General features: G+C 65.5%; 50 protein-coding genes (1 of these 50 only partly in view). 24 read left to right on the plus strand and 26 right to left on the minus strand.

Annotated features, from left to right (window positions below; genetic code table 11):
- From AC3FNH_RS21315 to AC3FNH_RS21325, 3 genes are all read right to left on the minus strand, one after another.
- On the minus strand, nt 1–1618 hold the start of the coding sequence (locus tag AC3FNH_RS21315; protein WP_488721469.1) for a transglutaminase family protein. The gene continues 1835 nt to the left of window position 1, outside the view; only the first 1618 of its 3453 coding nucleotides appear in the window; its start codon is at nt 1616–1618; its stop codon lies beyond the left edge, outside the window.
- 72 nt (nt 1619–1690) lie between these two features.
- Nucleotides 1691–2440, minus strand: coding sequence for a tetratricopeptide repeat protein (locus AC3FNH_RS21320; protein WP_488721470.1), 750 nt, complete (start codon nt 2438–2440; stop codon nt 1691–1693).
- Nucleotides 2441–2591: 151 nt separating this feature from the next.
- The gene (locus AC3FNH_RS21325) at nt 2592–3563 is read right to left on the minus strand and encodes a magnesium and cobalt transport protein CorA (RefSeq protein ID WP_488721471.1); all 972 of its coding nucleotides are present in this window, start codon (nt 3561–3563) and stop codon (nt 2592–2594) included.
- A 198-nt stretch (nt 3564–3761) separates the two neighbouring features.
- On the opposite strand from AC3FNH_RS21325, the gene minC reads away from it, so the two are divergent.
- The 4 genes from minC (at nt 3762) to AC3FNH_RS21345 (ending at nt 7140) form a co-directional block, all read left to right on the plus strand.
- Complete coding sequence (gene minC / locus AC3FNH_RS21330; RefSeq protein ID WP_276099096.1) at nt 3762–4562, plus strand: septum site-determining protein MinC; 801 nt, start codon at nt 3762–3764, stop codon at nt 4560–4562.
- A 67-nt stretch (nt 4563–4629) separates the two neighbouring features.
- Nucleotides 4630–5445 (plus strand): septum site-determining protein MinD, encoded by an 816-nt coding sequence (gene minD, locus AC3FNH_RS21335; protein WP_276099095.1) that lies wholly within the window; start codon nt 4630–4632, stop codon nt 5443–5445.
- Nucleotides 5446–5469: 24 nt separating this feature from the next.
- Complete coding sequence (gene minE / locus AC3FNH_RS21340; protein ID WP_006164360.1) at nt 5470–5724, plus strand: cell division topological specificity factor MinE; 255 nt, start codon at nt 5470–5472, stop codon at nt 5722–5724.
- Between the two features lie 300 nt (nt 5725–6024).
- Nucleotides 6025–7140, plus strand: coding sequence for a porin (locus AC3FNH_RS21345; RefSeq protein ID WP_488721472.1), 1116 nt, complete (start codon nt 6025–6027; stop codon nt 7138–7140).
- Between the two features lie 106 nt (nt 7141–7246).
- Here AC3FNH_RS21345 and AC3FNH_RS21350 read toward each other — a convergent pair whose 3' ends face one another.
- The gene (locus AC3FNH_RS21350) at nt 7247–7954 is read right to left on the minus strand and encodes a response regulator transcription factor (RefSeq protein WP_488721473.1); all 708 of its coding nucleotides are present in this window, start codon (nt 7952–7954) and stop codon (nt 7247–7249) included.
- Nucleotides 7955–8146: 192 nt separating this feature from the next.
- Here AC3FNH_RS21350 and AC3FNH_RS21355 point away from each other — a divergent pair, with 192 nt between their 5' ends.
- The gene (locus AC3FNH_RS21355) at nt 8147–8848 is read left to right on the plus strand and encodes a response regulator transcription factor (RefSeq protein ID WP_488721474.1); all 702 of its coding nucleotides are present in this window, start codon (nt 8147–8149) and stop codon (nt 8846–8848) included.
- Here the strand turns inward: AC3FNH_RS21355 and AC3FNH_RS21360 are convergent.
- Both AC3FNH_RS21360 and AC3FNH_RS21365 read right to left on the minus strand, forming a co-directional pair.
- Nucleotides 8835–9821 carry a Bug family tripartite tricarboxylate transporter substrate binding protein gene (locus AC3FNH_RS21360; RefSeq protein ID WP_276099091.1) on the minus strand — a complete coding sequence of 329 codons (987 nt, stop codon included), beginning with the start codon at nt 9819–9821 and terminating at the stop codon, nt 8835–8837. The genes AC3FNH_RS21355 and AC3FNH_RS21360 overlap by 14 nt on opposite strands.
- Nucleotides 9822–9907: 86 nt before the next feature.
- On the minus strand, nt 9908–10192 hold the full coding sequence (locus AC3FNH_RS21365) for a hypothetical protein (RefSeq protein ID WP_276100867.1): 285 nt from the start codon (nt 10190–10192) through the stop codon (nt 9908–9910).
- Nucleotides 10193–10552: 360 nt separating this feature from the next.
- Here AC3FNH_RS21365 and AC3FNH_RS21370 point away from each other — a divergent pair, with 360 nt between their 5' ends.
- Nucleotides 10553–11308: a hemerythrin domain-containing protein gene (locus AC3FNH_RS21370; protein WP_488721475.1), complete on the plus strand. Its 756-nt coding sequence runs from the start codon at nt 10553–10555 to the stop codon at nt 11306–11308.
- On the opposite strand, the gene AC3FNH_RS21375 is transcribed toward AC3FNH_RS21370, so the two are convergent.
- The 3 genes from AC3FNH_RS21375 to AC3FNH_RS21385 all read right to left on the minus strand — a co-directional run bounded on the left by AC3FNH_RS21375 (nt 11309) and on the right by AC3FNH_RS21385 (nt 14568).
- Nucleotides 11309–12682 (minus strand): GAF domain-containing protein, encoded by a 1374-nt coding sequence (locus tag AC3FNH_RS21375; protein ID WP_276099089.1) that lies wholly within the window; start codon nt 12680–12682, stop codon nt 11309–11311.
- Between the two features lie 22 nt (nt 12683–12704).
- A complete protein-coding gene (locus AC3FNH_RS21380) occupies nt 12705–13223 on the minus strand; it encodes a hypothetical protein (protein ID WP_276099088.1) in 519 nt (172 codons plus the stop codon).
- Nucleotides 13224–13335: 112 nt separating this feature from the next.
- The gene (locus AC3FNH_RS21385; RefSeq protein ID WP_488721476.1) at nt 13336–14568 is read right to left on the minus strand and encodes an MFS transporter; all 1233 of its coding nucleotides are present in this window, start codon (nt 14566–14568) and stop codon (nt 13336–13338) included.
- Between the two features lie 126 nt (nt 14569–14694).
- On the opposite strand from AC3FNH_RS21385, the gene AC3FNH_RS21390 reads away from it, so the two are divergent.
- A complete protein-coding gene (locus AC3FNH_RS21390) occupies nt 14695–15522 on the plus strand; it encodes an AraC family transcriptional regulator (RefSeq protein ID WP_488721477.1) in 828 nt (275 codons plus the stop codon).
- A 32-nt stretch (nt 15523–15554) separates the two neighbouring features.
- Here the strand turns inward: AC3FNH_RS21390 and AC3FNH_RS21395 are convergent, their stop codons facing one another.
- From AC3FNH_RS21395 to AC3FNH_RS21405, 3 genes are all read right to left on the minus strand, one after another.
- On the minus strand, nt 15555–16778 hold the full coding sequence (locus AC3FNH_RS21395; RefSeq protein WP_488721478.1) for a M20 aminoacylase family protein: 1224 nt from the start codon (nt 16776–16778) through the stop codon (nt 15555–15557).
- Between the two features lie 277 nt (nt 16779–17055).
- Nucleotides 17056–17898: a fumarylacetoacetate hydrolase family protein gene (locus AC3FNH_RS21400; RefSeq protein ID WP_276099084.1), complete on the minus strand. Its 843-nt coding sequence runs from the start codon at nt 17896–17898 to the stop codon at nt 17056–17058.
- Nucleotides 17895–18632, minus strand: a complete 738-nt coding sequence (locus tag AC3FNH_RS21405; RefSeq protein ID WP_276099083.1) for a GntR family transcriptional regulator — start codon at nt 18630–18632, stop codon at nt 17895–17897. The genes AC3FNH_RS21400 and AC3FNH_RS21405 overlap by 4 nt, the downstream gene beginning before the upstream one ends.
- A 180-nt stretch (nt 18633–18812) precedes the next feature.
- Here AC3FNH_RS21405 and AC3FNH_RS21410 point away from each other — a divergent pair, with 180 nt between their 5' ends.
- The 6 genes from AC3FNH_RS21410 to gstA all read left to right on the plus strand — a co-directional run bounded on the left by AC3FNH_RS21410 (nt 18813) and on the right by gstA (nt 25165).
- On the plus strand, nt 18813–20111 hold the full coding sequence (locus AC3FNH_RS21410) for an MFS transporter (RefSeq protein WP_276099082.1): 1299 nt from the start codon (nt 18813–18815) through the stop codon (nt 20109–20111).
- Between the two features lie 87 nt (nt 20112–20198).
- The gene (locus AC3FNH_RS21415) at nt 20199–21395 is read left to right on the plus strand and encodes a serine hydrolase domain-containing protein (RefSeq protein WP_488721479.1); all 1197 of its coding nucleotides are present in this window, start codon (nt 20199–20201) and stop codon (nt 21393–21395) included.
- Nucleotides 21396–21460: 65 nt separating this feature from the next.
- The gene (locus AC3FNH_RS21420; RefSeq protein WP_276099080.1) at nt 21461–22189 is read left to right on the plus strand and encodes a maleate cis-trans isomerase family protein; all 729 of its coding nucleotides are present in this window, start codon (nt 21461–21463) and stop codon (nt 22187–22189) included.
- 32 nt (nt 22190–22221) lie between these two features.
- Complete coding sequence (gene hydA / locus AC3FNH_RS21425; protein WP_488721480.1) at nt 22222–23643, plus strand: dihydropyrimidinase; 1422 nt, start codon at nt 22222–22224, stop codon at nt 23641–23643.
- Between the two features lie 24 nt (nt 23644–23667).
- A complete protein-coding gene (locus AC3FNH_RS21430) occupies nt 23668–24405 on the plus strand; it encodes an aspartate/glutamate racemase family protein (protein WP_488721481.1) in 738 nt (245 codons plus the stop codon).
- 133 nt (nt 24406–24538) lie between these two features.
- The gene (gene gstA / locus AC3FNH_RS21435) at nt 24539–25165 is read left to right on the plus strand and encodes a glutathione transferase GstA (protein WP_488721482.1); all 627 of its coding nucleotides are present in this window, start codon (nt 24539–24541) and stop codon (nt 25163–25165) included.
- On the opposite strand, the gene AC3FNH_RS21440 is transcribed toward gstA, so the two are convergent.
- The 7 genes from AC3FNH_RS21440 to AC3FNH_RS21470 all read right to left on the minus strand — a co-directional run bounded on the left by AC3FNH_RS21440 (nt 25166) and on the right by AC3FNH_RS21470 (nt 33033).
- Nucleotides 25166–25957, minus strand: a complete 792-nt coding sequence (locus AC3FNH_RS21440; RefSeq protein WP_488721483.1) for an oxygen-binding di-iron domain-containing protein — start codon at nt 25955–25957, stop codon at nt 25166–25168.
- A 135-nt stretch (nt 25958–26092) separates the two neighbouring features.
- Nucleotides 26093–26731, minus strand: coding sequence for a glutathione peroxidase (locus tag AC3FNH_RS21445; RefSeq protein ID WP_488721484.1), 639 nt, complete (start codon nt 26729–26731; stop codon nt 26093–26095).
- Between the two features lie 91 nt (nt 26732–26822).
- Complete coding sequence (locus AC3FNH_RS21450; RefSeq protein WP_488721485.1) at nt 26823–28394, minus strand: MDR family MFS transporter; 1572 nt, start codon at nt 28392–28394, stop codon at nt 26823–26825.
- 292 nt (nt 28395–28686) lie between these two features.
- Nucleotides 28687–29124 carry a CBS domain-containing protein gene (locus AC3FNH_RS21455; protein WP_276099073.1) on the minus strand — a complete coding sequence of 146 codons (438 nt, stop codon included), beginning with the start codon at nt 29122–29124 and terminating at the stop codon, nt 28687–28689.
- A gap of 149 nt (nt 29125–29273) precedes the next feature.
- Complete coding sequence (gene dbpA / locus AC3FNH_RS21460; RefSeq protein WP_488721486.1) at nt 29274–30692, minus strand: ATP-dependent RNA helicase DbpA; 1419 nt, start codon at nt 30690–30692, stop codon at nt 29274–29276.
- 35 nt (nt 30693–30727) lie between these two features.
- Complete coding sequence (locus AC3FNH_RS21465) at nt 30728–31663, minus strand: DUF72 domain-containing protein (protein WP_488721487.1); 936 nt, start codon at nt 31661–31663, stop codon at nt 30728–30730.
- A gap of 155 nt (nt 31664–31818) precedes the next feature.
- The gene (locus AC3FNH_RS21470) at nt 31819–33033 is read right to left on the minus strand and encodes a DUF4382 domain-containing protein (RefSeq protein WP_276099070.1); all 1215 of its coding nucleotides are present in this window, start codon (nt 33031–33033) and stop codon (nt 31819–31821) included.
- Between the two features lie 511 nt (nt 33034–33544).
- Here AC3FNH_RS21470 and AC3FNH_RS21475 point away from each other — a divergent pair.
- The gene (locus AC3FNH_RS21475; RefSeq protein ID WP_488721488.1) at nt 33545–35344 is read left to right on the plus strand and encodes a methyl-accepting chemotaxis protein; all 1800 of its coding nucleotides are present in this window, start codon (nt 33545–33547) and stop codon (nt 35342–35344) included.
- Nucleotides 35345–35374: 30 nt separating this feature from the next.
- Here AC3FNH_RS21475 and uraD read toward each other — a convergent pair whose 3' ends face one another.
- Nucleotides 35375–35902, minus strand: coding sequence for a 2-oxo-4-hydroxy-4-carboxy-5-ureidoimidazoline decarboxylase (gene uraD, locus AC3FNH_RS21480; protein ID WP_488721489.1), 528 nt, complete (start codon nt 35900–35902; stop codon nt 35375–35377).
- Between the two features lie 128 nt (nt 35903–36030).
- Nucleotides 36031–36978, minus strand: a complete 948-nt coding sequence (locus AC3FNH_RS21485) for a LysR family transcriptional regulator (RefSeq protein WP_276099066.1) — start codon at nt 36976–36978, stop codon at nt 36031–36033.
- 405 nt (nt 36979–37383) lie between these two features.
- Between AC3FNH_RS21485 and AC3FNH_RS21490 the strand changes: the two genes are divergently transcribed.
- The 4 genes from AC3FNH_RS21490 to AC3FNH_RS21505 all read left to right on the plus strand — a co-directional run bounded on the left by AC3FNH_RS21490 (nt 37384) and on the right by AC3FNH_RS21505 (nt 40619).
- The gene (locus AC3FNH_RS21490; protein WP_488721490.1) at nt 37384–38724 is read left to right on the plus strand and encodes an MFS transporter; all 1341 of its coding nucleotides are present in this window, start codon (nt 37384–37386) and stop codon (nt 38722–38724) included.
- A 1-nt stretch (nt 38725) separates the two neighbouring features.
- Nucleotides 38726–39232, plus strand: coding sequence for a hydroxyisourate hydrolase (gene uraH, locus AC3FNH_RS21495; RefSeq protein WP_276099064.1), 507 nt, complete (start codon nt 38726–38728; stop codon nt 39230–39232).
- Nucleotides 39233–39263: 31 nt separating this feature from the next.
- On the plus strand, nt 39264–39599 hold the full coding sequence (gene uraH / locus AC3FNH_RS21500; RefSeq protein WP_276099063.1) for a hydroxyisourate hydrolase: 336 nt from the start codon (nt 39264–39266) through the stop codon (nt 39597–39599).
- 270 nt (nt 39600–39869) lie between these two features.
- A complete protein-coding gene (locus AC3FNH_RS21505; RefSeq protein ID WP_488721500.1) occupies nt 39870–40619 on the plus strand; it encodes a carbonic anhydrase in 750 nt (249 codons plus the stop codon).
- Between the two features lie 132 nt (nt 40620–40751).
- Here AC3FNH_RS21505 and AC3FNH_RS21510 read toward each other — a convergent pair whose 3' ends face one another.
- Complete coding sequence (locus AC3FNH_RS21510) at nt 40752–41084, minus strand: nucleotide pyrophosphohydrolase (protein WP_488721491.1); 333 nt, start codon at nt 41082–41084, stop codon at nt 40752–40754.
- Nucleotides 41085–41365: 281 nt separating this feature from the next.
- Here AC3FNH_RS21510 and AC3FNH_RS21515 point away from each other — a divergent pair, with 281 nt between their 5' ends.
- The gene (locus AC3FNH_RS21515; protein WP_488721492.1) at nt 41366–43012 is read left to right on the plus strand and encodes a hypothetical protein; all 1647 of its coding nucleotides are present in this window, start codon (nt 41366–41368) and stop codon (nt 43010–43012) included.
- A gap of 129 nt (nt 43013–43141) precedes the next feature.
- Nucleotides 43142–43801, plus strand: coding sequence for a methyltransferase family protein (locus AC3FNH_RS21520; RefSeq protein WP_488721493.1), 660 nt, complete (start codon nt 43142–43144; stop codon nt 43799–43801).
- Between the two features lie 126 nt (nt 43802–43927).
- On the opposite strand, the gene AC3FNH_RS21525 is transcribed toward AC3FNH_RS21520, so the two are convergent.
- On the minus strand, nt 43928–46018 hold the full coding sequence (locus AC3FNH_RS21525; RefSeq protein ID WP_488721494.1) for a hypothetical protein: 2091 nt from the start codon (nt 46016–46018) through the stop codon (nt 43928–43930).
- Between the two features lie 324 nt (nt 46019–46342).
- Between AC3FNH_RS21525 and AC3FNH_RS21530 the strand changes: the two genes are divergently transcribed.
- Complete coding sequence (locus AC3FNH_RS21530; protein WP_488721495.1) at nt 46343–47527, plus strand: helix-turn-helix transcriptional regulator; 1185 nt, start codon at nt 46343–46345, stop codon at nt 47525–47527.
- 98 nt (nt 47528–47625) lie between these two features.
- Here AC3FNH_RS21530 and AC3FNH_RS21535 read toward each other — a convergent pair whose 3' ends face one another.
- The gene (locus AC3FNH_RS21535; protein WP_488721496.1) at nt 47626–48309 is read right to left on the minus strand and encodes a type 1 glutamine amidotransferase domain-containing protein; all 684 of its coding nucleotides are present in this window, start codon (nt 48307–48309) and stop codon (nt 47626–47628) included.
- A 149-nt stretch (nt 48310–48458) separates the two neighbouring features.
- Nucleotides 48459–49508: an AraC family transcriptional regulator gene (locus AC3FNH_RS21540; protein ID WP_488721497.1), complete on the minus strand. Its 1050-nt coding sequence runs from the start codon at nt 49506–49508 to the stop codon at nt 48459–48461.
- A gap of 300 nt (nt 49509–49808) precedes the next feature.
- On the opposite strand from AC3FNH_RS21540, the gene AC3FNH_RS21545 reads away from it, so the two are divergent.
- The 3 genes from AC3FNH_RS21545 (at nt 49809) to AC3FNH_RS21555 (ending at nt 54541) form a co-directional block, all read left to right on the plus strand.
- Nucleotides 49809–50711: a TauD/TfdA dioxygenase family protein gene (locus AC3FNH_RS21545; RefSeq protein ID WP_488721501.1), complete on the plus strand. Its 903-nt coding sequence runs from the start codon at nt 49809–49811 to the stop codon at nt 50709–50711.
- Between the two features lie 24 nt (nt 50712–50735).
- Nucleotides 50736–51800: a beta-keto acid cleavage family enzyme gene (locus AC3FNH_RS21550; protein WP_276099055.1), complete on the plus strand. Its 1065-nt coding sequence runs from the start codon at nt 50736–50738 to the stop codon at nt 51798–51800.
- A 245-nt stretch (nt 51801–52045) separates the two neighbouring features.
- Entirely contained in the window at nt 52046–54541 is a 2496-nt protein-coding gene (locus AC3FNH_RS21555; protein ID WP_488721498.1) for an EAL domain-containing protein, read from the plus strand.
- Nucleotides 54542–54570: 29 nt separating this feature from the next.
- On the opposite strand, the gene AC3FNH_RS21560 is transcribed toward AC3FNH_RS21555, so the two are convergent.
- Nucleotides 54571–55839, minus strand: coding sequence for a DUF445 domain-containing protein (locus AC3FNH_RS21560; protein WP_488721502.1), 1269 nt, complete (start codon nt 55837–55839; stop codon nt 54571–54573).
- Between the last annotated feature and the right edge of the window lie 267 nt (nt 55840–56106).

A 56106-nucleotide genomic window follows, 5' to 3' on the forward strand; every position in this document is an offset into this window, starting at 1 on the left:
GCCGGTAGCCCATCGGCGAATCGCCGGGCAGCAGATACAGCCGCTCGTCGCGCAGGTACCAGCGGCCGCTGCTCCAGCCGCCCGCTTCGCCAGCCTGCTCCGCCTGGCTTTCGTCCCGTGCCAGCGGCAGCACATAGCCAGTCACGCTCGCCAAGCCCGCATCGAACACGCGGCGCAGGCGCATGCGCTCCATTTCGTCATCCAGCCGCGAAGCATGCGGATCGACGTTGACGGGCAGCCGCCGCTCGCGCCACAGGTAGTACCAGGCATCCTCATAGCCTGGCAGCGCATAGGAGGTGTCGAGCCCGAGCCGGTCGCACAGGGCCATCATGAAGCGGCGCGCATCGGCGTCGGTATAGTCGCCGGGATGGCGCTCGTCGGCAAAAAGCGCCGGGTCCTGCCAGCAGGGCGCGCCGTCGGCGCGCCACGCAATCGTCAGCGCCCAGCGCGGCAATTGCTCGCCCGGATACCACTTGCCCTGCCCGAAATGCAGGAAGCCGCCCGCTCCGTAGCGCTCGCGCAGGCGATGCACCAGTTCGGCGGCCAGGCCGCGCTTGGTCGGCCCGAGCGCATCGGTATTCCACTCGGCGCCGTCACGGTCGCGCGCCGAGACGAAGGTCGGCTCTCCTCCCATCGTCAGGCGCACGTCCATCGCCTGCAGTTCGCGGTCCACCGCGGCGCCGGCGGCGCTCACAGCCTGCCACTGGTCCTCGGTATAGGGCAGCGTCACGCGCGGCGACTCATGGACGCGCGTGATGGTCATCGCATGGCTGAACTCGGCTTCGCATTCCTCGACCTCGCCGGTCACTGGCGCGGCGCTGCCGGGCTCGGGCGTGCACGCGAGCGGTATATGCCCCTCTCCCGCAAGCAGGCCGGAGGTGGGATCCAGCCCGATCCATCCTGCGCCAGGCAGGTAGACCTCGCACCAGGCATGCAGGTCGGTGAAGTCGCGCTCGGCGCCGCTCGGGCCGTCGATGGCCTTCACGTCAGGCGCCAGTTGCAGCAGGTAGCCCGAAACGAAGCGCGCCGCCAGGCCGAGGTGGCGCAGCGTCTGCACCAGCAGCCAGCCCGAATCGCGGCACGATCCCGAGGCATTGGCGAGCGTGGTTTCCGGGCTCTGCACGCCCGGCTCCATGCGGATCAGGTAGCGGATTTCTCGTTGCAGGCGCTGGTTCAGCGCCACCAGGAAATCGAGCGTGCGGCATTCGGCGCGATCGATGCTGTCGACAAAGGCCGCGAAGCGCGGTGTCAGTTCTTCGCGCACCAGGTAGGGCGCCAGGTCATGTGCGAGGCCGGCGTCATACGCGAAGGGAAAGCGCTCCGCCGAAGGCTCCAGGAAGAAGTCGAACGGGTTGTAGACCGACATCTCGGCCACCAGGTCGACCGTGACCTTGAACTCCGTCGTCGCTTCCGGGAAGACCAGGCGCGCCAGGTAATTGGAGAACGGGTCCTGCTGCCAGTTGATGAAGTGCTGCGCCGGCTCGATGCGCAGCGCGTACGACAGGATCGGCGTGCGGCAGTGCGGTGCGGGCCGCAAGCGCACCACCTGCGGCGACAGCTTCACCGGACGGTCATAGCGATAGTGCGTGACGTGATTCAGTGCGACATGTATGGCCACGGCGCCCTCCCAGGCGGTTGCTGCGATTGGTGTCGCCCTGCCTCAAGCAAGACTTGTTCCCTCTCCGGCCGCTCACATCGAGCCGCCGGCCTTCGCGCGCACGGACTCCTCCAGCAGCGAGCGCAGCTTGGCCAGCGCGCCCGGATCGCCATGGGCCGCCGAGCGTGCATACCAGATCTTGGCCTGTTCGATGTCCTTGCCCACCACGCCGGGTTCGCCGCGCTCGTAGTAGCTGCCGACAATGTACTGGGCCCCGCCGTCGCCCGCGCTGGCGGCGCGGCTGTACCACTCGAACGCCTTGGCATAGTCGCGGGACATGCCGCGGCCGGTGAAGTAGTTGGTGGCCAGCGCCATCTGCGCCTGCACATGGCCGCCCTGCGCGGCGCGCTCATACCAGCGATTGGCCTCTTCCAGCGAACGTGGCACCAGCTCGCCGCGCTCGTACAGGTCACCAAGCGTGAACTGCGCGTGTGTCATCTGGTTGTCGGCAGCCTTGCGCAACCAGACCAGCGCCTCCTGCGGCTTGGGCGCCGTACCCTCGCCGCGCAGCAGCATCATGGCGTAGTTGAACTGGGCCAGCCGGTTGCCCTCCCGCGCCGCGGCGGCAAAGCCACGGAGCGCGGTATCGAACGCCCCGGCCTCATAGGCGGCGAGCGCTTCGCGGGTCTGCGCCTGGGCCGGCTGGGCAGGCGCGGGCGTGGCCTGGACCAGGACGCCGGGGCAGATAGCCAGCACGATTGCCAAGAGGGCAATGGCCAGCGCACGACGAGGGGCCGGGCCGGCTGTTGCGGCGGGCCAGAGCGAGGGGCGGGCTAGTGGCATGGCGGACTCCGGATGCGCTGGGCCTTCTTGAATCCAGTGTAGGAGGCGGCGATGCGGCCCGGAAGCCAATGACGATGGCGCAATTATTCAAGCGAATAATCAACAACCAAAAAAATTATCGAATGAAATCCATACAACTAATAAGCCCCCCTCAGATCCATCCGGCGCGATGCAAACGCCGCCATAGTCCGCCGCACGCGACGACTGTTACACCGATCACAAGCGGGTACGCGTAGTGGAACTTGAGCTCTGGCATGAACGAGAAATTCATGCCGTAGAGGCTGAACACCACCGTCGGGATCGCCAGGATGGCGCCCCAGCCGGCGAGACGCTTGACCACCTCGTTCTGCCTGACCGTGACCAGGGCCAGGTTGACCTGGACGGCGGTGGTCAGCATTTCGCGCACGACGTCGAGCGTGCGCACCAGACGGCTCGCGTGGTCCTCGATATCGCGGAAATAGGCGCGCAGTTCCTTCGGCACAAGCTCTTCGTGCAGGCGGATGAGCTGGCTGCAGATATCCTCGACCGGATTCACCGCATTGCGCAGGCGCAGCACTTGCCGCTTGATCTGATAGAGGCGCTCGATCGCCGCGCGGTCGAATTCGTCGCGGAAGATGCCCTGCTCCAGTTCAGCGAAAGTGTCCTCGAGCCGCGTTACGATCGGCAGGTAGTGGTCGACCACGAAATCCATCAATGCATACAGCACATAGCCCGGGCCATTGGCCAGACCCTGCGGGTCATGCTCGCAGCGCTCGCGCACCGGCGCGTAAGTGCTGCTGGCGCCATGTCGCACCGAGACCACATAGTTGGGGCCGACAAACAAGTGGGTTTCGCCCACCACGACCTCGTCCCCAACGAGCTGGGCAGTGTTCAGCACCACAAACACCGAGTCGCCATAAGCCTCCAGCTTGGGCCGCTGGTGTGCGTCAAGCGCATCTTCCACCGCCAGGTCGTGCAATCCGAATGACTGCTGCACCTGGCGCAGCAGAGACAGGTCCGGTTCGTGCAGGCCCAGCCAGACAAAGGTGCCTGGCACGCTGAGCGCCTGCGGAATCTCTTCAATGCCAACGGTGCCGAGCCGCTTGCCTGCCCGGTAAGCCACACAATTGACGATCGCACCCATGACGGCTCCCCTCTGCAGATGGCGCAATCGTAACAAGGTGACGTGACGAGCGTCTGGACGGCCTGATCGCGCTGCCGCCGGCACCACTTCTGCGCGTCCAATGGATTGCGTGCGGCACCTGGGGATAAAGTCGGCCTATTTGTTACAGTTCGCACCGAAGACGCAGTTAGAATGTGGCATTTCCACGGTCACCCGGCTATGTCACAGAAGAAATCGCCACGCTTCGAGCTGCGCAGTGGCAATGTAGACGCCCTCCTTCTCGCCCTCCAGACCGCCGACATGGCTGCACTGCGAGACGACCTGCTCTCCCGGTTCGAAGCCACCCCCGATTTCTTCTCCAATGACGTGATTGCGCTGGACCTGCGCGCGCTTGAAAGTGACGATGAGATCTCTCTCGACACGGTGATCGGCACGCTGGCGACGCTCAAGGCCCGTGCGATCGGCGTGGTCGCGCGCCCTGGCCAGCACGAGTGGGCGCAGCGCTTCGGCCTGCCGTTGCTTGACAGCCAGAGCCGCCGCGGCCTGAGGGAATCGGCAGAAGCCGTCGAGGCTGCCGAACGCGCCCTGGCAAAAGCCGCCGCCGAACAGGCCGCGCGCGAGGAAGCGGCCCGCACCGCTGCCCAGTCCGCCACCGAAGCCGCCGTCAAGGCCGCCATCCAGCAGACCCAGACCATCCTGATCGACAAGCCGCTGCGCTCGGGCCAGCAGGTCTACGCGCAGGGCGACGTGGTCATCATGGACGTGGTCAGCTACGGCGCCGAGGTGATCGCCGAAGGCAACATCCATGTCTATGCCCCGCTGCGCGGCCGCGCGCTGGCGGGCGTGAAGGGCAACACCAGCGCGCGCATCTTCAGCACGTGCATGGAACCCGAACTGATTTCCATTGCCGGCATCTATCGCACGGCCGAGCAGACGCTGCCGGCCGACGTGCTCGGCAAGACCGCCCAGGTTCGCCTGGCCGATGAAAAACTGATTCTGGAAGCCATCCGGTTCAAATGATCCGGCGACCAGTCACCACCTGAATTACTGCAGCGCAAGCTTCAACCTAATTACGGACCAAAGAGCCATGGCAAAAATCATCGTTGTGACCTCCGGCAAGGGAGGCGTCGGCAAGACCACCACCAGCGCCAGCTTTGCCGCGGGCCTGGCCCTGCGCGGCCACAAGACGGCCGTGATCGACTTCGACGTCGGCCTGCGCAACCTCGACCTGATCATGGGTTGCGAGCGCCGCGTGGTGTATGACCTGATCAACGTGGTGCAGGGCGAAGCCAACCTGAACCAGGCCCTGATCAAGGACAAGAAGTGCGAGAACCTGTTCATCCTGCCGGCCTCGCAGACGCGCGACAAGGACGCGCTGACCAAGGACGGCGTCGAGAAGGTAATCAAGGGCCTCGTCGACATGAACTTCGAGTACATCGTCTGCGACTCGCCGGCCGGCATCGAGTCGGGCGCGCTGATGGCCATGTATTTCGCCGACGAGGCGCTGATCGTGACCAACCCGGAAGTGTCCTCGGTACGTGACTCGGACCGCATCCTGGGCATCCTGGCCTCCAAGACCAAGCGCGCCAGCGAAGGCGGCGAGCCGATCAAGGAACACCTGCTGATCACGCGCTACAACCCCAAGCGCGTGCACGGCGGCGAGATGCTGTCGCTGACCGACATCCAGGAAATCCTGCGCATCAAGCTGATCGGCGTGGTTCCCGAATCCGAGGCCGTGCTGCACGCGTCCAACCAGGGCACGCCCGCCATCCACCTGGAAGGCAGCGACGTGGCGGACGCCTACGGCGACGTGGTGGACCGCTTCCTGGGCAAGGACAAGCCGATGCGCTTCACGGACTACCAGAAGCCTGGCCTGCTGTCGCGCATCTTCGGCAACAAGTAAAACAAGTACGGAGGACTCATCCCCATGTCGATCCTGTCCTTCCTGCTGGGGGAAAAGAAGAAATCGGCCTCGGTCGCCAAGGAGCGGCTGCAGATCATCCTGGCCCATGAACGCACGGGCCATTCGGCCCCGGCCGACTACCTGCCGGCCCTGCAGCGCGAGCTGGTCGCCGTGATCTCGAAGTACGTCAAGATCAGCGACCAGGACCTGCGCGTGAGCCTCGAGCGCCAGGACAACCTGGAAGTGCTCGAAGTCAAGATCGAGATCCCCCAGGGCTGATTCGCCAGTCCTGCCCGCTTAGCCACCGGCGCCCCCCTGCAGCAAGGGGGCGCCGGTGTCGCTTCCTCCCTCCCCACACGGCCAACTAGTGTCCGATGCTGGTGCAACGCACCAACACGGTATTGTGTAGCGGCCAGACAACGGATTTGCACCAAAATCCTGCTCGAATCCGGCCTCCCACGCGTATTTGTGTCCTTCGCTCTGACGTTTTGTTAAATTTTCGCGGCGTTTACAGGAAACGTAGACCCCGTGCCCCGCCGTGATCCGGCGGAGACCAGAACAGAACAGAAAAGGAGCACCATGAAGAAATCGGCCATCGTCCTCGCCGCCGGCAGCCTGCTGGCAGGTTCCGCTTTTGCACAAACTTCCGTCACGCTGTACGGCATCGCCGACGTCAGCCTGCGCTATACCAACCACGCCGACGCTGCGGGTCACGGCCTGACCGAACTGACGGACGGCGCCATCACCCAGAGCCGCTGGGGCCTGAAGGGCGCCGAAGACCTCGGCAACGGCCTGAAGGCGATCTTCCAACTGGAAAACGGTTACAGCCTCGACACCGGCAAGATGAACGGCGCCTCGACCGGCCAGCTGTTCAATCGTCAAGCCTATGTCGGCCTGAGCGGCAACTTCGGTGCGATCAAGCTGGGCCGCCAGAACTCCGAAGCATTTGCGTTCTTCGGCGACTACGATCCTCTGACCGTCGGTAACTACTTCCAGAACTCCTGGATGTACGGCACCCTGGCCCGCCTGCGCAACAACAACGTCGTCAACTACAGCGGCAAGTTCGGTGGCCTGGACGTCGGCGCCAGCTACGCCTTCGGCGAAACCCCGGGCAGCTTCACCAAGGCTTCGGGCGCCCCGACTTCCAATGGCTCGTCGGTTCCGTACTGGGGCGTTCACGCCGCGTATGAGTACGGCCCGTTCGGCTTCGGCGGCGTGTTCCAGGAATCGCGCGACCAGGTTGGCAACAAGCAGCAGTTCTGGGGCGTTGGCGGCAAGTACACGGTCCAGGCATTCAAGCTGTTCCTGGGCTACCAGGGTGGCAAGGACCGCACCGGCGCAGCTGACATCAACCTGAACCAGAACATCAACTCCCCGGCGGCTACGGCAATTATCGCCGGCGCGGCCAACAACCCGCGCAAGGACAACATCGCCTACGCTGGCACGACTTGGCAAGCCAGCCCGGCCCTGGCTGTGACGGGCGCGTTCTACTATGACTGGGCTCAGAACGTGAACGGCACGACCGCCAGCGGCAAGCGTTACACCGGCGCGCTGATCGCCGAGTACTCGCTGTCGAAGCGCACGCAAGTCTACGGCGCTGCCGACTACAACCACGTTTCGGGTCAGTCGATCACCGAACTGCCGAGCTCCAACAACCAGTTCGGCGTGGCCGCTGGTATCCGCCACATTTTCTGATCGTTTCCCGATCAGTTGACTGTTTGGCAGAAAGGCACCTTCGGGTGCCTTTTTTTATTGTCGGGCCGTTTACCATGCTTGGCAGGTGGCGCAGCAAGGCACTAGCTCACGCAGCTTCGCTCTCCGCCAGCTCCAGCCGGTACCCATGCGTATAGACGGGCGTCAGCCGGAGTCCATTCTCGGCATGCAGTCCCAGCTTGCTGCGCACGCGCGACACATGCGTATCGATCGTGCGTGACAGCGGCGAAATCTCGCGGCCCCAGACCGTGGCAATGATGTGGTCGCGCGTGACGATGCGCCCCTCATTGCGGAACAGCAGCACCGCCAGGTCGAACTCCTTTGGCGTCAGGCAGACCGGATGCCCATGGAACGTCGCCTGCCGCGCCACGCAATCGAATACATAGCCGGCCAGGCGCAATGGCGCGTTGCGCGCGAAATCCCCCGGACAGGTGCGGCGCAGCACTGCGCCGATGCGCGCCGACAGCTCCGCGGCACGGACGGGCTTGGTCATGTAGTCGTCCGCACCGGCAACGAGTGCGCTGACGATATCGGCCTCGGCTCCATGAGCGGAAAGGAAGATGACGGGAATGCGCCGGTCGAGATTGCCGCGCACCCAGTTCAGCACCTCGCGGCCGGACATGCCCGGCATCTGCCAGTCGAGCAGCAGCAAGTCGAAGGCGGTGTCATGCAAGGCCAGCAGCAGGCGCCGGCTCTGGCTGAAGCTCACGCATTCATAGCCGGCTTCATTGACGATCCTGCGGACCAGTGCCGCATGGACCGGATCGGCTTCCAGCGAGGCAATCGTCTTTCCCATAGTCTGTCTTCCTCAGCGTTTGCGCTTGAGGAAATTAGAAACCGGGAACCGGGACATCAGAATAGGAGGTGCCTCAAAACTGGATTTCAACAATCGTTTACTCCGTGCCGCAGCGCGGGTCCCTACCATGGGCGACTGCCATGCCGGCCTTTGCGCCGGCTTCCTGCATTCAGAAGCGCCAGGAGACTCGACGTGAGAATTGCCGTTTTGGAGGCCGACCCGACCCGGGCCGTCAGCATCGACCAGACCCTTCGCCTCAATGGGCACCAGTGCTCGCGCTACATCCACGGCAAGTCCCTGATCCAGGCACTGCGCGGTGGCACCTTCGACATGCTGTTGCTGGACGGTGACGCGCCGGGCATTTCGGCGCTGGACGTTTTGTCATGGGTGCGCCGCACGCTCGGGCATGAATTGCCGGTGATGCTGCTCGGAGACAGCGACGACGACATGCATATCGCTGCCTGCTTTGGCGAAGGTGCCGACGCCTATCTGCGCAAACCCGTCGGCATGGCGGAACTCGCCGCGCGGGTGATGGCGCTGCTGCGCCGCGCATGTCCGGCCGGTGCGCACGCCTGCGATCTCAGCCACGGCGCCTTCCGCTTCGCCACGGCCGACCGCCGCGCATGGGTCCACGGCCGGCCGGTGGCGCTGGCGCCAAAGGAATTCGACCTGGCCGTGCTGCTGTTCCGCAACCTCGGCTCGCTGGTGCTGCGCCAGACCATGGTCAACGAGGTCTGGCGCTATCACGTCGATGCGGCTTCGCGCACGGTCGACAGCCATCTGTCCCGGGTCCGTACCAAGCTCGCGCTATGGCCGCACAACGGCGTACGGCTGTCCGCCGTCTACGGCCTCGGGAACCGGCTGGACCCGGTGGAGAGCGTCAGTCGGCCTTGATGCCGGCTTCCTTGACGATGCGGGCGTTCTCCACGGATTCGTCATGGATGGCCTTGGCGAACTGCGCGGCCGTGCCGCCGGTCGGCACTTCACCGCCCTTGAGCAGGCGCTCGCGCACCCCGGGCTCGGCCAGCGCCTTGTTGAGTTCGGCGTTGAGTTTGTTGACGATCGCCGCCGGCGTCTTGCCCGGGGCAAAAATGCCAAAGGTCGAGGTCAGGTTCGCCTGCGGGTAACCGAGTTCCGCGAGCGTCGGCACGCCGGCCAGGCTCTCGATGCGCTTCGGTGCGCCCACGGCGAGCGGGCGCAGCCGGCCAGCCTCCATGTGCTGCGTCAAAGCGGGACTGGCATTGGTGCTCATCACCTCGAACTGGCCGCCGAGCGCGTCGTTCATCTGCTGGCCTGCGCCCTTGTATGGGATCAGCGTCAGCTCGGCCTTCGACTTCGCCTTCACCTGCTCGAGCACGACATGGCCAACCGTGCCGAGGCCCGAAGTGGCCCAGCGCACCGAGCCCGGCTTGGCCCTGGCTAGTGCGACGAGGTCCTGGAACGTCTTGCCGGCAAAGCTCGGCGTGGCGACGATCAGCACCGGCGAGTACATCACGCTCATGACGGGCGCCACATCGCGCTGCGGGTCGTAGTTGACATGGCCCACATGCGGGTTCAGCGTGAGCGGGCTGGTCGAGGCAAAGCCGAGCGTGTAACCGTCCGGCGCGGCCTTGGCCACCGCATCGATGCCGATGCTGCCGCCGGCACCGGCCTTGTTCTCGACCACCACGGAGGTGCCCATCTGGGCCGAGAGCCGCTCGCCGAGCGCGCGCGCCACGGTATCGCTGATCCCGCCGGTGGGATAGGCGACGATCATGCGGATCGGGCGGCTCGGGTAGTTGTCGGCGGCTGCAGCGGGCAACGCTGTGGCCATCAGGCCGGCAGCGCCAAGCGCGGCCAGTACGGGCAAGCGGGAATGAAAAGCCATGACAGGTGCGGGAGATAGAAGGGCGCGGGGCGTGGCACGTGGCCGCGTCGCGTATCTTAGCCGATCGACTGGCGCGGCTTGCCGCCTTAGCGCACCAGCGGGTGTTCCGGCACCCATGAGACAAAGAGCTCGTTGGCGCGGTCATACAGGCGCCAGACCGTGCCGCAGTCGCGGCAACAGAAGGTCAGCATGCTGTACGGAACGCCAGCCACGCTCTGGCTGACCAGCGGCGCGGTACTGCGCAGCGCCAGGCAGGACGGCGGCTCGCGGCGCCGCGGATCCGCCGCCAGCGCCAGGCAGCGCTCACAGGCGGGAACAGCGGTGGAAGGGGAAGCGGGAAGCGAAGGTACGGCGGACGTCATGCCCGCCATGATGCCGCAAAACACGCGCTTGCTGCGCGCCTCGCAGCATGCAGCGGCAATTCGCGCCGTCGTGCGTCGTATTCACTACATATATCGCAGCCAATCCAATTCGCGCGCATGCACACACGCGGCACGCGCGGTCCCTGATGCCATTCGCGCCCATTCGCTCATTTTCGCGCTTTAAGGAACAGTTAAGATTTCCTGAGCGAACTTTTACGAACCCGCGCTCGTGCCGCTTCCTAGACTGCCTTGCATGCGGCGGCCAGCACCGGCCTGATGGCGCCGCGATCCGGATCGCCACTGGCGCCGGACTTGCCAATCGCAGGCCGCCCGGGCACCGATGGTGCCCCTGAAGGAGACAGGTTCATCATGGCAGTCACAGGCAACACCCACGGCTTCACGCAATCACACCAACATGCACAAGCAGCGCCGCGCTTCGATATCTATGGGCGCATCCACAAGGCGCTGCGCGCCTTTATGGCCGACACGCTGCTGCGCGTCGGCCGCACCGACACCGACGACGAGGCCGAGCTGCGCGGCACGCTGAGTCAGGTACGCGATCTGCTGTCGGCTTGCGAGCAGCACCTACATAAGGAAGACGACTACGTGCACGCCGCCATGGAAGCGCGCGTGCCGGGTTCCACGGCGCGCATCGCCCACGAGCATGTGACCCATATGGCCGAGATCCGGGCGCTGCTGGCGCTGACCGACCGCGTGGCCGCCACCATGCCGGCGGCACGCCCCGACGCCATCCGCGAGCTGTACCGCCAGCTGTCGCTGTTCGTTGCCGAGAACTACGAACACATGCATTTCGAGGAGACCCGGCATAACGCCGTGCTGTGGGCCAGCCATACCGATGCCGAGCTGCTCGATGTGGAGAACCGCATCGTGGCCTCGCTGCCGCAGGAGACGGTCGGCGTGATCGCCCGCTGGATGCTGCCCAACGTCACGCCCGCCGAGCGCGCGCTGATGCTCGCCGGCATCCGCGAGAACGCGCCGGCGGAGGCCTTCACCGGCCTGCTCGAGGTCTGCCGCACGCTGCTGCCGATGCCGGACTGGATGAAGCTCACGCGCGCGCTCGGTCTGCCGTCCGGGTCGATGCAGGCCATCTGGGCGGCGGGCTGATCAGCCGCCGCGCTCCACGTGCTCGATCCGCAGCGGCCGCGCCACGCGCAAGGCGAAGCGGCCGCGGCCGGTGCGCTCGATGCGCACGCTGGCGTCGCGCTCCACCAGCCGGCGCGCCAGCAGCACCAGCCGCGCCTCGAGGTTGTCGCTGATGTCCGGCAGGCCAAGCGCGGGATCGAGCCGCAGTTCGCGATTGGTGAAGGCTTCGCGCCCGGCGTGGAGGTAGTCGCAGACCAGGCGCCGGAAGATGGCGCCGGCCACGCCCTTGATGAGGTAGTCATCGTCGAGGAAGACGCTGCCGTCGGCCTCGAAGTAGCGCACCAGCACCGGCTGCGGCGCGGGCGGCGGCACATCGCCGGGCATCGCGGCCACGGCGGATTCGTCGGCCGCGGCGTCGGCGCTGGCCTGCAGCCCGCGCATGGCGTGGCCGAGCTGCGCGGCAAGGATCACCAGGGCGTCCTCGTCCTCATAGGTAAAGCGCTGTTCCCGCTCGCTTTCGACGAACAGCACGCCCAGCAGCGTGTGACCGGCACAAACCGGCACGGCGAGCTGGCTGCCCGGCGCGCGCAGCCCCGGCAGCGGGATCTCGGTTTCGAGCCGCGCCGACAAACCCGTGTCGATCACGCTGTCGCGCATGGCGCGGCTGTAGCTGCGGTCGGAAGTCATGTGCATGATGCGGATCGGCGTACGCTCGCGCGCGGCCACGCCGATGACGCCCTCCCCCAGCGCGATCTCGGAACCGACGCCAGACACTGCGTAGCCGTGGCTGGCGACGGTGTAGAGACGTCCGGCAAGTGCGTCGTGCATGAGCAGCATGGCATGGTCGACGCCGAAGTCTGCCGCCAGGCCGCCCATCGCCACGTCAAAGAGCTGGCCGGTCTCGGTGCAGGCCGCCAGCCTTTCCGTCATGCAGCGCAGTGCGCCGAGCCGTTGCCGGCGAGCCTGGCCCGACGGCACAGCCAGGCGCCCGCCGCCCGGCACGGCTTCGATGGCCGAGACCCGGTACACGTCCGCGCCCTGCAGCCTGAAGACATTCTCCATGCCCGAATGCGAAGCAATGCCGGCGAGCCTGGCCCTCATGTGCTCGAACAGCGGGCCGGCGGTCTCGGTGCGCAGGTAATGGACGGTCAGGCGGTACATGGCCGCCGTGTCCGGATCAATCATCAGCACCGTACCCACGGGATTGCCCAGCACGTTCTCGCGCGTCTTGTTGAAGAACTGGAACGACAGCGCGACATGCTCGGGATCGACGTACTGCACGTGCGAGAGATACGCGACGTTGGGCGTGCCGTCCGCCGCGCAGGTGGCCATCACGGCGGGAATCACGCCTTCCAGGCAATCGCGGATATCGGCGGCGTTCAGCGGGGCCGTCATGGTTGCGCGCGCGGCTTCGGTGTCACGTTGTTGCCGGGCTGAGTGCCTGCCCGGCCTGGGCACCGGGCGTCTGCTGGAACGCCTGCGCCGGGGTGAAGCTGACGGCGACGAGGTCATCGTCCGGGCACGCCAGGAAGGCGTTGGCAAGCGCCGCTTCCAGTCCGATCAGGCTGATCTCCTCGCCAAGCGCCAGGCGGTAGGCGGCCACGCGCGCGCAATCGCCAGGCTGCAGAGGCGTTTCGCGCGCGTCAAAGCCCTTGAGCTGCAGCGTGCGGTGCGTGGTCGGTTCACTGAACACCACGGCGATCGACCGGTTGGCCGCGATGTCGGCCAGCACCTGCCGCGACTGCTGGCGGCACAGGAATACGGTCACGATGGCATCGTCGTCATCGATGCGGAAGCCGACCGCGCGCATCAGGTGCGGCACCATGGCGGCGTCGCGCGTGGCTGCGATCACCGATACACGGCGTTCAAGCACTGCGGCGTGGCCATCCGCGCGCAGCGCCGCCAGCGCCGAGGATGGCGCGGCTGGCACTGGCATGGGTGGGGATGACCGGCGTGCAGGCATGGTCATGCCAGTGTAGAAGACACCGGCCCCAGTGAAAAAGCCCCGTCCGGGTGGGGTGCGATGGCGCTTGGTGCGCCGGCGCGCGTCAGGCGGTCTTGCGCTTGCCGCCCAGGTCGGGCAGGAACACCGCCAGCAGACCCAGCAGCGGCAGGAACGCGCACAGCCGGTAGACAGTCTGGATGCCGTGCGTGTCGGCCAGCCCGCCCAGCACCGCGGCGCCGATGCCACCCATGCCGAAGGCCAGGCCAAAGAACAGGCCCGACACCATGCCCACCTTGCCGGGAATCAGCTCCTGCGCGAACACCAGGATCGCGGAGAAGGCCGACGCCAGGATGAAGCCGATGATGAAGGTCAGCACGCCGGTCCAGAACAGGCCCACGTGCGGCAGCACCAGCGTGAACGGCGCCACGCCAAGGATCGAGGCCCAGATCACCCGTTTGCGCCCGATGCGGTCGCCGATCGGCCCGCCCAGGATGGTGCCCGCCGCCACCGCGAACAGGAACACGAACAGGTAGACCTGCGCGGTCTGGCGCGCCAGGCCGAACTTCTCCATCAGGTAGAAGGTGTAGTAGGTGGTGAGGCTCGCCATATAGAAATACTTGGAAAACACCAGCACCAGCAGCACCAGCATGGCCCGCACCACCACGCGCGTCGGCACCGGGCTGGCCTTGGCGCCGGCCGCCTTGCCCTTGCGCGCGCGGTGCGCGAGCTGCTGCGCGTACCAGCCGCCGATTTTCCACAGCACCCCGATGGCCAGCAGCGCCGCCAGCGAGAACCACGCCACGCTGGCCTGCTTGTGGACAATGCCCGCCGCCAGCAGCGGCCCCATGGCGCTGCCGCCATTGCCGCCGACCTGGAAGATCGACTGCGCCAGCCCGTGCTGGCCACCCGACGCCATGCGCGCCACGCGCGACGACTCCGGATGGAAGATCGACGACCCGGTGCCGACCAGCGCCGCTGCCACCAGCAGCACGCCATAGGTCGGCGCGACCGACAGCAGCAGCAGCCCGGCCAGCGTAAAGCCCATGCCGATGGCCAGCGAGTGAGGCTTGGGATGCTTGTCGGTGTACAGGCCCACCACTGGCTGCAGCAGCGATGCCGTGACCTGGTAAGTCATGGTCAGCAGGCCGATCTGCACGAAGCTCAGGTTGAAGCCGCCCTTGAGCATCGGATAGATCGCCAGGATCAACGACTGGATCATGTCGTTGAGGAAGTGCGCGAAACTGATCGCGGACAGGACGCGGAAGCCGGTGCGCTCGGCGGCTTGCTCAAAGTGAACGCCGGACGCTGCAGCGTTGGAGTCGATGGTTGTGCTCATTGGCGGTCTCGACAGGACGGATGACGAACCGCTGGGGGCGCTCGTCGGGACAGTAGAAATGCGATGCTATCTGGCCCTAAATCGCCTGTCCTGCGAGAATGGGTCCGCAACCCTGGAGAAAAGGACATGCCTGCCTCACGTGTGTGGAAGCCCGCACCGGCGCAAACCCAGGCCCTGGGAGACACGCACACCCACCCGCCGCGCTATGTGCACTTTGATCGGGGCCCAATGCCGGTCACGGCCATGGCGGCCGACTACCATTCCGGCGACGTCACGGCCCGGCACCAGCATCCGCATGCCCAGCTGATCCACGCCGTCCGCGGTGTGATGGTCGTATCGACCGACGAGGGCCAGTGGATCGTGCCGCCCACGCGCGGCATGTGGATGCCCGGCGGCACGCTGCACTGGATCCGCATGGTGGGACCGGTGCAGATGCGCACCGCCTATATCCGGCCCGACGCGGCGCCGGACCTGCCCCAGCGCTGCACGGTGCTGGGCATCTCGCCGCTGCTGCGCGAACTGATCCTGGCCGCGATCGACATGCCGCTGCCCTACTCCGCCGATTCGCGCGACGGCCGGCTGGCGCGCTTGCTGCTCGATGAGGTGGTCCTGGTGCCGACGCTGCCCCTGCACCTTCCGCATCCCGTCGATGCGGGACTGCGGCAGATCTGCGACGCCATCGTCGCCGCGCCCGATATCCCCCTGACGCTGGCCGATTGGGGCGCACGGCTTGGCGTCGATCCCAAGACCATCCAGCGCCGCTTCGCGCGGGAAACCGGGATGACGTTCGGACAGTGGCGGCAGCAGGCGCGGTTGCTGGCGGCGCTGGAGAAACTGGCCGCAGGCGGCAAGGTGGTGGACGTGGCGCTCGATCTCGGCTACGAGAGTCCGAGCGCGTTTGCGACGATGTTCAAGCGGCAGTTCGGGGTGCCGCCGAGTGCGTTTTTTCGCTGAAGCCGCTGATCGATGTGTACCGGGCCACCGGCCTACCGGGCCAGATAGCGCTCCACCAGCCTGGTCCAGTACGCCGCGCCAACCGTCAGGTTCTCGTCATTGAAGTCGTAACCCGGGTTGTGCAGCAATGGCTGGTTGGCGCCATTGCCCAGCCGCACGAAGCATCCGGGCCGCTGCTGCAGGAAGTAGGCGAAGTCCTCGCTGCCGGTAATGCGCGCCGCCTGCGTCACCACCTTGTCGGCGCCGACCAGTTCCTCGGCGATCTGCCGCGCGAAATCGGTTTCCCGTTCGCTGTTGATCAGCACCGGGTAGCCATGCACATAGTTCACCTCGGCCACCGCGCCGTAGCCCTCGGCGTGCGAGATCGCAAGCTGGCGGATGCGGGTCTCCAGCGACGCCCGCACTTCCGGGCTGAACGAGCGCACGCTGATTTCCATGCGCGCGCTGTCCGGGATCACATTGGGAGCATGGCCCGCGTGCAGCGTGCCGATGGTGACCACGGCGGTTTCGTTCGGGTCGACATAGCGCGACACCACCGACTGCAGCGCCAGCACCAGGCTGCCGGCCACCAGGATCGGATCGACCGACTGGTGCGGGCGCGCGGCATGGCCGCCCTTGCCGCGGATGGTGATGGTGACGGTGTCGCAGGCCGCCATGAACGGGCCCGCGCGGAACAGGAAGTGGCCCTGCTCCACGCCGGGATGGTTATGCAGGCCGAAGATGGCGTCGCACGGGAAGCGTTCGAACAGGCCATCGGCCAGCATGCGCTCGGCCCCGCCGCCGGCGCCGATTTCCTCGGCCGGCTGGAAGATCAGGTGGACAGTGCCATTGAAGTTGCACGTACGCGCGAGCTGCTTCGCGGCACCAAGCAGAATGGCGGTGTGGCCGTCATGCCCGCATGCGTGCATGCGCCCCTCGTGCGCACTCGCGTATGGCAGGCCTGTGCGCTCGTGGATGGGCAATGCGTCCATGTCGGCGCGGATGCCGATGCTGCGCCCACCGGTGCCCGCCTTCAGCGTGCCGACCAGGCCGGTGCCGCCCACGCCGCGCGTGACCGCGTAGCCCCAGCTTTCCAGCAGGCTGGCGACCAGCCCGGAGGTCCGGACTTCATCGAAGGCTAGTTCAGGGTTCTGGTGGATGTTGCGCCGTATGGCTTCCAGTTCGGCGCGGCTGTCCAGGGTGTCGGCCAGCGCGCAGAAACGGCGCTTCAGCGTGGTACCGAGGTAGGTCTCGATCTCGGGGGCGTGCTCGGACATGGCATTGCTCTTCTGGCAGAGACTGCGGGACGGTCAGGACGCCGTCCTTACAATCAGTATTTCACGCAGAAATCGCAACGGAAACGTCAAAGGCGGGATTTGATGTAAATCGATGTAACCCGGCCGTTTTCGACACCGGAACTGTTGCTCTCATGGCACGCTTTGTATGGGAACCCAACGCTTTGTATAAAAGCGTTTCGACGGGGAACCTGGCGGGCGCCTTGCACGCCCGCCCTGCGCGACGCATGTCGTGCGCTGTGCCGCCCGGGCGGATCACTCAGGCGTAAGGCACCACCTTCTGCGCCTGCACGCCCAGGCCCTCGATGCCCAGACGCATGGTGTCTCCCGCCTTCAGGAAGCGCGGCGGCTTGAAGCCCATGCCTACGCCCGGCGGCGTGCCCGTGGCGATCAGGTCGCCGGGTTGCAGCGTCATGAAGCGGCTGACGTAGCTGACCAGCGTGGCCACGTCAAAGACCATGGTCGCGGTGCTGCCCTTCTGCACGCGTTCGCCATTGACCTCCAGCCACAGGCCGAGCGCCTGCGGATCCGGCACTTCGTCGCGCGTCACCAGCCACGGGCCGACCGGGCAGAAGGTATCGCAGCCCTTGCCCTTGTCCCAGGTGCCGCCGCGTTCGATCTGGAACTCGCGCTCGGAGACATCGTTGACCACGCAATAGCCCGCCACATGGCTCAGCGCGTCCTCGCGCGAGACATTGCGCGCCGTGGTGCCGATCACGACGCCCAGCTCCACCTCCCAGTCGGACTTCTGCGACCTGTACGGCAGCATCACGTCATCGTCCGGACCATTGAGCGAGCTGTTGGCCTTCAGGAAGACGATCGGCTCGGCGGGAATCGGCATGCCGGCCTCGGCCGCGTGGTCCGCATAGTTCAGGCCGATCGCGATGATCTTGCCGATACCGGTCCAGGGCACGCCGAAGCGCGCGCCCTCCACCACCGGCAGCGTGCCGGCGTCCACCTGGGCCAGGCGCGCGAGCGCCTCCGGCGACAGCTGCGATGCAGAAATGTCCGCCACCACGCCGGACAGGTCGCGCACCTTGCCCTGCGCGTCGATCAGGCCCGGGCGCTCGGCGCCGGGCTGGCCAGTTCTTACCAGTTTCATTGTCTTCCCTTGGATGGATGGGCCTGACGGTCGGCCGCCCCTGCGAGCGAACGCGCGACCACCGTCAGCACTTCATTGGCGGTGTTCTCGGAATGCCGGCGCAGTACCTGCGCCAGGCGCGGACGACCGGGCTCGCGCAGGGCCGCCATGATCTCCTCATGTTCCTCATGCGACTCCTGCCAGCGCAGCGTATCCGCATTGGCGGCGCCGCGCGCGCGGTGCACCTTGCTCATCAGCGCGGCATAGACGGCGGCCAGCACTGGGTTGGCGGCCCCGTCGATGATGAGCTGGTGGATTTCCTGGTTGATGCGGAAATAGTCGGTACGCCGCCCCGCCGCATGCGCTTCGATCATGGCCACGTGACGGCGCTCCAGCTTGGCCTGCGCCGCTTCATTCAGGCGCTGCGCGGCCAGTTCGCCGGCGGTCGCCTCCAGGCCGTGCAGCGTCTCGAAGGTGGCGCGCAGTTCGTCCAGGTCCAGCGGCGCGACGCGGTAGCCGATGTACTGCCGGTGCAGCACCAGCCCTTCGGCCACCAGCACCTTGAGCGCCTCGCGCAGCGGCGTCTTCGAGACATCGAACGCCTCGCAGAAGGCCCGCTCGTCGATTCGCTCGCCGGGTGGCAATTCGCCCTCTTCGATCATCGTGCGCAGCCGCGCGGCGATTTCGGCGGACATGCCCAGCGTGCGCAGACGGGCGGTTTTCGGAAGCGTTTGTGTCACGGACGTCACCAGCATGGGGAATTTGCACCAAACGAAGGCTATCACACCCAGAATTGTGCTACCGCAATCTCGTAAAATCAATGACTTACGAGAGTTGTAATTACAGATTACGTATCCTATACTCCGAACCAGTTGCGCGACACCCACTACAAGCGCCTCAATCGAAGGACCCAAGGAGTAAGGAGACACCTCGTCATGCAAACGACAAGCCAAGCCGGCACCCTCACGGCCACGCGCAGCAGCGTGCGCTGGAAGATTTTCCTGATGATGCTGATGCTCGTCGCGATCAACTACATCGACCGCGCGTCGCTGTCGGTGGCCATGCCGCTGATCGCCAAGGAGTTCGACCTCAGTCCCGCCATGCAGGGGCTGATCCTCAGTTCGTTCTTCTGGACCTACGCATTCATGCAGATCCCGGGCGGCATGCTGGCCGACAAGTACAAGCCGCGCATTGTGATCGCCTGCGCCACCGTGTGCTGGGGCTTCTTCCAGGCGATTGCGGCGGTCTGCACCAACGCCACCTCGCTGCTGCTCACACGGCTCGGGCTGGGCGCCTCGGAGGCGCCGATCTACCCGGCCGGCGGCAAGCTCAACGCCATCTGGATGACGCAGAACGAACGCGGCCGCGGTGCCACGCTGCTTGACGGCGGCGCACCGCTGGGAGCGGCGCTCGGTTCGCTCATCATCGCCGGGCTGATCAGCGAACTCGGCTCGTGGCGCATGTCGTTCGTCGTCGCCGGCGTCGGCACCGTGCTGGCCGGCTTCGTGGCCTGGTGGTACATCCGCAATTCCCCGCGCGAACACAGCGGCGTCAATGAACTCGAAGCGCGCCACATCGAGGAAGCCCACGCACGCGAGCACAGCACCGAGCCGACCAACCTGTCCGGTCGTTCGCTCGATTTCTTCAAGTACCGCTCGGTGTGGTGCATGGCCATCAGCTGGATGTGCTTCAACGCCGTGTTCTATGGCCTGCTGACCTGGATGCCGACCTACCTGAGCAAGGCGCGCGGCTTTGACCTGAAGACGATGGGCGGCGCGAGCTTCCTCATCTTCATGAGTGGCTTCGTCGGTGAACTCGTCGGCGGCTGGATCGCCGACAAGTGGAAGGAAGCCGGCGGCCGCCCCAACGTGGTCATGCGCACGCTGTTCGGCATCGCGGCCGTGGTCGCCACCGTATCGATCTTCTCGGTGGCTTATGTCGCCAACGCGGTAGCCGTGGTGGCGCTGCTCTCCTCCACCATGTTCTTCCTGCGCTGGTGCGGCCTGTTCTGGTCCGTGCCGTCGATGCTGGGCACCCGCAACAAGATCGGCTTCCTCGGCGGTCTGATGAACCTGGGCGGCAATATCGCCGGCATCAGCGTGCCGATCATCGTCGGCCTGATCGTGCAGGCCACGGGCTCCTACTTCCTGGCGCTGATGTTCTTCGCGGCCGCCGGCGTGGGCCTGCTGCTGGCTTCCACCTCGATCGACTACGAAACCAAGCTTCCGGTCTGACCGGCACCGGTCCCCAAAAAAAGCCATATCCGCACCCGTCGCGCAGGCGTCCGTCCAACGGACGGCGCGCGATGGAGGAGACACATCATGACTCGCATCCCCCGCATGCTGGCCGCCGCCGTGCTTGCCGTCGGCGCCCTGCAGGCACACGCCGCCCCGGCGGCACCCGCCCGTGCAAGCGCCGACGGCATTCCGAGCGCGCAACCCGAAGCTGTCGGCGTCGACTCGGCCAAGCTCGTGGCTTTGTCCGAATGGATCCGCCGCGACAAGCTCGACGTGCGCAGCCTGCTCGTCATCAAGGACGGCAAGCTCGTGTTCGAGCGCTACGGCGACGGCCTCTCGCGCGACTACAACCATGAGCTGTATTCCGTCACCAAGTTCATCAGCGCCCTGCTGGTAGGCACGCTGGTCGGAGACGGCAAGCTCAACGCCGAGGACGCGCCGGCCGCACGCCTTGCCGCCGCGCGCCCCGACCTTGCGCCGGCGCTTGCCAACAAGCAGGCGATCCAGTTGCGTCACCTGATGTCGATGTCGAGCGGGCTGTCGTACAAGCTCGTGGAAGGCACCGACACGCTCTACTACGGCGTGCCCGACCGGCTCAAGGTCGCGGCCTCCGCCAGCGTGCGCGTCGCGCCTGGCACCGAGTTCGACTACATCGACGTCAATCCCGTGCTGGTCGGCGCCACCATCAGCCAGGTCACCGGACTGCCCGAGCAGCAATATGCCGAGAAACGCCTGTTCAAGCCGCTCGGCATGCAGCACTACCGCTGGGACGGCGCCGATGGCAAGGGCGCGGTCTCCGGCGGCTGGGGCCTGCGCCTGCGCTCCATCGATATGGCGCGGCTCGGCATGCTGATGCTGAACCAGGGCCGCTGGAACGGCGAGCAGGTCGTGCCGGCATCCTGGGTCGCACGCATGACCACGCCGTCCGGACCGGCGCCGGACTATGGCTTTTACTGCTGGGTCAATAACATCGTGAAGAGCGAGCGCGAATTCAGCGCCATGGGCTACAAGGGCCAGTTCATCACCGTGCTGCCGAAGCAGAACGCGGTCATCGTAATGAACAGCATCATGTCCACGCAAGGCGGCCTGCGCGACGCGGCCTACCTCGACCTGTACCGGCGCATGGTGAACGACTACGTGCTGCCCGCGCTGCAGGCAGGCAAGGCCGTGCACCCGGACGCCGCGCGACAGGCGGCGCTGCGCAAGGAGCTCGAGCTGGCACGCACCAGCCAGCGCGTGCCCGGCACCGCCCTCGCCTTCAACGACAAGCCCGAACAGTAAGCCCAAAAACAAACAGCGGAGCGCCGCGCATGACGGCGCCCGCACCACTCCTGAGAACCATTGCAATGACCAAGCAAATCCGCCTCGGCATGCTGACGCCGTCCTCCAACACCGCGCTCGAACCGATCACCAGCGCGATGGTCAGCGGCCTGCCCAATGTGAGCGCGCATTTCTCGCGCTTTACCGTCACCGAGATCTCGCTGCGCGACCAGGCGCTGGGCCAGTTCGACCTGGAGAAGATCCTGGCCGCCGCGCGCCTGCTCGCCGACGCGCGCGTCGACGTGATCGCGTGGAACGGCACGTCGTCGGGCTGGCTCGGCTTCGACAAGGACGAGGCGCTGTGCAAGCAGATCACCGAAGCCACGGGCATCCCCGCCACCACCTCGGTGCTGGCGCTCAACGAGATCCTGGAGAAGACCGGCGCCCGCCGCTTCGGCCTGGCCACGCCGTATCTCGATGACGTGCAGCAGCGCATCGTCGCCAACTACCAGCGCAGCGGCTTCGACTGCTCGGCCGAGCGCCACCTTGACCTGCACGTAAACTACAGCTTCGCCGAGGTCGAAGAGGACATCATCCGCACCATGGTGCGCGAACTCGCCAAGGATGCGCCGCAGGCCATCACCACGTTCTGCACCAACCTGCGCGCGGCGCACCTGGTGGAAGCGCTGGAAGCCGAGACCGGCATTCCCGTGTACGACACCATCTCCACCGTGGTGTGGAAGTCGCTGCGCCTGGCCGGCGTCGACACGCGCGCGCTGACCGGCTGGGGCCGGCTGTTCCGCGAAGTCCAGTAAGGCAGCGACATCAAGAAACCGGAGTGATGACCATGCCCGCAGACAACAACCTCGACCTGGTGATCCGCAATGCCGACGTGGTCACCGCTTCCGATCGCTTCCAGTGCGATATCGGCGTGCGCGACGGCCGCATCGTCGCGCTCGGCCAGGGCCTGCCGCAAGGCAATCGCGAAATCGATGCCACCGGACTGCTCGCGCTGCCCGGCGGCGTCGATGGCCACTGCCACCTGGACCAGCCCATGCCCGACGGCATGCGCATGGCCGACGACTTCTTCACCGGCACGCGCGCGGCCGTCTGCGGCGGCACCACCACGGTGATCCCGTTCGCCGCGCAGGAAAAGGGCGCCTCGCTCAAGGCCGCGGTCGAGGATTACCACAGCCGCGCCGAAGGCCGCGCCGTGATCGACTACGCGTTCCACCTGATCGTGGCCGACCCGACGCCCGCGGTGCTGCAGGACGAACTGCCGGCGCTGATCCGCAAGGGCTACACCTCGTTCAAGGTCTACATGACCTATGACGACCTCAAGCTGTCGGACCGCGAAATGCTGGAGGTGCTCGACGTCGCGCGCGAACACAAGGCGCTCGTGATGGTCCACGCGGAGAATTCGGACTGCATCTCGTGGCTCACCGGCAAGCTGACCGGCGAAGGGCGCATCGCCCCGCGCTTCCACGGGCTCGCGCGTCCCGCGCCGGTCGAGCGCGAGGCCACGCACCGCGCCATCACGTTCGCGGAACTCGTCGATGTGCCGATCCTGATCGTGCATGTCTCGGGCAAGGAAGCGATCGAGCAGATCCGCTGGGCACAGGGCCGGGGGCTGAAGATCCTCGCCGAGACCTGCCCGCAGTACCTGTACCTCACCGCCGAGGACATGGGCCTGCCCGGCGATGACGGCTACGAAGGCGCCAAGTGCGTCTGCAGCCCGCCGCCGCGCGACCCCGAGAACCAGGCCGCCGTGTGGCGCGCGCTGGTCAACGGCGTGTTCAGCGTGTTCTCGTCGGACCATGCACCGTTCAACTACGACGATCCGCAGGGCAAGAAGCTCGGCGGCAGCACCGAGCATTCGTTCGACCACATTCCCAATGGCGTGCCGGGCATCGAAACCCGCCTGCCGCTGTTGTTCGACGGCGTGGCGCGCGGCAAGCTGTCGCTGCACCAGTTCGTCGAGCTGACCTCGTACCGCCCGGCCAAGATCTATGGCCTGTATCCGCGCAAGGGCACCATCGCGGTCGGCGCCGATGCCGACATCGTGCTGTGGGATCCCGCACGCAAGGTGCGCATCACCAACAGTGCGCTGCATCACGCGGTCGACTACACGCCGTATGAGGGCATCGAAGTGACGGGCTGGCCCGTGACCGCCTTCTCGCGCGGCGACATGCTCGTGCGCAATGGCGAGTATCTGGAGCCCGCGGCCGGACGCGGCAGGTTCCTCGAAGCGGGGCAACCCGAGGTCTGAACCAGAATCCATCGCAAACCCAACATGAATCTCCTGATCGTCAACCCCAACATCAGCGAGTCGGTCACCGACCTGATCCACGCGGAAGCCCTGCGCACCGCCGCGCCCGAAACGCAGATCACCATGGCCACCGCGCAGTTCGGCGTGGCCTATATCGAAACGCGCTTTGAAGCGCTGGTCGGCGGCTACGCCACCGCGTGCGCGGCCGCCGAACATGCCGGCAAGTTCGACGGCCTCGTGGTCGCCGCGTTCGGCGACCCGGGCCTGGCCGGCCTCAAGGAGCTGTTCGACGTGCCCGTGGTCGGCATGACCGAAGCCGCGCTGGCCAGCGCCTGCCTGCTGGGCCAGCGCTTCTCGATCATTGCGATCTCGCATCGGATCGAGGCGTGGTATCGCGAATGCGTGGCCAGCAACGGGCTCGCCTCGCGCCTGGCCAGCATCCGTTCGCTGCAGGAGCCGCTGCGCGATATCGGCAGCGTGCAGGAAGACCATGCCGCGCGCCTGGAAGAACTGAGCCTGCAGGCCGTGCGCGAAGACGGCGCCGACGTGATCATCGTCGCCGGCGCGCCGCTCGCGGGACTGGCGCGTTCGCTCAAGGGCCGCATTCCGGTGCCGGTCGTCGATGGCGTCAGCAGCGCCGTGCGCCATTGCGAATCGCTGGTCGCGCTGCAGGCCGGCACCACGCGCGAAGGCAGCTTCGCGCGCCCGCCGCGCAAGCCCAATGCGGGCCTGCCGGCAGCGCTCTCGCAACTGCTCGCCTGATCGCACGCTCCTGTGCAAATTTGCAGGGCCGCTCCGCGCCCCTGCGCATTGCCTGCCACCGGGGCGAGTCCTAGACTGCCTGCACGGCCACTGCAAGACGCAGTGGCCGCCCAACGCGACATAGGACATCCTGATGAAGCTCTACTATTCCCCCGGCGCCTGCTCGATGGCGGTCCACATCGCCCTGCGTGAAGCGGGCCTGCCCGTCACGCTCGCCAAGGTCGACCTGATCCACCACAAGCTGGTGGAAGCCGAGCACGGCACCGACGACTACTATACGGTCAATCCGCGCGGCTACGTGCCACTACTGCAGCTTGACGATGGCTCGCGCCACAGCGAAGTCTCGGCACTTCTGCAGTACATCGCCGACCTGGTGCCCGAGCGCAAGCTGCTGCCGGCTGCCGGCACGCGCGAGCGGCTCGAAGCCAACGGCTGGCTCACGCTGGTCTCCACCGAGCTGCACAAGGTGTTCAGCCCGTGGCTGTGGCACAAGGAAACCGCCGACAGCACGGCGCAGGCGTGCAAGGCCAAGCTGCAGCTGCGCTTCGCCGAACTCGACCGCCACCTGCAGTCCCGCGAGTACCTGACCGGCAGCACCTTCACCGTGGCCGATGCCTACTGCTTCACGATCATGGGCTGGGCACGCATGCTGATGATGCCGCTGTCGGCCTACCCGTCGCTGCAGCAATACCTCTCGCGCGTTGCCGCGCGCCCTGCCGTGCAGGAAGCCATGCGCGCGGAAGGCCTGGTCCGCGACTGATCAGGCCATCGCGGCGCGGGCTGGCGGCACGCGGTAGTGGTTAGGCGTGAGCAGGTCCAGCCCGCATTGCAGGTTCTCGACCCAGTCGATAAAGCGCGCCACCATGGCCTTGCCACGAAACGACGGCCCGTGCTGCGGCACGATCCAGTCAATGTCGAGCGTTCGCGCCATGGCCGCCCACAACCGGCAGGCGCGGTTGCCGCTCATGTAGCGCTGATGGAACGGCAGCATGCGCGGTGCATGGGCATCGAAATCCGTGACCGTGGTGCCGGCTTCGCCGGCGCTCGTCATGGCAGCACCCAGGTCGCCCGAGAACAGGATCTTGCTGACCGGGTCGTAGAACTGGAAATTCCCCTCCGAGTGCAGGAAGTGCGCCGGCAGGGCAAGCAGCGAACCGCGGCCGAGCGGGATATGCGCGCCGGCATCGGGAATCGTGACGATGCGGCCGGCGGTCTTGCCCGCCTGGCAGAAATGCGGAAGAAAGCGTGCCCAGACCTTGGAGATGAGCACCTGGCAATCCGACCCCGTCAGCCAGCGCCCGACCGAGGCGACGATATCCGGATCCGCGTGCGAGGCCAGGACGTAGTCAAGCTGCTTTGGCGGAAAGTAGCGGCTGATGGCCAGGTACAGCTCGCTGTAGGTCATGTTGCCGCCGGGATCGATCAGCGCGCCGTGGCCGTGGTCCACCACCAGGAACTGGTTGGTCTGCACCACCTCGCCATGCGCTTCCTCGACCAGGTCGGCAAACATCAGGCAGGTGTGTCCGTCTGCGTCGTACAAGGTGATGCCCATCGTCGCGCTCCGCCATCTGAAAGCGGCGACGTTAATCAGCGGGCAACAATGGGAGCTTGATGCAGGTCAATTTCCGTAAGCAAAACAGCCCGGCCATGGCCGGGCTGTCGCAAGCGAAAGACAGGTACGGACCGCTCAACGCGGGCTGGACAGCAACTGTTCGATCTTCGCCACGAACTGCTTGTCGTCGGGCTTGGTCATGCTGTTGTAGCTGGCCACGACCTTGCCGCTGCGGTCGATCAGGTACTTGTAGAAGTTCCATTTCGGCGCAGTACCGGTTTCCCTGGCCAGCAGCGCGTACATCGGATTGACTTCGCCGCCGCGCACGTGCGACTTGCCGAGCATCGGAAACTTGACGCCGTAGGTGTTGTAGCAGAAATCGGCGATTTCCTTGGACGACCCCGGCTCCTGCGCGAAGTCATTGGACGGGAACCCCAGCACCACCAGCCCGCGATCGCGATACTTGGCGTAGAGCGCTTCGAGCCCTTCGTACTGCGGCGTGAAGCCGCAATAGCTCGCGGTATTGACTACCAGCACGACCTTGCCGGTGTACTGGCAGAGGTTCTGCGGCGCTTCGTCCTGCAGGCGCGGGAACTGGAAATTGAGCGAGGCCGGGCAGTTGCCGGCCGGTGCGGCGGCCGGGATGGCGGCTGGCTTGTCGGCGGCACGGGCGGGGTGCGGCAGCAGGGCAGCGCTGGCAGCGGCAAGCGCAAGCACCGCGGCAAGCATGGCAGGGCGAACGGAAGCGGCGAGGGCGGTGTGACGGCGGGTCATGCGGAGTCTCCTGTCTCGGGAATCGGGACGGCTCGCTGTATCGGGTACGCGATAGTTTACGCCGATGCCGGGCTTGCCGCCGGCCGGCCGCTCAGTCCATGGCCAGCGTGGCGGCGTGTTCGGTGACGCTGCCGCGCAGTTCCAGGTCCGGCATGCAGCGCACGATGCCCAGTGCCAGGAGGGCCGCCACAGCCCCTACGGCAAAGATCAGCTGAAAGCCCGATTCAACGCCCGCGGCAAGCACCTGCCGCACCATCGGCGACAACTGCGCGAGCGCTTCGCTGCCATGTCGCAGCGCGCCCAGGTCCAGCGCCTGCGTGACACCGGCCGCAGCCGTGGCGTGACGGAATTCCACCGTCAGCAGCGTGCCGGCCAGTGCGCCGCCAAGCGCGCTGCCGAGCGAGCGCAGCACCAGCAGCGCGCCCGTGCCGGCGCCCGTGTCGCGGCGCTCGAGCACGTTCTGCACGCTCATCAGCGTGCCGACCATGGTCATGCCCAGGCCGGTGCCGCCCACAGTCATCGCCAGCAGCACCACCGCCAGCGGCACGGCGGGCGTGGACAGCGCCAGCACCGCGAGGCCCAGCACCCCAGCCACGAATCCAGCCGTCAGGATGCCGCGCATGCGGCCCACGCGCGGCGCCAGCCACGCCACGATGAAATTGCCCGCCACGGTGGCCAGCAGGAAGGGCATCACCAGCAGGCCCGACATCGACGCATCGGCGCCGCGCACGAGCTGGAAGTGCAGCGGCAGGGCGAAGATGCACAGGAAGATATTCAGCGCGGCCAGCGCCGAGGCCGCCACGCCCATCACATAGGCGCGGTTGGCAAAGAGCCGCGGCGGCAGCATCGGGTCGGCGGCGCGGCGCTCCTGCCAGGCCAGCGCGGCCACGGCGGCCACCGTCAGCAATGCCAGCAGGCCAAGCTGCGGCGACAGCCAGTCGAACACATCGCCGCCCCAGCTCATCGCCAGCAGGAACGCGACGATGGCCACGGCCAGCAGCAAGGCGCCCAGCCAGTCCACGCGCGCGCGGCCGCCGCGCGCGGGCAGCATGGCCAGGCCGCGGTAGCACATCAGCATGGCCAGCCCGCCCAGCGGCAGGTTGATCCAGAACAGCCAGCGCCAGGACAGGTTGTCGGACACCCAGCCGCCCAGCAGCGGCCCGGCGATCGACGCCACCGCCCATACCGTGGCCATATAGCCCTGGTAGCGCCCGCGCTGGCGCGGTGCCACCACGTCGGCAATGGCGGCCTGGGCCAGCGACATCAGCCCGCCGCCGCCAATGCCCTGCAGCGCGCGGAACAGGATCAGCTGCCCCAGCGACTGCGCCATCGCACACGCGACCGATGCCAGGATGAACAAGGTGATCGCCACCATCAGCAGCCGGCGCCGCCCGAAACTGTCGGACAGCTTGCCATACAGCGGCGTGGCGACGGTCGAGGTGATCAGGTACGCGGTCACGATCCACGACAGGTGCCCGAAGCCGTTCAGGTCATTGGCAATGGCCGGCACGGCCGGGATCACCACGGTCTGGTCCAGCGCCGCGAGCAGGATGCACAGCACGATGCCGCCAATGACGCGCATGATGGCGTGGTGGTCGTGGGCGGGGGCGGGGGCGATGGGACTTGAAGCGTTGGCCTTGCTGGCCGGGGTAGGCGAGGACATGGGCAGACAACAGCAGGCACGCAGCCAGACGGCCGCAAGCGGGCAACAAAGCAGGGGACTGGCCGGCCGGAAGTCCAGGCGCGCGGCGTCAGGCGCCGCGGCAGATGGCCGGAATTACGAATTCAGTAACCGCATAATTATATGCCGGTATCGCATATGGCGTGCGTGCGCCAGTGCGTCAACACGACCGGCCAGGAACGCGCTTGCGTCCGACCTAATGTGCCAGATCAGGCACATGAAGGCAGATAAGCGGAAGAGCGGTGCGCGAGGTGTGCACCGCTTTTTGGGCCAGCTAGCGGCCGCCGTGGATATAGTGCTCGAGCTGCTCGATGATGAACTGCTGCTCGGAGATGATGTCCTTGACGAGGTCCCCGATCGACAGCATGCCGATCAGTTCTTCGCCGTCCATTACCGGCAGGTGGCGCATGCGATGCTTGGTCATCAGCGCCATGCACTCGTTGGTGGTCTGGTCACCGCTGACATAGATGACCGACGAGGTCATGATGTCGCGCACCAGCGTATCGCGCGACGAGCGCTGCATCAGGATCACCTTGCGCGCATAGTCGCGCTCGCTCAGGATGCCAACGATCTTGCCGTGCTCCATCACCAGCACGGCACCGATGCCTTTTTCCGCCATCAGCTGCAGCGCGGCATACACCGTCGCCGTGGGCGGAATGCTGAAGATGGCCTGGCTCGGCTTGGACTCTACGACCTGGCGTGCGGTTGTCATCACCCACTCCTCTTCTGTCGATCATGCGCTGCGGCAGAAATGCCATGTCCATCCAGATTAGCAAAGGATCGGGCGCCGTTACAGGGTGACTTACACGAATCTTCGTGAAGTCAGATCTGAGCGAAACTATGCGGTGGCCCGTGGACTGCTCACTCCGTCAGCATCCTCACCTTCACTTTCTTCCCTTTGACCTTCCCGGCATTGAGCCGGCGCACCGCTTCCCGGCCGATGGCGCGATCCACCGCGATGTAGGTCGACATCTCCATCACGTTGATCTTGCCGATCTGTTCCTTGGTGAAGCCGGCCTCGCCCGTCAGTGCGCCGAGGATGTCGCCCGGACGTATCTTTTCCTTGCGCCCGCCCAGCATCTGCAGCGTGACCATGGCCGGTAGCAACCGCTCGTTGCTGGCCGGCCGCAGTTCCGCCAGCGCATGCCATTCGAACTCGCCGCCGTGGTGCTGCTCCAGGTTGCCCACGCGCCCCATCTCGTCCATGCTGACCAGGCTGAAGGCCCAGCCCTCCTCGCCGGCACGGCCGGTGCGGCCGATGCGGTGGATATGGACTTCGGGGTCGGGCGTGACTTCCACGTTGATCACCGCTTCGAGCTGCGCGATATCGAGTCCGCGCGCGGCCACGTCGGTGGCCACCAGCACCGAGCAGCTGCCATTGGCGAACTGCACCAGCACCTGGTCGCGGTCGCGCTGCTCCAGGTCGCCGTGCAGGGCCAGCGCCTGGAAGCCCTGCGCGCGCAGCAGGTCCACCAGGTCGCGGCAGCGCGCCTTGGTATTGCAGAACGCCAGCGTGCTCGCCGGACGGAAATGGTCCAGCAGGCGGCCCACGGCGCCCAGCCGCTCGCCTTCGTCGACCTCATAGAAATACTGGCGGATGCTGGTGCTGTCGTGCCGCTCGGCCAGCTTGACCTCCTGCGGCTTGCGCAGGAACTTCTGGGTCAGCTTGTCGATGCCGGGCGGGTAGGTGGCCGAGAACAGCAGCGTCTGGCGCTCGCGCGGGCAGCGGCTGGCGACATAGGCAATGTCGTCGAAGAAGCCCATGTCGAGCATGCGGTCCGCTTCGTCGAGCACCAGCGTATTGATGGCGGACAGCTCCAGGCTGCCACGGTCGATATGGTCCAGGATGCGGCCCGGCGTGCCCACCACGACATGCGCGCCATGGACCAGGCTGTCGACCTGCGGGCGCATCGGCGAACCGCCGCACAGCGTCAGCACCTTGACGTTCTCTTCGGCGCGCGCCAGCCGGCGGATTTCCTGGGTGACCTGGTCGGCCAGCTCGCGCGTGGGGCACAGCACCATGGCCTGCACGTCGAAGCGGCGCGAGTCCAGCCGGTGGAGCAGGGCCAGCGCAAACGCGGCGGTCTTGCCGCTGCCGGTCTTGGCCTGGGCGATCAGGTCGTGGCCTGCAAGCGTCAGGGGCAGGCTGGCGGCCTGGATCGGCGTCATCTCGTCATAGCCGAGCTGGGCCAGCGTGGCCAGCATGGCCGGCGACAGGGACAGGGCGGAAAAATCCGCGGCGGGGGCGCCGGCTTGCGGCGATTGGGAGTTTTCGTTCATGCCGGATTGTAGCAACGGGGTTTCGGACAACGCCCTCAGGCGCGCTTTTTCACCGGCACCGGCTCCCGCGGCTCCCACCCCAGGCGCGACAGCAATGCCTGCGCGGCCGCCGGGGCGCGTTCCTTGGCGCCGTTGATGAAGAAGATGAAGACTTCGCGCCGCGTGGCCGCCGGCTGTTTGTCTTCCACCTGCTCCAGCTCCGCCGGTGCCTTGCCCGCGGCCCAGGTATGCGCGTGCCCGGCCCACGCATCCAGCGCCTTGGGCCCGTAGCCGGTCTTCAGCTTCTCGCTGCTGTCCATCAGGCGCGCATAGACAAAGTCCGTGGTCAGGTCCGCGATCGACGGAAACTTCGGCGAATCCGTGTAGACCGTCGCGGCCTTGTGCTTGCGCGCGAGCTTCAGGTACTCAGACGACCTGAAACTGTCATGCCGCACTTCGAGCACGTGGCGCAGCTTCACGCCTTCCACCGAATCGGGCAGCAACTGCAGGAAGGCCTCGAAATCCTCGGCGTCGAACTGCTTGGTCGGGGCGAACTGCCAGACCAGCGGCCCGAGCTTCGGGCCAAGTTCCGCAATGCCGCTGTCGATGAAGCGCGCAATCGAGTCGCCGGATTCCGCCAGCACGCGGCGGTTGGTGGCAAAGCGCGAGGCCTTCACCGAGAACACGAAATCATCGGGCGTCTCGTCGCGCCACTTGGCGAAGGACGTGCGCTTCTGGGTACCGTGATAGGTGCTGTTGATCTCGATGGCCGTCAGGTGGCGGCTCGCGTATTCAAGCTCGCGCGACTGCGCGAGCCCTTCGGGATAGAAGTTGTCGCGCCACGGCGCGTAGCTCCATCCGCCGATGCCGACGCGTATCAAGGTATCGGCCGTGCCTGACGCACCGGCCTTGCGCCGCGAAGCGGGCTGCCGTGCCGAGGCTGGCGACTCATCTGGCTTGGCGGCGGACTTGCCCGCGGTACGTGCTGCCATGGCGCAATACTCCGGGGACGCGAGACTCAAAGTCTAGCGGGAATCCACGGCCAGCGGAAACGAAAACACGAAGCTGCAAAAGAGAGATCAGCAACAAGAAAGCCGGAAGCAGGCTTGCGCCCGCTTCCGGCTCTTCAGACCGCTGCTGGCTTCGCTCAGAACGAGAAGTTCTGAACCACGTCGGCGGCGTTCACATCCACCTGCTGCGTTTTCACCACGCCTGTGGAGCTGGTGGCCTGCACGCCGTACTTGCCGCCTGCGGCAGCGTCAGGCTGCAGCGGAATCGGCAGCGCTGCCTGGTACGTGCCGATCACCGGCGCGGCAACCGGCAGCGCCGGCGCGGCCAGGAAGAAGCTGTAGGCACCGGTATCGGAAGCGGCAGCGGTCGCGGCGATCTCGAAGGTACCGCCGCTGACCAGCTGCAGCGCGCGCAACGTCGCTTCGGCAGATGCCGGCGACACCGTCCCCGAGACCCGGCGGTACGTCGAAGTCGGCAGCGACATCGGTGACGCAGAGGTCGAGATCGCGGTGCTGCCGCCTGCCACCACCGGCACGCTGCGCACGATACCCGTGGCGCGACCATTGGCGGAGCCCGGCACCACCACCACATCCACCGGACCTGCAGTGCTGCTCTGCTCGATCGGCGACAGCGTGAAGTTGCCGTTGGCGTCCGCCACCGTGGCCTTCACGACCACGCCATTGCGCTCGGCATAGACGCTTGCGCCCGGGGCCGAAGCCACCACGCCGGTCACGGCGCCGCTGACCACGGTCGGTACCGCCGTCACCACCGGCTTCAGGCCAAAGCTGCCATTGCCACGCTTCACCACCGACTTGCAGGCATCGAAATCCAGCACCAGGTCGGTCAGCGTGCCGGACGATACCGTGAATGGCCGGTTGATCTTGATGCCCGATTGCACCGCGCTCGGCGTATCCAGCGTCTGTTCGCTTCCGCCGGTAGGTACGACGGAATTGGCCAGCGCAGCCGCACCTCCACCGGTGTTCGCGTCGAGCACCAGCCGGATCTGCTGGTAGTTCCCAGCCGACAGCGCGGTCTGGCCCAGCGTGGTGAGCACGCCGTTGGTTAGCGACAGCAGATCGATCTTGCGCGCGGGCGACACATCGATATTGACCCAGCCGCTACCGTTGGGATCGGCATTGGCGTCGGTATGCACGCGCACCCTGTTGACGGTCACGAAGACGTGGTCGAAGCCGCAAGACGGCGCGTCGGTCATGGAAACGTTCAGCGTTCCCTGGCCACCACCGCTGCCACCACCATCACCGCCGCCGCCGCATGCTGCCAGCCCAAGGGCGCCGGCCAGTGCGACGATGCGCAATGCGCTGGAAGAATAAGAAAAAGAAAGAGCTGACACGGTGTCTCTCCACCTGTTTGGTTGTGGGGTGACCGCAGAATATGCGCCAGACGGCATAAGCGTTGTAAGTGTTTGTAATGAGCCGTAAGGGAATGTGGTCTATTGCCTGCATGACCGCTCAGCCAGACTTTACCGCTGGCAGGATGTATGCATGGGCGCGCGCAGCACAGCGCGGCGACGCAATTGCTGCGCCGCCATCGACCGTGCAATGGCCGCTCGCCGCGATATCGCGCTGCAGGGCAATGCCAGTTGCACGCAATGCATCGTCACGCATTGCGCCCTGCGACATCATGCAGTGAAGGGGGACTTGCATTCGCGAATGCACGCATTCACGACAGCACCAAGTGCCGGATCGCGCACCAGGTTGGCGTGTTGAATCCGCAACATGCGCCGATTTTCACGATGACCGGCCGGGCAGCCTCAAGTCAGCGGAACGGACTCCGTTTACCTGCCGGTGTGGAGACCCCACGCTCAAACGCCCCCAACGATTCCCTACGAAGGAACTGTCCCGATGTTCACCACCATCCGCGCGCGGATCATGGCCCTATGCGTGGCCATTGTCGTCGCCGCACTGGCCCTCAACGCGGCGCTCAGCCAGATCGTCGCCAACCGCTACAACAACGAAGCGATCGACAGCAGCCTCACGGCCGTGCAGAACGGCCACGCCGCCGCCATCACCGACTGGGTCGCTTCCCACAGCCAGATGATCAACTCGCTGCAGGACGCCGTGCTGCAGCCTGAACCCGACGCCGCGCTCAGGCAGATCGCCGATGCCGGCGGCTTCACCAACGTCTACGTCGGCTACGCGGACAAGACCGCCAGGTTCTCGAACCCGGCCGGCATTCCGCCCGGCTACGATCCCACCGGCCGCCCCTGGTACAAGCAGGCCATCGGCGCCGGCAAGCCGGTAGTGACGCCGCCCTATGTCGATGCGGGCACCGGCAAGCTGGTGGTCGCGTTCGCGGCGCCCGTGGTGCGCGACGGCGGCGTGAAAGGCGTTGTCTCGGGCGACGTGGCCATGGACACCGTGATCGCCAACGTCAAGGCGATCCGCCCGACGCCGGCAAGCTTCGGCATGCTGGTGTCGAAGAACGGGCTGATCGTCGCGCACCCCGACGACAAACTCACGCTCAAGCCGGTGTCGGAACTGGTGCCGGCGCTGGGCGCCGACAAACTTGCGACGTTGCCCGGTGCCACGCAACCGCTTGAAGTGAAAGTCGCCGGCGTCGCCAAGCTGCTGCGCGCGCGTGAGATCCCGAACTCCGACTGGATGGTGATCGTCGCGCTGGACAAGTCGGAGGCCACCGCCGGCATGCGCTCCGCGCTGGTTGCCGCGGTGCTGGCGCTCATCATCATCGCCTGCGTGGCGGCGATTGTCGCCGGCGCCGTGACGGCGGTGTCGTTCCGGCGCCTGTCGCAGATCCGCGATGCCATGCGCGCGATCGGCTCCGGCGATGGCGACCTCACGCAGCGCCTGCCCGCCGGCGGCCGCGATGAAGTTGCGCAGATCGCCGTGGCATTCAACACCTTTGCCGACAAGCTCTGTACCGTCATGCGCGAGATCCGCGACGCGAGCGAATCCGTACGCGCGGCGTCGGAGGAAATCGCCGCCGGCAACATCGACCTGTCGCGCCGCACCGAAAGCGCGGCGGCCAGTCTCGAGCAGACTGCAGCTTCGATGGAAGAGATCACGGCAACGGTATCGCAGTCCTCGAACTCGGCTCAGCAGGCCAGGGATTCCGTCGGCACGGCATCGCGCGTGGCACAGGACGGTGGCGTGGTGATCGGCGAAGTGATCAGCACCATGGGTGAAATCGAAAGCGCCTCGGTGCGCGTGGCGGACATCATCAACGTGATCGAAGGCATTGCCTTCCAGACCAATATCCTCGCGCTGAACGCCGCCGTCGAAGCCGCGCGTGCCGGCGACCAGGGACGCGGCTTTGCCGTGGTGGCGGGTGAGGTGCGCGCACTGGCGCAACGCAGCGCGCAGGCCGCCAAGGAAATCAAGACGCTGATCGAAACGACCGTGGGCAGCGTGACCACCGGCTCGGGTCAGGTGCAGCGAGCCGGCGAGACCATGAATGAGATCGTCAGCAATGTCTCGAAGGTGACCAGCATCATCTCCGAGATCACGCATGCGGCTATCGAGCAGACACGCGGCATCCAGGAAGTGAACAAGGCCGTGACCCAGCTCGATGAGATGGTGCAGCAGAACGCGGCGCTGGTGGAGCAATCCACGGCCGCGGCTTCGGCGCTGCAGTCGCAGGCGGCGAGCCTGGCGGGGGCGGTGGGACAGTTCAGGCTCGGTTGAGTCGGCCGGCACTGGCTGCGTGCCCGGCAATCATGACGCCAGCGCGTTCAGGCGCGCGTTGAGCCGCCCTCGCGTAATCGCCGCGATCTGCGCCAGCGCCTCATCCAGCTCCACTGCCGTGCTGCGGTCGACGCGGCGCTCCAGCGCGGCGAAGATGCCTTCACGCGAGTAGTGCCGCACGCAGATGATGAACGGGAAGCCATGGCGCGCAAGGTAGGCCGCGTTCATGCGGTCCAGCGTCGCCTCCTGCTGCGCCGACATCGCATCCAGGCCCGCGCTCTTCTGTTCCGCGTTAGAGTCCGCCGTCATCGTGCCCGCGCGGATATTGGCGCCGGACAGCAGCGGGTGCAGGTTCAGGAAATCTCGCTGGCCCTGGTCGTCGAGCTTGCGCACCACATCCATCATCGCGTCATGCAGCGCGGCCACCGACGCAAACGGGCGCTGCGCCCACGCCCCTGCCGCCGCCTGCGGAAAGTGCTCGAACACGCTGCCGAACACGCGCGCGAAGCCCGCCTGGTCCAGCGCGTTGACCGGCGCGAGATCGATTGACTGTGACATGGACTGCTCTCCCGTAGAACCCGCCGCGTTGGCAAGGCATGGCGTTGAATACGGGCCGAGTATAGGAAGCGCACCGGGCAGCGGCGAGGCCCTCTGCCCTATAGGTCGCATAACAGAATCCGATAGGGCTAGGCCTGCTGCATGTCGCGCAGATTGCGCAGCTCCTGCGAGGCAGCCGTCAGCATGCCGCGCAGCCACATATGGGCGGCCGAGCGATGGCGCGACGGATGCCATAGCTGGTAGAAGCGCATGAACGGGAACTCGATCGGCGGCCTGAGCACCGCCACCGGCACGTGCTGTGCGTGATAGTTGGCAAAGTGACGACCGGTGGTCAGGATCAGGTCGGTGCCGGGTATCAGGCTCGGCGCGAGGTTGAAGTAGGGGCAGCTCACGCGGTTGTCGCGGTGTACGCGCATGGTGCTCAGTCCCGAATCGACCAGGCCGCGCTGGTCGCGCGAATAGGGCGTGGGCACGATGTGCGCCGCACCCAGGTAAGCCTGCGCGGTGAACTTGCCGGGCTGGTTGTGCGCGCTGTCCTGCGCCACCATGCAGACCACCTCGTCTTCCAGCAGCACCGACAGGTGCAGGTGTTCCGGCGGGTTGGGCCAGTTGCCGATGACAATGTCCGCCGCACCTTCCGACAAGGCCTGTTCGTAGTCGAACGATGCGCTCAACGGCATGGCCACCAGGCGCGCGTGCGGCGCCGCGCGGCGGAATTCGCGCACCACGTGGGCGAAGAACGGCGGCGCCAGGTAATCGGGCATCGCCACGGTAAAGGTCTGCTCCGTGGTGGCGGGATCAAAGCGGTCGTCCGACACTAGCAGGTTGTCCAGCGCGCTGAGCGCGGCCTGCGCATTGCGCGCGATCTGCAAGGCGCGCTCGGTCGGCACCATCACATTCTTTTCTCGCGTGAGCAGCGGGTCGTTGAAAATCGCGCGCAGCCGCTTGAGCGCCGAGCTGATCGCCGGCTGCGACTGGTTCAGGCGGATGGCCGTGCGCGAGACGCTCTGCTCGGCAATCAGGATGCACAGCACGCGCAGCAGATAGGTATCGAAGGGGTCGTCGGCGCGGATCATGGTCGGGTCCTGGGCGAGGATGGCGGCCGGGTGCGGCTGGCAATGCAATCACCGCATTATCCCGGTCCATCAATGGCCACTTTGTAGCGTGTCGCGCACCGCACGGCAACGCGGTCGAACCCGCAGGCGCTCCGGGCTTCCCGGAACCGATGTCCGTCCGCGGGCCATGAATCCGCCGACTAGGGTAATCCATAGGTCCGCGAACGCGCCCCGCCAACACCCGCAAACCCGCGCCACATAAGGCTTTCCGCCCCATATCGATGCTGATATAGGGCCTATACCAGCACTCCCGTTCCCCCTTGCCGGGCCGTTCCTATACTTGCTTCCAACCAAACGGACGGCGCCCGCCGCCCCGCCTCCGGGCAGCCGGGCCGCACGACGCAAACTGACGAGACAGGAGACACCATGTCCATTACGAAGCAAGGCGTGCCGATCTTCGCCGGCGCGACTGAAGACGCCGAAGCCAGCGTCTACCGCAAGGTCTCCTGGCGCCTGCTGCCCTTCCTTGGCGTGCTGTGGGTGCTGGCCTGGCTGGACCGCGTGAACATCGGCTTCGCCAAGCTGCAGATGCTCGATTCGCTGCAGTTCAGCGAAGCGGTGTACGGGCTCGGCGCCGGCATCTTCTTCATCGGCTACTTCCTGTTCGAAGTGCCGTCGAACATGCTGCTGCAGAAGATCGGCGCCAAGAAGACCATCATGCGCATCACCATCTGCTGGGGCGTGATTTGCATGCTGCAGACCCATGTCACCACGCCCCTGCAGTTCTACACGCTGCGCTTCCTGCTCGGCGCGTTCGAGGCCGGCTTCTATCCGGGCGTGATCCTCTACCTTACCTACTGGTACCCGTCGGAGCGACGCGCCCGGGCGTTCGGCACGTTCATGTCGGCCTCGGCCATCGCCGGCGTGCTCGGCGGCCCGCTGGCCGGCTGGATCATGACCTCGATGGGCGGCGTGCAGGGCATGCACGGCTGGCAGTGGCTGTTCATCATCGAAGGCATTCCGTCCGTGCTGGCCGGCATCTTTGCCTGGTTCTACATGACCGACAAGCCCGAGCAGGCCAGCTGGCTCAGCGACAATGAAAAGCGCGTGGTGCTCGATGCCCTCAAGCGCGACAACGCGGCCATGGGCGAACGCGGCCATGACTGGCGCGGCGTCTTCACCAACCCCAAGGTGTGGCTGCTGATCGCGATCTACTTCTGCCTGCTGTGCGCCAACTCCACGCTGACGTTCTGGATCCCGACCATCATCAAGGACACCGGCTTCACCACCCCGATGGCGGTTGGCTGGATTGCCGCGGTGGCCTATCTGTGCGGTGCCATCGGCATGATCGCCAACGGCGCGCATTCCGACCGCCGCAATGAAGTGCGCTGGCACTTCAGCGGCGCGGCGCTGATCGGTGGCGTGGCCATGGCCGTACTGGCCGTGCTGCTTGGCATGAATGCGCTGTCGCCCGTGATCGCCCTGCTAGCCATGACCGCCTCGCTGGTCGGCACCATGAGCGCGATTCCCGTGTTCTGGCAGCTGCCCAACCGCTACCTGGCCGGCAGCGCCGCCGCGGTGGGCGTGGCGCTGATCAACTCCGTCTCGAACCTGGCCGGCTTTGGCGCGCCGTATGCGATGGGCCTGATCAAGAACGCCACCGGCAAGGTCACCTCCGGGCTGTACCTGGTGGCCGTAATCGAAATCCTGGCAGCGGTGCTGGTGGTGGTCGGCATCCGCCAGCTCGGCAGCAAGCGTGGAGCCTGATATGCGCGACCAGCATGATTCCAATTTCGACGCCAGCCGTCGCCGCTTTGCGCTGCAATCCCTCACGCTGGGCGGCGGCGCCCTGCTGGCCGGCAGCGCGCTGGCCGAGACCGCGCCCAACCAGACCACCGGCCCGGTGCAGCAAGGCGGCCTGAGCCCGCGCCTGACCATGCACGCCCTCGACACCTGGCACGGCACGCCCGCCGCCGGCATGCGCGTGGACATGTACCGGATCGACAATGGGCAGCCGCGCCATATGCAGACCGTCACGCTGGCCGCCAATGGCCGCAGCGAACCGCCGCTGCTGATCGGCGACACCTACCGTACGGGCACCTACGAACTGCTGCTGCACGCCGACGAATACTTTGCCGCGCGCAAGGCCAACCTGCCGCAGCCGCTGTTCCTGTCGAAGATCCCTGTGCGCTTCCGCGTGACGGACGCCAGCCAGCGCATCCACCTGCCCGTGCTGTTCGGGCCGTGGAGCTACAACTACTATCGCGGCAGCTGATGCAGCCCGCCCGCTGACAAGGAGACCGATCATGGCAGGCATCAGCACCCACGTGCTCGACGTATCGCTCGGCAAGCCCATCGCCGGCATGCAGATCGAACTGTTCGACCTGGGCACACAGCCCCCCAAACTCATTGCACGCGCGCGCACCAACAGCGACGGCCGCACCGACACCCCGATGCTGCCCGCCGCGCAGGCGCGCACCGGCGACTTCGAACTGCGCTTCTGGGTTGCGGACTACTTCAAGACGCCGGATGTGTTCGCCGACATCGTGCCCGTGCGCTTCACCATCGGCGATGCCGCGCAGCACTATCACGTGCCGTTGCTGTGCTCGCCGTGGAGCTTTGGGACGTATCGGGGGAGTTAGGGTTTCGTGGTGATACTGCGCGGTTCTGCGCCCGGGCGGCTCGTCGAGTCCGCCCGTTTTTGTTTGTGGCAAATCATACATAGTGGCGTCATGGGATTGGCGTGGTCGCGCTCCATCGCCCGCTACACTTGCCCCGGTCCAATGAGACGGTTTGATGCATTTCGCCGGTCAATGCTGCCCTACAGGCAGCGTTCCGGAGCCATGGGCATCGGTCCGTCCGGCATGCGGGCGGATGCTCATCCCTCAGTTTTCAAAAACGGTGATCATCAGATGAAGACACGCATTGCGATTGCGGCATTGGGCACACTGCTTTCCGTGGCACTTGCCAACGCCGCCGAAGCGCCGCACTGGACGTACCAGGGCAAGACCGGAGCGAGCCAGTGGGCCAGCCTCGAAGCGGACTACGCCGTATGCAGGACCGGCCAGCGCCAGTCGCCGATCAACATTGAGACGCGCGGGGTCACGGGCACCACGGCACAGGCCATTGGCCTCTCCTACACGCCGGCGCATGCCCAGGTCATCAACAATGGCCATACCATTCAGGTAGAACCGGCCAACGGGGGTGCCCTGACTATCGACGGCGTGGAATACAAGCTCGCGCAATTCCACTTCCATACCCCGAGCGAAGAGAAGATCGATGGCAAGTCGTATCCGCTGGTGGCCCACCTCGTGCACAAGAGTGCCGAAGGCAGGCTGGCGGTGATCGCGGTGCTGTTCCGCACGGGCAAGGCCAATGCGACTCTGCAACCTGTGTTCGCCAGCCTGCCGGCGAAGACCGGCGACAAGCACGTGCTGGACGGCACCATCGACGTCGGCGCCCTGCTGCCGGCCAAACGCGACAACTACACGTTCATCGGCTCGCTCACTACGCCGCCTTGCAGCGAGGATGTGCGATGGGTGGTGATGAAGACGCCGGTGTCGATCTCGTTTGCGCAGCTTGAGGCGTTCAGGAAGCTGTACAGGATGAATGCGCGGCCGGTGCAGGCGGTGAATGGGCGGGAGGTGTTGGTGGGGAGGTAACGGATCGGTGCCATGGCCCGGCAATGGGTCAGGGCTGTGGCATCGCCCACGCATTAGATCTATTTATGAACCACCTCCAAAACAATAGCATTTCATTCTTATCTTGAATGCTTTGTCTTACGCGACGCCCGATCAGGAATCGCCGCCCCGCACCGGATACTTCTTCGCATTCATCTCCATCTTCGCCCGCACTGCGGCGTCCAGATCCACGCCCAGCGCCGTCACGAGCTGCGTCAGGTAGATGGTGATATCCGCCAGTTCCTGCTCCACGTGCGCGCGCTCGTCCGTCGACATGATCCCGCGCGACTCCTCTTCGGTCTGCCACTGGAAGATCTCCACCAGTTCGGCTACCTCGACGCTAAGTGCCATGGCCAGGTTCTTGGGGCTGTGATACTTGCCCCAGCCGCGCGCCTCACCGAACGCGATGGCGGCTTGCTGGAGGTTCCTGATATCGATGAGGGGCATGGTCTGCGGCATTCCGTGTCTTTCCGGCAAAGCCGTATTGAACCACGGCATGACCAGCTTGCCTGCGTGTGCCGCCGCGCGCGCACCTCTGTGCCCGCGCCATCAATGTGATGGCTAGGCCCTTCCGATGTGGGGTGCCCGATCGCGTCGGAAGCGCCGATAAAGCCACGGTTCGCCCGCTGCCGCCTTACCCAAAACTAAAACCAATGGGCGATCGCACGCCTGCGCGGGCTGCTGCCCCGCGCCGGTCCTCCTGACCAACTTCAAAGGGAAAAAAGCAATTGGCCACTCTCCACGCAAAAACCCTGCTTGCCACCCTGGCAAGCGCCGCGATGCTTGCCGCCTGCGGCGGCGGTGATTCGTCCACGCCGGCGGCAACTCCGCAGGCAACGCCCAACCTGACCGGCAAGGCGATTGACGGCTACCTGGTCGGCGCCACCGTCTGCGTCGACGTGAACGGCAACGGTGCCTGCGATGCCGGCGAACCGAGCGCCAAGACCGACGGCAGCGGCAACTTCGGCCTGGTGACCAACGGCAACGTCATCGGCAAGCGACTGCTCGTCATGGTCGATGCCAACACCAAGGACCTGTCGCGGCCGAACTACGCGTTCCCGGCCAGCTTCACGCTGAGCACGGAGATCGACGGCGCCACCAGCCAGCACGTCACCCCGCTGACGACCATGGTGCAGGCGCTGGTCGATGCCGGCCAGAGCCGCGCGGCCGCCCAGCGCAGCGTGATCGCGCTGCTGGGCGGATCGGTCGACCTCAAGGATGACTACATCGCCAGCGGCAACAACACTGCCAGCGCATTCGCCAGCAAGGTCGTGGACAAGGTGACGTCGTTCGCCAAGTCCGGCAGCGCCGACCGCGACACCGTGCGCGGCGTCCTGAACGCCATCGCGGAAAAGGGCGGCGACTTCGCCTCCGTGACGCAGGCCGATGTGGACAGGCTTGCCGCGCGTCCGGTGTTCACCGACGACGTGGACCTGAAGGCGCTGATGGCCGAGCCGCTGTATACCGTTGACGGCGTCACCTACACGAACCCGCCGACCCTGCTGCGAATCCGCTACACGCTGGTCGGTAACGAACTGACCGGTAAGGATCAGTACTACAACGCCACCTCGAACGTTTGGGTCGATGGGATTCCTTCGGGCCCGTGGTCCAGCGAGTACCAGTTGCGTGTCGACGGCACGTGGACGGGTGTGCTGAGCGAAGCCGACCAGAACAGGCCTGTCCTGGTGCAGAGCATCGGCGGCAACCAGGCAACCGTGCAGGACCAGAACAGCGGCCTTGTCGAAAAGCTGGTCGTGCGCCGCGCGGAACTGGGCGGCAAGGGCATCGGCGCCACGCTCGCCGGCTGGATCGACGACACGCTCGCGCTGCGCGTCCCGGGCACCTTCGCCGCGGACAGCAACGCGTATCTCGGCGTTGTCTCGCACGAGCGTGACCTGGTGTCGGTGACGCTCTATTCGTGCGCGATCGGCACTCCGGTGACCGACGACGGCGTGGCGCACTGCAACTACATCGGCGACGCCAACCGGACCTACCAGTCCGTGGATGACGTGCTCGGCCTCCCAATCCCGTTCGGCACGGCCACGCTGACGCTCAACGCGAACGGCAAGGCGCAGTTGATCAGCGTGCAGGGCAACCAGGTGCTGCTCGACAGCGACAAGATCGGCTGGGAGCGCTACGCGGGCAACCGCGACATCCTCGTCATCAAGCTGAACCCGGATGACCTGCCTGCCGGTTCGGGCGTGCGCGGCAGCTCGTTCGTGGAGGAAGGTGGCCGCCTTGCCATCGCGCTGCGCAACGGCCGCCTGCAGTATGCGGAGATCGAGCCGGCGTCGATGGAGCGGACCATTCCGCTGTTCAGGCAGTCGGTGTTCGACCAGGTCGTGAATGCGATCCGGCAGGCAATCGGTGCCTGACCGCTAGCGCAAAGGCCTGCCGGCACTGCCTGCGCGGCAGTGCCGGCCCGGCCGCCGGTCTGTGCCTGCAACCGGCGGCCAAACGGCATACGCTGGAGGATATGAACTCTCCTCATGGCGGAGCCCGGCATGCGTCCTTCCCTTGGCATGGCTGTCTTCACCCTGGCAGGCACCCTTGCCTACCTGGCCCTTCCCGTTATCGGCTGGGGCGGCGTCGCCCCCTTCTTTGCCCATCCGGCGCGGATCGTACTGGCCGAAGCGACCATGGCACTGGCCGTGGTGGCCGTCTTCTCCCAGGGCAACATCAGCAGCGGCGAACGTGAAGACCGCGGCAATCGCTGGGTGCTCGCCGCGTTTGGCGTGCTCGGCCTGCTTTCCGGCTATGTGCCAGCCTGGAATGACCGGATTGGCTTCTGGATCCTCGACGGCGACACCCTGCGCTGGATCGGCGTGGCGCTGTTCGCAGGGGGCGGCGTACTGAGGCTGGTGCCCGTGTTCATCCTCGGCAAGCGATTCAGCGGGCTGGTTGCGATCCAGCCCGGGCACAAGCTGGTGACAACTGGCCTGTACGGCGTGATCCGGCACCCGAGCTACCTCGGCTTCGTCATCAGCTCGCTGGGATGGGTACTGGCGTTTCGCTCAGGCGTAGGCGTGATCCTGACATTGCTGATGATCCCGCCTCTGGTGGCGCGCATCCGTGCAGAGGAAGCGATGTTGCGGTCGGAGTTTGGGGCGGCGTATGAAGCGTATTGCGCGAGGACGTGGAGGATGGTGCCGGGGGTCTACTAGGCGCGCCCGGCACGGGGCTCCAGCAAAAAGGCCGGGGCGGGTAGCCCTGGCCTTCGATTGCAGATCCCTTGCTGCGCGGCAGCGTAACAGGCCACCGCTCAGCGCGAGGAGAATAACGTCACTGTTTCAGTGGTCGTATTCCACGCTGGTGCTGAAGTTCAGGTCGAACGCGTCCGACCAGTTCAGGTTGGCAAACGACATGTCGGTCGCGCCAGTCGCCGCTGCAACCGACGGGAAGGAGGCCCCCTGGTCGCCCGGCACAGCCAGCCTGACCACCGTGTTGGCCGCCGCCGGCTTGGCACGCGCCGTGCCGCTGACAAACACCTGCGGCGCGCCAATGGTCGACCGGATCTGCACGTTGGTCTTCTTTACGAACGGTACACCCGAAGCCGAGGTCCAGCTCATCGGGAAAGTCGCGCCGCCAGTGAACGTCGTGCCGGAACCCGGCGTCAGCAGGTCACGCGCCTCCTTGCTGACATCCTGCCATGCATACTGGCGCAGCGTATCCGGAGCCGGCGGCGGGGTGCGCAGACGGACCGGGTAGGAATAGACTTGCTTCGGCGTCCACGGAGTGGTGGTCTTGTCGTAGCGGTAGATGTCAAAAGTGTAGACGCTGAACGGGGTAATGGCCCCCAGGTCCGCGGCGCTCAGTTGTGGATTTGACCAGGCGGAGTTGTTCGGCCACGTGAACGAGCCCTGCGCAGACACATCCTGGGCAACTCCCGCCAGGCGGTAGTTATTCCGGCAGCCGGGCTGTACACCAGGGTATTTGGACAGTACGTCGCTGGCGGTTTCTCCCGCCTTGAGCTGGGCCTGAATATTGAGCGTGTCGCAGACGCCCGAGCTGGGCTTGAGCAGAACCCCATTGTGCAGCCCCGGACCCGACACGATGGCGAAGTCCACCGCTACCCCATCCTTGTCGACCGTCGCCACCTGCAGGGTCAACGAGCTGACATAGGCATTGGTCCCGGTGAACGGTTTGGCCGGATTCAGCCAGTCCCAGCGCTGGGCATTGCCATTGACCTTGCTCAGAATCGCCCGTTGGTTGCCAATCAGGCGCCAGCCATTGTCGCTGCTGGTGCGCGCGGATGGCTGCAGGGCGATCTGCGCGATCTGCTGCATGCCATCGCGAATACCATCGGCACGCGTCCAGGACACCTTGATCCAGACCTTGTCGGCTGCCTGCACGCGGATGATTTCCGGCAAGCTGAAGACGGCGCCGTTCATGGCATCGTCGGCAACGATGCCGGCACCCAGATCCTGGTCGACGTTTGCGCCATTACTAAGGTAAGTGGCGGGAACACCTGCCTGCCGCACGCCGGGCGCCACGTCGTCAACGACGATCTGACTGCAGGCGGCGATGCTGCCGCTCTGCCGTGCCGATGCCGTCGACGAACCGCCAAAGCACTGGTTGAACGCAGCTTGCAGCCCGGCGAGGTCGCTGGCAACCGGCAGGTTGGACACAGGCGCACCACCAATCGTGGCCACGCTTGGCAGGCTGGCCGAGTCACTGGCCGTCGGCGCCACGCCCGGCGCCAGCTGGAGCACGGCGGGCGTATCGCTCGAAGCGCCCGCCACGGATGAAAGCTGCACGCCCCCATTGGGCAGCACGTTGACCTTCACCTGGTCCAGCAAACGGTCCAGCCCCGGTGCGCCAGCCGTCAGCGGGCCGGAGATCAGGTCCACGCCGGCATTGCCTGTGGCGGCCAGCAGATCGGCCAGCGCGTCCGAGTAGGCCTTCACCGTGGTGCTGATCGACGACGTCGTGACCTTGGACTGCAGCAGGCTCGTGTCGCTCAGCAGCTTGGTCGGGTTGTCACCGATGATCGTCGCCGCAATGGCGTTGGTCAGCGGCGTGATATTGATGGTCTGCGTGCCCGCAGTCGCACTCAGGCTGATCAGCGTTGCCTGCGAGTCCGCCACGTTGCCGGTGGCGGCCAGCACGAACGGGGCGGCCAGGCCGGTCACATCGCACTGGAATGAGCCCGTGGTGGTGTCGGCCGGGCAGTTGACCGACTTGCCGCCCGCGTCCGTCAGCGTCACCGTGGCACCCTGCATTGCCGCGCCGGTTGCCGCTACGCCGGTGACCGTTTGCTTGGGGGCGTTAGTCCCAGGTTGCGTGGTGGTGGGCGTGGTTCCTACCGATGAATCCCCGCCCCCTCCACAAGCCGACAACGCCAGCACCGCAACACTAAATGCAATGGGTGTAAACCTCATTATTTCTTCCCCGTACCGTTATTTAAAAAAACGACAAAAAATAATGACCATCCGCTCCTGCCGGATAGTCAATCCCCCTGTGGTATGGACAAACCAGGACCCCTCTGGAAACCCGTCATATAAATGACATCGGGTGCATCCTCGATCATTTATTGATCTTTCTGCTGCTGCATTTTTGTCAATTCTGGCAACGCAGTCACGGACTTGGGGGAATTCTGCAAGAACTCCCAATGCCCGGCATCATTCATTTTGATGAAAATCTCAAAAAACCAACTGTCCACCCGGAATGCCTGTGATAGCCTGCGGAAAACAACGCAGTGAATAATGGCGGCGCGGCGCGGACTCGGAAGACTCCCCCGGACAGCCACGCCTGGGGAGAAGGGCGCCTTGCTAATCGGTGATCATCTGATCGGGGACCTCTATGAGGCCGCGGCCCGGCGGGACGGATTTCTGGAGGTATTTCAGATCGTCTCGGAAAAAATGGGCGCCAATGTATTCCACATGTTCAGCTGGGATGCAGTGCGCAATGCGCCACATCTCTCCATCTATACCCCCGACGTACGATGGGACGAGATAATCGAGCGCTACGACCAATACTATGGTGCGCTTGATCCCCGACGCAGCTTCGTCGAACAAGCCGCCATCGGTAAATTCGTCTGTTGCGATGATTACCTGACCGAACAGGATATCGCCCGAAGCGAGTTCTTCCAGGATTACCAGATTCCGTCAGGCATACGCTATCTGATGGGTGCGCGTCTGGCCCGCGCGGGCAGCGACAATATTCTCCTCGGCCTGCTTCGCGCGCCCGACCGGCCGCCCTACACGCTCGAAGAACGCGCCACCGCGGCCGGCATGGCCGGTCACCTGCAGCGGGCCATCAATCTCTGGCAGGACACCAGGGTCCTGCATCGCGACGCGGCGCTTGGCACGGAACTGATGGAGCAACTGGGCCTTGCCGTCTTTGCCCTGGACAGGCAGTCACGCGTCGTCTTTGCCAACAAGGCGGCCGAAAGCATGCTGCGCGAAGCCGCCTGCCTGAAACTGCAGCACGGGCGGCTGGCGGCAACGCTGGCAGAGCAGCAGGACAGCCTGCAAACAACGCTCCGGCATGTGGCAAGAACCCGCAAGGGCGCCAGCCTTGCGCTGGGTGTCGCCTCCGGCGTGGCACCCGAGGTATTCCTCAGCATTACCTTGCTGCCGGGCCAGGACACAAGAGCCGTGTTCGGCGACGCCACCATGCTGGTCACCGCCAGGCGTCGCGGATCCACGCCACTGGTGACGGCGCGGCAACTGCAGCAAGCCTTCGGCTTGTCGGCAGCCGAATCCTCGGTGGCCGAGGCACTGGTCAGTGGCAAGACACCCGACCAGTACGCCACCAGTGCGGGAGTCTCTGTCAACACCGTGCGCACCCAACTGCGTGCGATCTACGACAAGACCCGCACGCGGTCCCAGGCCGAAGCCGTGGGCGCCATGCTTTGGGTACTGTCTCAGCGGTCGCCTGACCGCTGACGACGGCGGAACGCCCGGCGGGCAACCAAGGATCGCCACGGCTTGGCCTGGAACCGGCATCCGCGACCAGGCACCTTCTGCCCTGCCCGCTTTCCCTGTCAGCGATGCTTCAGCATCGTCAGCAGCGCATGGGCGACAGGATCCGACGACGCCGGATTCTGGCCCGTGATCAGCAAGCCATCCGTCACGACGTACGGCTGCCAGTCCCCTGCCTTGGAATAGTTGGCGCCGTTCGCCTTCAGCATGTCCTCGACCAGGAATGGCACGACTTCCGTCAGGCCGACCGCGGCCTCCTCGCTGTTCGTGAAGCCCGTGACGTTCTTGCCCTTGACCATCGGGCTCCCATCCTTCGCCTTTACATGACGCAGCACGCCCGGCGCATGGCAGACCAGCGCGACCGGTTTGCCGCTTGCAAGAGTGGTTTCGATCAAGGCTTTGGAGTTTGCATCCTCGGCGAGGTCCCACATCGGCCCATGTCCGCCCGGATAGAACACCGCGTCGTAGTCGCCAGCCGAGACATCGGACAGCTTCTGCGTAGACGCGAGCGTGGCCTTTGCCTCGGCATCGGCATCGAAGCGGCGCGTCGCCGCGGTCTGGAACGAGGGATCATTGCTCTTCGGGTCGAGCGGCGGCTGACCGCCCTTCACGGAGGCAAGCGTGACTTCAACGCCGGCATCCTTGAGCACGTAATAAGGCGCGGCCAGCTCCTCGAGCCAGAAGCCGGTCTTTTCACCGGTATTGCCGAGCTGGTCGTGAGACGTCAGGACAATCAGGACTTTCATGTTCGGGTCTCCGGAAGACGTTACGGGGCATGCGGGCCACCTGCTGGATTGCCTGGCGGCATGCGGACCCTGGTAAGCATGGTGCATGGGCCTTCAAAGTCAAAGGCCGACACGCACGCAAGCGGAGCATCCGGCGCCCGGAGCGACGCCTAGCCATGCCGCAAGCACACCGGCCGGCGGCCTTCTGCCGTTGCATCGGCCTGTACCAGCCGCTGGCGCCACTGCGACGGCGCGACACCGAACTCCGCCGAGAACCAGCGCGTAAAGGAACTCGGCATCGAGAAGCCGAGCAGCTCCGCCACCTCGGCTAGCAGATGGCCGCCGCTGACGAGGTAGCGGACCACCAGTTCGCGCCGCACGTCATTGACCTGTTGAGAGAAGACGGTCCCCGCCGATTTGAGCCTGCGCTGCAGCGTTCGTACTTCCATCTCCAGCCCCCGTGCCACCTGTTCGATCGAAGCGTGGCCCATTGGCAGCAGCAGATAGATGGCCTTGCGGACCTCCAGGACACAGGATGTCGCGCAGGCCACTGACTGCGCCTCCAGACAGCGGCGCGCATACTCCGCCATCATCGGGTCCGCGATCGGGTTGGGATGGTCAAGATCCGCGGTCGCGCAGGCGATCCCGTTGAACTCGCTGTGAAACTTCAGCTTGCAGCCAAAGATCCGCTGATGCAGCTGCAGATCGGCCGGCGCGTCATGCGTGAAATAAACGCTGTGCGGGTTCCACTGCGGGCCGAGCAGGACACTGCACGCGCGATGCAACGTACCGGTGGCAAGCTCGATGGCCTGACGGGATACCGGCGCATCCTCCAATACGATTTCCTCGCGCACGATCACGGTCGTGCCGGCATCCTCCACCAGCATCGCCAGCGATTCATTCATCAGGCTGCGATAGCGGATCAGCGTGCGTAACGCGTCACGCAGGGTGGCCTGGTGCATCAGCAACAGACTGATGGCACCCAGGTCCGCGAGCTGGCGCGTCGCGGCCATGCGCAGGCCGAATGACTCGCATCCGCTTGCGCGCGCCGCCTCGTCCAGCAAGGTCATGACCGAGGTCACCGGAATGCGCTGGTCCGGGTCATCGAGCAAGGCGCGCGAGACGCCCGCCGCGCGCAAGATCGGTTCCGTATCCAGCTCCAGTTGCGACGCTACGTCGAAGTAACCCGTCAACGCCGCCGCGCGAACCTGTGTCGTCATCGCTCCCTCCCTCCGCTCTTTCAGCAAGGATGGTGTGGGCAGCAGGTCAAAAATTTGACGGCGATCAAATCGCCGAGGCCCAGCCCCCACCCCTGGCATCAAACGCAATGAGCGTGTCGCGCAATGAAAAGTCTCCCCTCTGCCCGGACAGTAATTTTCACCTGACGCCAGACGCGTTGACTGACCCCGATCCAAAAACGGCAGGAGACAAAGAGTGACCTCAACCAGCAATTCCCATCGCCCGGCAGGGCGCGGTATCGCATGCCCGGCTTCCGTCATTGTCCGCACGGAGGCCGCATGATGCACGTAGAACAACTGACCGCTACCATTGGCGCCGAACTGACGGGCGTCAACCTGGCCGATGCCATCCACGACGACGGACTGTTCGGAGAGATCCGGGCCGCCCTGCTGCGGCACAAGGTGCTGTTCCTGCGCGACCAGCACATTTCCCGCGCCGAGCATGTCGCGTTCGCGGAGCGATTCGGCAGCCTGGAAAATCACCCGGTAGCCGGCAGCCACCCGCAGTACCCGGGCCTGGTGCAGATCTACAAGCAGCCGGACCAGCCGATGGACCGCTACGAAAACGCCTGGCACACCGATGCGACCTGGCGTGAAGCGCCGCCCATGGGATGCGTGCTGCGCTGCGTAGAAGGCCCTGCCGTGGGGGGCGACACGATGTGGGCCAACATGGCGCTCGCCTACGAGAACCTGCCCGAGCACGTGAAGACGCAGATCGCCGGCCTGCGCGCCCGGCACAGCATCGAGGCCAGCTTTGGCGCCGCCATGCCGATCGAGCGGCGTCTGGCACTGAAGGAGCAGTATCCCGATCCGGAGCACCCGGTGGTGCGCATCCACCCCGAGACCGGTGAAAAGATCCTCTTCGTCAACGCCTTCACCACCCACTTCACCAACTTCCACGCGCCGGCAAACGTGCGTTACGGCCAGGACTACAACCCGGGCGCGCTCGAGCTGCTGCGTTACCTGGTGTCGCAGGCCTTCATTCCCGAGTACCAGGTGCGCTGGCGCTGGAAGGCCAACAGCATGGCCATCTGGGACAACCGCAGCACCCAGCACTACGCGGTGATGGACTACGCGCCCTGCCACCGCAAGATGGAACGCGCCGGCATCATCGGCGACAAGCCTTTTGGCATCGGCGAGCGCGCCACCGACACCCGTACCCCCGAACCCGCACTGGCTGCCTGAGCCAGCCACCACCAGGAGAGAGACATGGATTTCATCGACGGTTCGCTGTTCCCCGAGAACCAGCAAAAGCTGGTGATTACCGCAGCCCCTTATGGTCCGGAATGGATGCCTTCCGACTTCCCGGAAGATATTCCGGTGAGCATGGAAGCGCAGATCCAGAAAGCCGTGGACTGCTACAACGCCGGCGCCACCGTACTGCACGTGCATGTGCGTGAAGCGGATGGCAAGGGGTCCAAGCGCCTGTCCAAGTTCAACGAACTGCTGGCCGGCATCCGTGCCCGCGTGCCGGACATGATCCTGCAGGTGGGGGGCTCGATTTCCTTTGCGCCCGAGAACGACGGTGATGTGGCCAAGTGGCTGTCGGACGATACGCGCCACATGCTCGCGGAGCTGAAGCCCACGCCGGACCAGGTGACGATCGCCATCAACACCAACCAGATGAACGTGGTCGAGCAGATGTGCGCGGCCGACGTGGCCGGCACCTCGCTGGCCGAGCCGGCGAACTATCGCGCCTATCGCGAGATGACCATTCCCGCGGGACCGGAATGGGTGGAAGAGCACATCCGCCGCCTCAGCAGCAATGGCATCCAGACCCACTTCCAGCTTGCCACCATCGCGCAGCTGGAAACGGTGGAGCGGATGATGCGCAAGGGCAGCTGCAACGTGCCCCTGATCCTGACCTGGGTGGCGATCGGCGGCGGCTTTGAAGCGCCAAACCTCTACAACCTGGCGAACTTCGTGCGTGCCTGCCCCAATGGTTCGGTGCTGACGCTGGAAACCTCCATGCTCAACGTACTACCGCTGAACATGATGGCCATTGCCCTGGGCCTGCATGTGCGTTGCGGCATCGAGGACAACATCTGGACCCAGCGCCGCGACCGCAAGATGGGCACCGTGGAGCAGATCGAGCAACTGGTGCGCATGTCGCGCGAGTTCGGCCGCGACGTGGCCAACGCGAAGGAAGCGCGCGAGATCTACAAGATCGGCACGTTCTACGACAGCGCCGACGAGACGCTGGCCGAGAACGGGTTCGCGCCGAACCGCAAGCCTGGCCAGGTAGGATTCACGAGGCACGCCAGCCGAGCGTAACCGGCTTACTGCGGCTTTACTCCGGCCTTAGTCAGCCTTGATCCGTTTGCCCGCCGCGCCGCCCGCAACCACTGCGGACGGCACGGCGGGCATTGTTCTTTCCAATTCCGAACCGCTGTGTCCGATTGACACCACGAAAATACCACCTTGATCTGCATCAACAGTGGTGACCAATCCCCAAACTATCCTTGCGAGCGCTGACGGGCAAGCCAAACAACAACAAGACGCAGGGGCTAGGGAGCGACATGCCGCATCACACCTTGGATATCGAAATCGAACGTCTGGTATCGAAATCAACGCTGGAGTGCGAGCTGCTGACCCCCGTCAGTGAAGTCGTCGCCAGAATGGCAAAGCGCCGCTGCAGTTCGATTGTCGTCATGGACCAGGGGCGGGCAGTCGGCATCTGGACCGAACGCGATGCACTGTCGCTCGGCGACGCGGCCGACGCGCTGTCCAGTCCGATCAGCGCGCTGATGAGCCACCCTGTGCAGTCCCTGTCCGGCCGCACGCGTCTTGGTGACGCGGTGGTCCACTTCAAGAACAAGGGCATCCGTCATTGCCTCGTGGTCGACGACGCCGAACGCCCGCTGGGCATGCTCACGCAGACCGATCTCGTCATGAGCCAGGGCGCAGAATTTTTCTTGCGCACCCGGCCCATCGATTCGGTCAAGTTGTCCCTGCCGGGCGTGGTGGCCCCCCACACCAGCCTGCTCGACGCCATGCATGCCATGCGCACAGGCGGGCTGAGCGCCATCGTCGTGCGCTACCCACTGGACGAGTACGGCATCCTGACCGAGCGCGATATTGTCCGGCTGGCCGCCGCCAATGCGCTTGGCGGCACGGTGGGCGAACACGCGACGCGCCCGCTGCGGGCGCTGCGGCGATCGCAAAGCCTCTACGCGGCCCGCCAGATGCTGATCGAAAACCGCATCCGCCATGTGGGCGTACTCGACGATCACGGCGAACTGGCGGGTGTGCTGAGCCTGGCCGACATCCTGAGCAATATCGAGTACGAGTATGTGCACGAGCTTCAACTCGCGCTGCGCGAGCGCGATGAGGCGCTGCTGAAATCCGCCTACCACCTGAAGCTGGCCGACCGCGTGTTCGAAGCCACGCTCGACGGCGTCATGGTGACGGACCTGAACGGCGTGATCGAACGGGTGAATCCGGCCTTTACGCAACTGACCGGCTTTTCCCAGGCCGAGGCCATCGGCCGGACTCCGCGCATGCTGAGCTCGGGCAAACAGGACGCCGCGTTCTATGAGTCGCTGTGGCGCGAGCTGCGCGAGAACGGCAACTGGCAGGGCGAGATCTGGAACCGGCGCAAGAGCGGCGAACTGTACCTGGAGTACCTGTCGATCTCAGGCATCTACAGCCACGACGGCAGCTGCACGCACTACGCCGCCATCTTTTCGGACATCACCCAGCGGCGGATGGACGAAGAGCGCCTGAACCACCTTGCGATGCACGATGCCCTCACGGCCCTGCCGAACCGTACCCTGTTCAGCGAGCGCCTGAAGCAGGCCATCGCGCGCGCCAAGCGTGCCGCCAGGCGGGTGGCCGTGATGTTCATCGACCTCGACCGCTTCAAGCTGATCAACGACACCATGGGGCACGGCGTGGGCGACCAGGCCCTCAAGGTCATCGCCCGGCGGCTCAAGGACGCCATTCGCGAAAGCGACACGGTGGCGCGCCTGGGCGGGGACGAGTTCACCGTGATCATCGAGGACATCGAAGACATCCGCCACGTCGCGCAGATTGCCCAGTCATTGCTGAACGTGGTCGGGCAGCCGATCGTCACCAACGGACAAACCGTGTTCGTGACACCGAGCATCGGCATCAGCATCTACCCCGACGACGGCACTGACCAGAAGCAGTTGCTGATGCAGGCCGATCGCGCCATGTACGAGGCCAAGGACGAAGGCAAGAACAATTTCCGCTTCTTCGCCGCGCAGATGACCTCATCCTCGATGGAGCGGATCACGCTCGAAAGCGAATTGCGCAACGCCCTCAATGCCAACGAATTCCGCCTGCACTACCAGCCTGTCTTCGACTTGCGCTGCGGCGCCATCGTCAGCGTGGAAGCGCTGCTGCGCTGGCAGCATCCGACGCGTGGCCTGCTGGGACCCGGTGCGTTCATCACCACCGCCGAGGATTCGGCATTGATCGTGCCGATCGGCGCCTGGGTGTTGCGCGAAGCCTGCAGGCAGGCGCGCCTCTGGATCGAAGAGGGTTTCGCGTTCGGCCGGATTGCCGTCAACCTGTCCGCGCGGCAATGTCGCCACGAGCAGTTCCTGCATGACCTCACCGACATCCTGAGCGATACCGGTCTGCCGCCGGCCAGGCTGCAGCTGGAATTGGTCGAGAGCATGGCAATGACCGGTAACGGGGTGACGGAATCGCTGCTGGGTGAACTCGCGCGGCGTGGAGTGAGTCTTGCGATTGATGATTTTGGGACGGGGTATTCGTCGTTCACGTATTTGCAGACGTTGCCGGTGGATACGCTGAAGGTGGATCGGTCCTTTCTTGCTGTTATCGATGCGCACCGGCGTGAGAGTGCGATCCTGCGCGCGATTGTTGCCATGGCGCATTCGCTTGGGTTGACGGTGGTGGCGGAAGGGGTGGAGAACGAGGAGCAGTTAAGGTTTCTGCAGGAGATCGGGTGTGATCGGGGGCAGGGGTTCTTGCTGGCGCGGCCGGTGGCGGCTGAGCGGTTACAGCGTGCGGGCATTGGCGGCTGACATCGAGGACTGGCCACCACCGGCACGTATCATCGAATCAGCGCTGGCGCCTGGGCAAGCAGATAGAGCGTCGCCCCGATCAGCCCGCCAACGATGGTCCCGTTCATGCGAATGTACTGCAGGTCCCTGCCGACGTTGAGCTCGATCTGCCGTGACATGTCCTTCGCGTCCCAGCTGCGCACTGTATTGCTGATATGGCGCGTGATGAAGTCCGCAAAGTCGGGGGCCATCGCGCGCGCGGCATCCCTCAGGTGCTGGTTCAGCGCCTGCCGCAAGGATTCGTTGCGGGCCAGCTCCTTGCCAATCCACTGGCCGGCACCTGCCACCTTGCGATAGATGGCGGAGTCTTCACGCGCCAGGTCTGCCTTGAGACGTTCTTTCCATTCGGTCCAGAGTTCGCCGATGTAGGCATTGAATGCCGGATGCTCCCGCAGATAACGCTTGATATCGTCGGCCTTTGCGCGAAACGATGCGTCTTCCTTCAGGCGCTTGATCAAACTTCTGGTCACCTCATCGAACTTCCTGCGCAGCTCATGACCGTCGTCCTTCTCGACTTGTGTCAGCACGCGCGACAATCCCGCCGAGATCATTTCTGCGCCATGACCGCTGATCCATTCCGTCGGCAGCACTTTCTCCTTGTACGGATGTTCCAATTTGAGCCATTCCGCGATTCGCCCGGCAATCATGTCGCGCGTGTCCGGACGCTTGAGCAGCTCCACCAGATGCGTGATCGATTCCCGCAGCAGCGCCTGGTGCCGATTGTCCCGCGTCAGCGTTTCCAGGATCCCCGCCGCTGACTGCGTGAAGTCGACCCGATCGATCATGGCATCGACGGCGTCCTTGGCAAACGCCTGCACTGTCTTCTCGTCCAACAGGTCGAGCGCACCTCGTGCGAAGCGGGCCACGGCATCGCCCATGCGGCGCGTGTTGGATGCGGAATCGAGCCAATCGGTAACCACCTGTGCAGGGTTGTGCTTATCGATCAGCGCGACCACCGAGTTCACATCGAGGAATTTTTCCTTGACGAAGACAGCAAGCCCATCGGCGATGTCGTCGCGCTTGCGGATGATGATGTTGGTGTGGCTTGCGAGCCCCGGTACCGGAATGCGGCGGAACAATGCGGCTACCGCGAACCAATCGGCCATGCCGCCAACCATGGCGGCCTCGGCTGCGGCGCGTACCCAATCGGTGGCAAAGCCGTGGGGGAGGAAGATGGTGATCGCAAAGACGAGCGTCGCCGCGAGTAGCAGGGCCAGCGCCTTGTGTTTGGCGTTGCGGAGTTCCAGTTCCTGAGTCATTGAAAATTGGAAATTTGGAGTACAGAACGATGGATTTGGTATCTGTGTGGCGCCCACTGCAAATCCACCGCGCAACTTGCGGCGGCTGGGTCGGCTTCAGGCCTCACCTTAGCTGGGATCTCCTGTCCGTCAGAAGAATATGTGGGATTCAGGAATCCTGCCAACTGGCCATCAGGCTGCCGCGGTCTTTCCGATTGCGCGCCTGGTCCCGCCGCCACGGTCTCGCTGGCCGAGCAGTTGCTGCCCTTGTAGCTGCCGCCGCCGTTG

The sequence above is a fragment of the Cupriavidus sp. 22TCCZM01-5 genome (assembly GCF_057798915.1).

What these genes read in the sequence shown, in the direction of transcription:
- AC3FNH_RS21320 (WP_488721470.1), bottom strand. Translation starts at nt 2,440, where the DNA reads ATGCCACTAGCCCGCCCCTCGCTCTGGCCCGCCGCAACAGCCGGCCCG.
- AC3FNH_RS21325 (WP_488721471.1), bottom strand. Translation starts at nt 3,563, where the DNA reads ATGGGTGCGATCGTCAATTGTGTGGCTTACCGGGCAGGCAAGCGGCTC.
- minC (WP_276099096.1), top strand. Translation starts at nt 3,762, where the DNA reads ATGTCACAGAAGAAATCGCCACGCTTCGAGCTGCGCAGTGGCAATGTA.
- minD (WP_276099095.1), top strand. Translation starts at nt 4,630, where the DNA reads ATGGCAAAAATCATCGTTGTGACCTCCGGCAAGGGAGGCGTCGGCAAG.
- minE (WP_006164360.1), top strand. Translation starts at nt 5,470, where the DNA reads ATGTCGATCCTGTCCTTCCTGCTGGGGGAAAAGAAGAAATCGGCCTCG.
- AC3FNH_RS21345 (WP_488721472.1), top strand. Translation starts at nt 6,025, where the DNA reads ATGAAGAAATCGGCCATCGTCCTCGCCGCCGGCAGCCTGCTGGCAGGT.
- AC3FNH_RS21350 (WP_488721473.1), bottom strand. Translation starts at nt 7,954, where the DNA reads ATGGGAAAGACGATTGCCTCGCTGGAAGCCGATCCGGTCCATGCGGCA.
- AC3FNH_RS21360 (WP_276099091.1), bottom strand. Translation starts at nt 9,821, where the DNA reads ATGGCTTTTCATTCCCGCTTGCCCGTACTGGCCGCGCTTGGCGCTGCC.
- AC3FNH_RS21365 (WP_276100867.1), bottom strand. Translation starts at nt 10,192, where the DNA reads ATGGCGGGCATGACGTCCGCCGTACCTTCGCTTCCCGCTTCCCCTTCC.
- AC3FNH_RS21370 (WP_488721475.1), top strand. Translation starts at nt 10,553, where the DNA reads ATGGCAGTCACAGGCAACACCCACGGCTTCACGCAATCACACCAACAT.
- AC3FNH_RS21375 (WP_276099089.1), bottom strand. Translation starts at nt 12,682, where the DNA reads ATGACGGCCCCGCTGAACGCCGCCGATATCCGCGATTGCCTGGAAGGC.
- AC3FNH_RS21380 (WP_276099088.1), bottom strand. Translation starts at nt 13,223, where the DNA reads ATGCCAGTGCCAGCCGCGCCATCCTCGGCGCTGGCGGCGCTGCGCGCG.
- AC3FNH_RS21385 (WP_488721476.1), bottom strand. Translation starts at nt 14,568, where the DNA reads ATGAGCACAACCATCGACTCCAACGCTGCAGCGTCCGGCGTTCACTTT.
- AC3FNH_RS21390 (WP_488721477.1), top strand. Translation starts at nt 14,695, where the DNA reads ATGCCTGCCTCACGTGTGTGGAAGCCCGCACCGGCGCAAACCCAGGCC.
- AC3FNH_RS21395 (WP_488721478.1), bottom strand. Translation starts at nt 16,778, where the DNA reads ATGTCCGAGCACGCCCCCGAGATCGAGACCTACCTCGGTACCACGCTG.
- AC3FNH_RS21400 (WP_276099084.1), bottom strand. Translation starts at nt 17,898, where the DNA reads ATGAAACTGGTAAGAACTGGCCAGCCCGGCGCCGAGCGCCCGGGCCTG.
- AC3FNH_RS21405 (WP_276099083.1), bottom strand. Translation starts at nt 18,632, where the DNA reads ATGCTGGTGACGTCCGTGACACAAACGCTTCCGAAAACCGCCCGTCTG.
- AC3FNH_RS21410 (WP_276099082.1), top strand. Translation starts at nt 18,813, where the DNA reads ATGCAAACGACAAGCCAAGCCGGCACCCTCACGGCCACGCGCAGCAGC.
- AC3FNH_RS21415 (WP_488721479.1), top strand. Translation starts at nt 20,199, where the DNA reads ATGACTCGCATCCCCCGCATGCTGGCCGCCGCCGTGCTTGCCGTCGGC.
- AC3FNH_RS21420 (WP_276099080.1), top strand. Translation starts at nt 21,461, where the DNA reads ATGACCAAGCAAATCCGCCTCGGCATGCTGACGCCGTCCTCCAACACC.
- hydA (WP_488721480.1), top strand. Translation starts at nt 22,222, where the DNA reads ATGCCCGCAGACAACAACCTCGACCTGGTGATCCGCAATGCCGACGTG.
- AC3FNH_RS21430 (WP_488721481.1), top strand. Translation starts at nt 23,668, where the DNA reads ATGAATCTCCTGATCGTCAACCCCAACATCAGCGAGTCGGTCACCGAC.
- gstA (WP_488721482.1), top strand. Translation starts at nt 24,539, where the DNA reads ATGAAGCTCTACTATTCCCCCGGCGCCTGCTCGATGGCGGTCCACATC.
- AC3FNH_RS21440 (WP_488721483.1), bottom strand. Translation starts at nt 25,957, where the DNA reads ATGGGCATCACCTTGTACGACGCAGACGGACACACCTGCCTGATGTTT.
- AC3FNH_RS21445 (WP_488721484.1), bottom strand. Translation starts at nt 26,731, where the DNA reads ATGACCCGCCGTCACACCGCCCTCGCCGCTTCCGTTCGCCCTGCCATG.
- AC3FNH_RS21450 (WP_488721485.1), bottom strand. Translation starts at nt 28,394, where the DNA reads ATGTCCTCGCCTACCCCGGCCAGCAAGGCCAACGCTTCAAGTCCCATC.
- AC3FNH_RS21455 (WP_276099073.1), bottom strand. Translation starts at nt 29,124, where the DNA reads ATGACAACCGCACGCCAGGTCGTAGAGTCCAAGCCGAGCCAGGCCATC.
- dbpA (WP_488721486.1), bottom strand. Translation starts at nt 30,692, where the DNA reads ATGAACGAAAACTCCCAATCGCCGCAAGCCGGCGCCCCCGCCGCGGAT.
- AC3FNH_RS21465 (WP_488721487.1), bottom strand. Translation starts at nt 31,663, where the DNA reads ATGGCAGCACGTACCGCGGGCAAGTCCGCCGCCAAGCCAGATGAGTCG.
- AC3FNH_RS21475 (WP_488721488.1), top strand. Translation starts at nt 33,545, where the DNA reads ATGTTCACCACCATCCGCGCGCGGATCATGGCCCTATGCGTGGCCATT.
- uraD (WP_488721489.1), bottom strand. Translation starts at nt 35,902, where the DNA reads ATGTCACAGTCAATCGATCTCGCGCCGGTCAACGCGCTGGACCAGGCG.
- AC3FNH_RS21485 (WP_276099066.1), bottom strand. Translation starts at nt 36,978, where the DNA reads ATGATCCGCGCCGACGACCCCTTCGATACCTATCTGCTGCGCGTGCTG.
- AC3FNH_RS21490 (WP_488721490.1), top strand. Translation starts at nt 37,384, where the DNA reads ATGTCCATTACGAAGCAAGGCGTGCCGATCTTCGCCGGCGCGACTGAA.
- uraH (WP_276099064.1), top strand. Translation starts at nt 38,726, where the DNA reads ATGCGCGACCAGCATGATTCCAATTTCGACGCCAGCCGTCGCCGCTTT.
- uraH (WP_276099063.1), top strand. Translation starts at nt 39,264, where the DNA reads ATGGCAGGCATCAGCACCCACGTGCTCGACGTATCGCTCGGCAAGCCC.
- AC3FNH_RS21505 (WP_488721500.1), top strand. Translation starts at nt 39,870, where the DNA reads ATGAAGACACGCATTGCGATTGCGGCATTGGGCACACTGCTTTCCGTG.
- AC3FNH_RS21510 (WP_488721491.1), bottom strand. Translation starts at nt 41,084, where the DNA reads ATGCCCCTCATCGATATCAGGAACCTCCAGCAAGCCGCCATCGCGTTC.
- AC3FNH_RS21520 (WP_488721493.1), top strand. Translation starts at nt 43,142, where the DNA reads ATGCGTCCTTCCCTTGGCATGGCTGTCTTCACCCTGGCAGGCACCCTT.
- AC3FNH_RS21525 (WP_488721494.1), bottom strand. Translation starts at nt 46,018, where the DNA reads ATGAGGTTTACACCCATTGCATTTAGTGTTGCGGTGCTGGCGTTGTCG.
- AC3FNH_RS21530 (WP_488721495.1), top strand. Translation starts at nt 46,343, where the DNA reads ATGGCGGCGCGGCGCGGACTCGGAAGACTCCCCCGGACAGCCACGCCT.
- AC3FNH_RS21535 (WP_488721496.1), bottom strand. Translation starts at nt 48,309, where the DNA reads ATGAAAGTCCTGATTGTCCTGACGTCTCACGACCAGCTCGGCAATACC.
- AC3FNH_RS21540 (WP_488721497.1), bottom strand. Translation starts at nt 49,508, where the DNA reads ATGACGACACAGGTTCGCGCGGCGGCGTTGACGGGTTACTTCGACGTA.
- AC3FNH_RS21545 (WP_488721501.1), top strand. Translation starts at nt 49,809, where the DNA reads ATGCACGTAGAACAACTGACCGCTACCATTGGCGCCGAACTGACGGGC.
- AC3FNH_RS21550 (WP_276099055.1), top strand. Translation starts at nt 50,736, where the DNA reads ATGGATTTCATCGACGGTTCGCTGTTCCCCGAGAACCAGCAAAAGCTG.
- AC3FNH_RS21555 (WP_488721498.1), top strand. Translation starts at nt 52,046, where the DNA reads ATGCCGCATCACACCTTGGATATCGAAATCGAACGTCTGGTATCGAAA.
- AC3FNH_RS21560 (WP_488721502.1), bottom strand. Translation starts at nt 55,839, where the DNA reads ATGACTCAGGAACTGGAACTCCGCAACGCCAAACACAAGGCGCTGGCC.